The following is a 57,671-nucleotide window of genomic DNA, read 5'->3' as shown; positions in this document are numbered from 1 at the left end:
GAACCTCATAGTCTGCCTGGGTCATTGTGCCACTATTTCCCAAATATTTCAGGAGGTAGTCATCATACTCTGCCTTATTATATGTCGGAGTATCTTCACAGAAGTCACTGTCAATGCACCAGTCTGAACTTCCCGTCTGATCCTCGTCATTTTCCGAAAACGCATGGCGCAGTCCTAAATAATGTCCCAATTCATGTGTCAATGTAGCAACAATATCAGAACTGCTATAATACGCATCATGGTCATAAATATAATCGTTATTGATACTGACACAATGCGGGTAAGGGATATTAGTATAATCAACCTCATACGCTAGCACACTTAGGCCTTCTAAATGGTCCGGTTGAATTGTGTAAGGGAAAGTAGAGATTCCCAATATACCTTCTTCAGTGAAGGTATAGAGACAGACATTAATATAACGGTCCTGATCCCACATCAAGTCAATATACTTCTGAGGCGTATTGGCAGTGTATCCCATAAATTCCCTGCAACTGATCCGAGCATTGGCCCATTGTATGCGATGTACACCAGGTTCCTCCATCTTATTGCCGTCAGGATCTTCGGTAGCCAGCACAAATTCCAGATTCAAGTCCACACCACTACTTTTATAAAGTTTATTCACATCAGCAAGTATCGTTTCCAACCAGCCCGTCTTCACATACTGTTTCGTATTACTTTTACTGGAATAGATGACATGAAAAACAACAGGTAACTTATAGTGATAATTATCATCAGGCACAACAACTTTCTGACTAACCGTAACAGTTTGAGACGACACACCACCTGCTACTACAACGGTTATTCTGGCTGTACGTGTACCTCTATCTATATTCTCGGCAATATTCAACTGAACATCGGCAGTTCCTTCACCACCAGCTTTTAAAGGTACACACCAAGAAGCATCCGAAGTCACTGTCCAGGAAGCGTTCGATGTTATCTTCAAGGTTAATGTAGTAGCCGTAGCATCCAGATCCGTAAACGAAGATTGCGAAACTTCCACGTAAGGAGCTTCGTCATCACCATCGCTACAACCTGCCACGAAAGGCAAGCATAAAGCGAACAGGAAAAGTAATTTGAGATTTTTCATTTTAGTCATATCTGGTAAATTAAGTTTTTATTTGTATTCAAAGGCAACACTCCCGTTGATAGGGCAATCAATAACATTGTCAACAATAAAACGGTTCGCTGAATTCGGTTTGGAAACAACAATCACAACATGGCATTTACTCAAATTATTGATGCCTGCCTGTGCAATATTAAACTCACAGAAAAAATCCGCTTTTTCACCCTTTGTCCATCCGGTGCGTCCACCCAGTAAAACACCAGCTACAGGAGAAGTAGAATTAGCAGCACGCAAAGCTTTATTATGGATCATCGGAGAATCCAAAGTAACATCAGTAGAATTAGCTTGTGCATGTTGAATACCATCTTCCAGCAGCCAGGCAGCAATACGGTAATCGGCATTTACCCCTACTTTTATTTTAGCCTGCACTTTCACTTTACCGGAAGCTTCTGTTCCGCTTACGGCTGCTGAAACTCCACAAGTGGCAGGATCTTCCAAAGCCAGCCTCACATTTGTAGAAATAGTATTAGATATCTGCTGGGGGTAATTGGAACCGATAGACATATTCTTATCCATATTTATCACCATAGCCGGGAAACTGTTCATTCCCGCAGCACTGATAATGGCCAGAGAAGCCTCATTAGTCATCGGATCTGTTTCATTAATATTAGTATGTACTGCAACAAACACAGTGCTGGCTGCCCGTTCTGTTTCGGAGAAGATATTGATACCGGAAATCATATAAGGACAATAAGCACATCCTGTACTGGTGCCCTGCACAGCCAATACGCGTTGCTTAAATCCTTCAAAAGTGTTCGCACTCGGATCAGATGGCAAAGAAGGTATGCCACTTACAGCTTGCACTGTGATTTTATCAGAAATCTCGCCGTTATAGCTGGCAAAAAATTGAAAACTTCCTTCTGTAACGGAAGAAAAGGAAGTATTGCCATAAACAGCCGAAGCCTTATAAATAACAGCTTTGTCCGTTACATCGGAGTTACCCTTCATCACAGTAAAGACGGTCGCATCCTGTCCGTTTGCTTCAATTACAGTGGCCGAAGTACGCAGTATCAAAGTACCGGTTTCGTTACCTCCACCGTTCTCCGGTTCGTCATTGGAATTTCCACTACAAGCGGAAAAGACAACTATTACAATGATAGCTGCCCAATATAAGTATTTACTTAAATGTATCATTTCTTCTATAATTCTTTTAATATTACATGTTGTTTTCAGAAACTGGTTGTTAACGTCAGGTTAACACCGGTATAGGCAGGTTGGTAACGACATACTCCACCTGAACAAACAAATCCGGCACGGTTACGCCCATAACTCAGTTGTAAGCGGGTGCGGTGTTGCGTATAGCTGACAGAAGCATTATAATAATGCTTATCCGTAGTGCCATGGTTCCACATATCACTTACGGCGAAACTCCAGCGGGGAGCCAGACTCAATTCCACTAAAGCAGCCACCCAGTCCTTCTCATAATCTGTAGAGTAGAGATATTGTACTTCTGCACGCAAGGCCGTCTTCTTATTAAACTTATACGTATTGTCCAGTACAAAGATATTTGAAGCGTAAGTTACATCCTGCATACCATGGCTGGGACTCCATTCCTGCACGGATACCAGAAAAGCAGTTTTCCACCGTTTATTCCACTGGTGTTCTACATCCGCATTGATATCACGCCACAAAAGACGGCTTTCCCCGGTCAAATCCTTATCCGAATAGAATGTGGAGAAATTAGCATGGAAATTCCAGTAATCGTTGCGCAGCTTGTCACCACGGATAGAGTAATAGGCATCAATCTGCCCCCCGACTTCACCTTCGGCATTCACCTGATAAGGATTAAGGTTTGCCAGCATATAGGTGTATTGACGAGTCAGGGCAGGCAGGTAATTCAATACATTACCGGCACCTTCACCCATCAACGTAAGCATCGTATTCATGTGTTCCAATCGGCGGAATGTGCCCAATACACTAAAACGGTTATGACTATATCCCAGTTCCACCAGAATTGCATTCCCGTCCACCATATTTGCACTGACAGAAGTAGGCAGGTCTTTCCCTTTACTCACATATTCAGCACGTATAGTCCAATCGTTCCAGTCCCAATTAATGCGACCGGAAAACATATCAAGATTGGAGGTGGTAAGAATATCGATTAAATCGGCATTCTCCTTCAAATCTTCATAACGATTCACATAACTACCTTCTACATTCAGATTCATATTCTGTAAACCCAGAAGTGAAGAAAGTGAAACACTGGCATCAAATCCACGGACGTAACTGTCTGCATAATCCAGATAAAGGCGGGGGCGTCCATACAGCCCGCTCAAACGGACATACTCTTTATACTCATAACGCCCCTGCACACCTTCAATAGAATTATTAAAGCCTAAAGCCCGATCTTCGTAACTGCGAAACACAAGTCCACTACCATATTGATCGTAAATATCACCAGCACGAAAACCAAAATTCTCATCTTGCCAGCTCACATATTTAGCCCCTAAAAGCGTACGCTTGCCATTACCGTAAACAGCATAATCATATCCTTGCAAAGCAGGTAAGAATCCTTCCAACTGAATACCAGCAGAGAATTTACCATAGCTATAGTCCAGTTTCAAATAGTTATTTGAACCAAAATGATCATCAGGGTTTACAGAAGAACCGGCATCCAGACCTGTATCTTCCACATAATAGATACTGTTACTCTCCAGGCTTCCGGTCAACTGGCCTTTATTAGATTCCTGGGCATTGAGCTGTGCTACAGAAAAACAGACCAACATCCACATTGCATATAATTTTCTCATTTCTTTTGTAGTTCTTTAAGCTTCTCCAGTAATTCCAGTTCACTACCGGGAGTATAGCCTGAATGTGAATATACAATTTTACCATTCCCATCCACAATATAAGTTTGTGGAGTAAGAGATACGTTCATAGCCCGCTTCAGATTCTGGTTCTTATCGAACAAACAGATAAAATCCCACCCAAACCCTTTGGCCATAGACCGGGCACGAGCCGTAAAACGGCTATCATCAATAGATACGGCAACAATATTAAAATCCACTTCTTCACGCCATTCTTCCAATAGTTCATTCAGCGTGTTAAGTTCAGTGATACAAGGCTTGCAAGTCACTCCCCAAAAAAAAAGGATGAAAGGTTTTCCGTCAACCAATGTTTTAGTAGAAATTATTTCACCTCGAGTGTTTTCGACTTTTACATCAGGCAATACCTGAGCATAAGTCACAAGGGTAGAAAAAACGAAGAATACCCCCATTAAGAAACTGATTTTCTTCATCATATCAAGTATTTCTTAATTAATAACAGAAAAGGTACACCGGAATAATTCCGGTGTATCCTTTAAATAGTTTTTTAATTACCTACAATTATTTCTTAGGCATCTTAGTATGTAATTCAGCTGCTTTCTTCTGAATATTCTCTTTCAGAGAAATGGACTTTATAGTAGTCTCCGGCATCAGCGGCAATAATCCATCCTTTGTCCAAGGCAAACTAGTACGCATAAAGCGATTTCCTTTATGAGATGCAACCTTTTCAGCTCCAACAGTTGTTTGCTCAAGTGCTTTCGCAGTAGGAGCCATCTTCTTTTCCGGTTCTGTCCAACCTCTTGTCAGAGTGATTGGTGACGTAATCTTTGAAATGAAAACAGGTTGATTAACAAATGAATAGTAAGCTGGAGAAGGATAGCACATCACATCGTCAGCTTCAACACCTCCGATTGTGATCGTATTCTTATCAGAAGAAACCGTTATTGGGAAATGTCCCAAAGGAGCATTATCATAAACAGCAGAGTTATATCCCACGAACAATACTTCGTAATTTTTCCATGCAGAAACAGGAGCAACACAACTCTGGTCGGCTGTCAGCTCAAGTTTATCTTTACCGTTCTCATCCTTACTGATTTCCAGGAATAACTTCGGACCATAATCGTAGAATAGCTCTTCAGTGTCATAAGCCGAATAATCGAGATTACAGAATAAGTCCCAAGCACTCATATATTCATGTGCAGCATCAAATCTCAAACCAACCAAACGGTTCTGTCCTCTGTATTTCCCAGCATAGCGTGTAGCTTCCGATTTATACTCATCAAAGAGTTCTGCTACTTTGGTTTTTGCATAAGCTTCAGCAGTAGCCTCATCCTGACCATTCTTTATGGCACTTTCCTTGAAATAACTGAAAAGTGCATCATAATCTTTCGAGTCCATTGCACTCACAAAAGAAGGTCCCTGTTCGGGTCCGCCAGCAATAGTGACCTTAAATGAGACTTTTTGGTCATACGTTCCGGTATAATCTTGCCATTGGGCTTGACATGTCGCAGTCCAATCCCCTTTCAAATCATCGAAAAGTGGAGAATCCACGCGTTCTTTATCCGGTTCAGGCAAAGAAGTAGACTTCCCTTCATACACCGCCATTTTTTCATCTTCATTAAAGGAAGCCACCATTAGCATTGACTCTGTATGCTCCCAGGAAGTAAAGCCGATGTCATAACCATCATTACTATTAATTGCATTCATGATTTCGGCCTCTGTAACATAATTACCATATGATTGCATCAGTTGCTCTTTAGTGGTACCCGAGTTCAACATAGGAGTCCACTCTTTCATATAATTCATCAGATATCTGATATATGAACAATTTTTATCCGGAGCTTTGATGTTAAACCATACCATCCAGGGATTCTTATCCGGGTCTTCTTTAGCAGTAATCTCCAGTTTTGCTTCCGGCTTCGTAGATTCAAACGGGGTGAAATCTATAATCTGAATACTTTGTACACTATAATCTTCACTGTATGTACCTACAACAATCAGTTTATATGTTTTCCCCTTTTCAAAAGGAAGATAAGCTGGATTGGTAGACATAACCTGAGAGCCTGTATACATTTCATTATTAGTAAGTTCAAAAGTAGGTATACCTCTTTCACCACATATCGTAACATAATAATCATAATCTTCCTTTGTCATTGCATCTACAACATAGGTGACAACGTTTTCATCCGGAGTAATCGTGAAAGTAGCCGAACGTTCCGTTATTTTTGTTTTTTCAACGGTAATCTTACTTTCAACCAATGTTGAACCACCATAGACATATTGCTTTGCATACTTACCATTAAACGTAACTGCCGCGTCAGAGCACTCTTCCGTATAGCCATCTGTCATCGGAGCAGTAGCCGACCGGGTAGTTTTCATCGGTCCCCAATCATCTCCGCCATCACCATAATCATATTCACACAATACATTGCCATCTGCATCACATTCTGCAACCAATATCACATAAGGATAGCCAGGTAACACCTGAATAGGAAAATCTTTATCAGGTACCGGATTTTCCTCCAAATATTCACCATCAACCAAGTTTATAGTCTTAGCACCTTTATACAATTGTCCATATGACACATAATCACCATCAGTCATTCCAAATTGATCTTTTTGTGCCTGATACATATCACGAGCTCCAAAAGATAACTTATAGTAAGTATTTTCCGGCATCTCAATATGTATTTTTATACTATAAGGTTTTGTATCTATAACTGTTATAAGGCGTGTATAAGCAGGCGTAGTAATCGTCTGCGACTTTACAATATACTCCGCACCCTTTTTCAATGCAAAAAATACAGTATAAGTTTTATTCCCCTCCAAGCCATATACCGTAACCTCATTATCACCATCTTCCACAGAAATGACCATATTATTTTCCTGTGCTTCAGCATAAATCACTTCTCCTGCGGGAGCAGTAGCATCAGCACCTTCCACTACCTGATAGGCAAAAGACTCCACCCCTCGAGTAGCCAGTTTAAACGTAGCAGAAGTTGCATATACTTCGCTCGTTTCATCCGTACTTGTTTGTGTTATAACAACACTTTCAGTTTCATCATCGTCGTCAGAACAACTCCACATTCCCCCAGCCAATACAAATGTACTTAGCAGGAATAGACATCGATACAATTTTCTCATAAATCAAACAAATTAAATTAATAAATACACGAATCAGCAATCCATTATATTTTCCAATTCGCCAAAACAAGACCTCTATACGTAATCAATTATTCTTTTCATAAATTGTCCTGGGAATCATAAATATACAGTCCATAGTTGAGACATAACAGATACTAGCAGCCTCATAATTTCTACATTTCAGAATTTACAACCAGCAATTGTATCTTTCAAATAGAAGAGTGAAAATGATATTCTTTCTCCTTTCGAACATCTTCAAAAGGGAGGAACAGGTGATAGCATAAAATTATCATTAAAAGCGGCATCATTATAGAGAGTTGATACTCTGATAGTACCCTCTAACTTTGAATTATTGCAAAAGCAGCATACAATAAATACAATGCAATAATTCACCAATGAAAGCGTTTTTTTTGCATTTGGCATATTCGTTATTTTATAATGTGAATAAGCTATTAAACATATCCTTCCAATTAGTCACATCAAAACATTTTATACAACTTCTTACTTACATTTATTTTGTAAATAAAAACAGTATCTCAGTGCTAGAAATAGCTAGTTCAAGAAGAACGTTTTTAAAACGCTTTTTATCTTACCGATATACTCTGCAGAGGCGATATTTTGATAAGTCATAAAAGGGGTAGAAAGAAAGTGTGCCAATATAACATATAAAAGATAATTTCATTCAATAATAGCGATTTGTATGCTCCTGAATCAGATTAGACTCAAACCTAAGAATAAATAGGTAGAAAACCAGATATGGAAATAAATGAATTATATAATGAAGTCACTTTATTATAAGCATTGACTACATTGCAAGTAATACTCTCTATTTGATAGCATTAATAGTACTAAACTCACTTGTTTGATTACATTCTTCCAAAGTTCATTTTTGTCACGTTAAAAAGAGTATAAATGTATTGTTTTTACAAAAAAACGCATATCTTTGTAACCGTAAGCTAAATGAAACTTAAAAAAGCTCATTTATCAGTTACAAGCGATAAGGTGGCTTATTTTCTTTGTATATATGCACATATATATACATTTAATATAAAAAAGAAAACAAAAAGCGCCAAGTTCTTCTTGAACTTGGTAAATCTATTTCACTTTCAAAAATCATCTAGTATTTCCACAAAAGCACCAATATTCTATAGAACTCATTTTTAAATATTTCTTCTATTTACTATAGAATACAAAGATCTTTATAAGAAGACAACTAACCAATACATAGCCAGTTGCCTTCAATAAATAATACATCAATATTTTCATCAGAGAGCAATGAGAGTGTATTGGCTCAGTTCATCTAAAGAAATATCGATAGATGGAAGAGTGTAAACTGCATTCCTAATAACAAAAACACCATAATTTTTAAAACTCATTCATCGGTGTATTATACTATAATTCATCCTTAAAAGTTGCAGTCAGATATTTTTCCATTATTTCCGCCTTGATATTACTGCTGTACTACATTTCATAGACATTTTGATCTATTGCAACATTTAGTTCTCCAAATACACCTTGCGTATTATTGGTTACTGTTGAACTAAAAATCTCAGTCATCTTTCTTTTATGTCCAATAGTAAATAAACCAAGATTTATAGAAAATCCACCATTCACTTTCTTGGAAACTTGTGACTTTTCCAGATATCTGTCAAAGGAAGCGAAGGAGAATGAATTCATGACGTTATGCCCTGAATGAACGTCCCAAATAATCGCAAAAAGCACGAGAAATAGTAGTTTTACTTTCATAACACCTCAATTTAAGTTTAACAATATGTGAGTTTCAAAAAATGCGAGTGTTAAGTATCAAAGTTGCGTTTGTATTATAAATGCAAATATATACATTTTTCTTGCAATTTAAACAAAACAACGTTTTATTATTGTAACACAGAGATATAAAAGAGTTAGAATCAGCTATAACCCATAAAAAAAGAGGAAGCCTATCACAAAAGCTTCCTCTCCTTATATTTCTTAGCTATAGATTATTCTCCACCGCCACCGCCTTGAGTACCGCCGCCACCTTTCACATCATCGTTACTGATAGAACGGGCAGCTTTCTTCACACTGGCCTTCAATTCACCAATACGATAGCTGATACTCATACCAAACGAGCGGTTGGGATAACGGCTCTTGCTGGTAGAATAGAAATTGTCTCCAAAAGTTGTATTATTGAAGTTCATATATTTGGAGAACAGGTTCGAGCCATAGACGCTCACCGTCAATCGATCCTTGAGGAACGAACGGTTCACGCTCAAGCTATAATAAGAATAGCCGCTACCCTTTCCTTGCAGAGAGATGTAAGGTGTGCTTCCACCTGCATTCAAACTAGCGCGCAACTTCCACGGGAAAGTATGCTGGATACCACCATACATAGAACCTTGCCAACCGTAGTTGTGTAAGTTCCGCGACGGACTTTTGAGATCTGAATAACCACCACGTCCATTGATATAAATACGCGTTTTGGGTGATGCATTCCAATTAAGATATAAGCTCATATTGGTATTACGACTCTTACCTATATTCTCATATGTACTGTAAAGAGCACCTTCGGGAGCAAAATGCTCCTGGTCTGGTCCAAAGTATTCACCACCTTCACCTATCAGACGACTTACATTCTCAATTCCATTGTTATTGAACGAATGACGTAGCGATACATTTACATTAAACTTGGCTGTAAAACTACTATAACTTAAATTGAACGCATGACTTTTCTCACTTTTCAATTCTGAATTACCCTGACTAATAAACATCGGGTTACGATCGTCAAAGTAAGGATTCAAATACCAAATACCAGGACGATAGATTCGCATGTCATATCCTCCACGCAATGTCTGCGTCGGTCCAAGTTTAATGCCCATAGATACGGAAGGCACTACATCATTATAGTCTACCTTGAAATCTTCACCCGCACCGACTATGTAGCGCACATCCTGTGCCGTGTGTTCAAAGCGTACACCGGGTTTGAAGGTAAAGTCTTTGTAACGTAGCGTATAACCCAAATAGGCCGCAAGGATGTCGTTCAGGTGTTTGTAGTTACTGCTACGGTCCTCGTTATACACATAGTTACCATTACCGTCACTACTCTTGTCTTCCTCAAAGTTGTTTTCACTTGTGTTATTACGGATGATATACTTCACACCCGTCTCTATAGTATGTAACTTGCCGATGGGTGTCGTATAATCCACCTGGAAAGTATGCTCTGTAGTATTGGTCTTGCCAAAGGTGTGCGAATTGTAAAGTTGGAAAGCTTCAGGCACCTGATAGCGATCCAGATAACGGTTGTAATTGTCACTCTCCTGTGGCTGGGTGTTGATTTTGTAAGACAAAGTGAGCATACGGTTCTTGTTCTTTTTTGAAGTACGCTGGTAATCGATGTTACCGCGGATAGAATACCACGAACCATCACCTTCCGTTAAGGTACGATAACTATACGCCTTTGCATCACGTGCTTCATTCCACATATCGGTGTTCCCCTTCGATTCATTGTCATTTCCGCCGCCATACATGCCCACAGACATGGTAATGAGCCTCAGGGTATCTATCTCATAACTGGCTTCCACATTGCCGTGTTGGAATTGTCCGCTATAATCCGACTCGTTGGTAGACTCCAAATACTTTTGGTCGGTAGAATTGTAATCTTCCCGGTAGCTGTCCGAATAACTGGTAGGCTGGTTATTGTAGCTGTAATTATAGTTGCCTGTCAGCGTCAGCTTACCTTGCTTGATCGTAGCGTAAGCACCGCCTCCCAGTCCCATATTGCTGGCCCGGCCGCTAAAAGTAGCGGTATATCCTTCGAATCCGCTGCCAACGGTTACAATGTTGAGAATTCCCCCCACTCCTTCTGCATCGTACTTTGCTCCCGGCGAAGTGATAACCTCAATGTATTTGATGGTATTGGCAGGCATACTCTTCAACACTTCCTTGGGATTATTGCTCATCATATTGTTGGGCTTGCCGTTGACGTGTATCTTGAAGCTACTGCTACCGTTTACCTGAATATTGTCTTCACCGTCTACCGTCACCAGAGGCACTTTCCGCAGCATCTCTATCACAGAATTGGTTTTTGAGTCAGGGTCATCTTCGATGTTATATTCTATCTTGTCCACATCCACCTTCACCAAAGGCTTTTGGGCAACAACTTCCACCTGTCCCAATTCATTGGAAGCATCCGTAACATACAATGTTCCGAAGTCAACGATCTTCTCGCCCGCTTTCACTGTGAAATCTTTCACAATCGTGTTTCTACCAATGGAAGAAATCGTCATCACAAAATTACCTGTTCCAGGCACTTTCTCCTGAAACTTACCTTTCATGTCCGTAACCAGCATTTTCAAAGCATTCGCAGGAGCTTCTTTTTTTACGATTTTGATTGTGGCGTAAGGTTCTCCCTCCTGCGTCAGCGAGTCGAGCAAGACTCCTTTAATCTGGAACGTAGGTGCCGCATTCTGTGCCGCTACCAATGAGGATACCACCAGCATAATGAGCAGCAAAGAGCATTTAATTTTCATTTCTGTTTTTGTTTGTTTGATGAATATTTAGTTGACTGTTTTTGTATTAGACGTATAATGTAGTCATTTTGTCACATGGATGCAGCAAAAATAGGCTCTTTTTCTTTATCTACGAGAATTTCGGAGTTAAAAAAGCACAAAGAAAAGGGGATAATAGAGAATATTTGTAAGTATCCTAATAAAATCTATAGCAAATAGAAGAAAAGAAGCAAACAGACATTGATTGCAATCACACCACCAAACCCACGCAATACCCACCGGCGCAACGGGCTCTTCCCACCTGCAAAAAACAACGCATAGCACATATTTACAGCAATATTGCTCACAATAGCCTGCATACAGCAAGCCGTCACCACCATAACAGCAACTCCCGAACCTTGCAATAAATTCAAAATAAACGGAGTAATATCACTCAGCCCGGCAATAAACGACAGCACATTCAATCCACCAGTACCCGTATAAAGTAAAGTGTAATGCGTCACAATAGTGAATATCACAAACAGAACGGCAAAAATAAGTGCAACCTTAAATTCCAACGGGTTGCTGCTATCTTCTTCTTCAGCCTCTTCATCTGTTGCCGGAACTTGTTTACGCTTCCGATGCAGATACCAAGCTACTCCGGCCGTCACTAAAGACATAATAAGCAAATATGGATAGATAGCCGCAAGAATTTCCTTACTGAATATACCTATTAATATAAGGAAACGGAGAAACATCATACTTACAGCCAGCAACATGGCTGCTGCATATTCCGGCGCTTCCTGCGCAGGCGCCTTACGGCTCTTGCGTGCCAGCACGGAAATGGTTGCCGTGCTACTATATAAACCACCGATGATACCGGATACCAGAATACCGGATTCATGGAAAACATACCGCCTCAGCAAGTAAGACAAATAAGAGATGCCGGATACCACCACCGTAGCCAGCCAGACGGTATAAGGAGTGAGATTTATATCCGGTATCAGGTTTTCGTTGGGCAGCATGGGTAAGATAATACCACTGATGGCAAGGAACTTGGCTAGAGTGATCATTTCGTCATTCTTCATACGCTGCGCAAGTTCTGTAAAAGTATGCTTCAATTCTGTAAAAAGCAATACCGTCACCACCACCATCACATAAAACCAAGAGGGCTGCGTGTCTACAATAGGGGCAATGCAATAAGTAATCAGTGCAATAATAATGGTAGTAACTCCGAATACATGGAATTGAGATTGCTTGACGTAATAATTCAGTCCGAGCAACAGACCTAATATCGCTCCTCCACCCATAAACAAGCGATACTCCACCGGATCGAGAATATAAAGCAAATAACCCAGAATACCTATAAAAGTGAACGTACGGTCCGTACCGAACAAGGTCGTTTCACCTTCACGCTTCAAACTGATTTTCCGCTGTGAAAGACCTATCAATAAAGAGAATAAGGTTACCAGTACAAAAGTTACCAATTCTCTCGGCAGATATTCATAAAGTTTCTCCATTTCCTGCTCTAAATATATCTAATTAGCAGCCGGTTGCAAAGAGTTAACTTTCTGTTGACAAGAACTTAACTTCTTGCGGACAAGGCATTAACTTCCTGTCGACAGGCTGTTACACTTCACCAGGTCGTATAGGGACACTTCCTCAATTGTGAGTTATAGTAACGAATATCACCCGTCACCTCCTCACCTATGAAGTCCGGTTTCTCGAAAGCCTCGTCTTCCGAAGCCAATTCTACTTCAGCAACTACCAGCCCTTCGTTCTCACCGTAGAACTCATCCACCTCAAACGTATGCCGCCCGCTCCGTACCAGATAACGGGTCTTATCTATAACTCCCGGTTCACAGAGCTTCATCAGCTCCTCCGCTTCATTCAGTGGAATTTCTTTTTCCCACTCATAACGGCTGAGGCCTGAGGCATCGGAAGCACCTTTTATCGTAAGGTATCCCTTTCCGCTACGGATACGTACCCGTACGGTTCGGCCCCTTGCGCTACTGATATAACCTTGCACAATACGGCTTTGTTCATACGCCCTCGATTTATAATCCCCCGTCACGAGGAATTTCCGTTCTATTTCTTGTGACATCTATTTCTTATTTCCCCAAGAAAGAGTATCCTATCAGCATTACCAGCACCAATATCAATGCAGATACACCAATAATCAACAACACTTTCTTAGCTTGTTCTTCTTCTTTACGGCTATGCATAACCTTTTTCTTATTCTTTCCCATAATGTGCTTTTAGTATTAAAGTTCAACTGATAACAAAGTAACATGAAATTCGGGAAGTTTCCAAAATAAAAGAGAAAATTTATTCATATCAACTTAATATCTTCTCCCTACCTATCAAATATGATTCACTTAAAAAAAGAATGGGTATCACCTTTCCTTCATCAGGTGATACCCATTTACTGTATAGCAGAGTTTTGATTTATTCTCCTTGTCCTGCAAACTCCATCAGATACGCCTTGATGAAACCGTCTATCTTGCCATCCATCACTCCATTGACATCCGAAGTCTGGAAGTTAGTACGGTGGTCTTTTACACGACGGTCGTCGAATACGTAGCTTCGTATCTGAGAGCCCCATTCGATTTTCTTCTTACCGGCTTCCACCTTAGCCTGTTCAGCCATGCGGTGCTGAAGTTCTTTATCATACAGGATAGAACGCAGCTGACGCATTGCATTTTCACGGTTCTTGGGCTGGTCGCGGGTTTCCGTATTTTCAATCAGGATTTCTTCTTCCTCGCCCGTATACGGGTCTTTGAATTGATAGCGCAGACGAACACCAGACTCCACCTTGTTCACATTCTGACCGCCGGCACCACTGGAACGGAAAGTATCCCAAGAAATATTGGCAACATTAATGTTCACCTCGATAGTATCATCTACCAGTGGAGTGACAAAGACCGAAGCGAAAGAGGTCATACGCTTACCTTGCGCATTGTAAGGAGATACACGTACCAGACGATGCACACCGTTTTCTCCTTTCAGGTATCCATAAGCATAATCACCCGAAATTTCGATGGTGCAAGTTTTAATACCTGCTTCATCACCTTCCTGCAAGTTGGATATCACAGCTTTATAACCATTGGTTTCAGCGTAACGCAGATACATACGCATCAGCATGCTTGCCCAGTCCTGGCTTTCCGTACCACCTGCACCGGAGTTGATTTTCAACACACAGTCCATCTGGTCGGCTTCATCACGAAGCATATTTTTCAATTCAAGCTCATCAATAGCAGTGGAAGCCTTGGCATAAGCCTCGTCTATTTCTTCCTCCGTAACAAGTTCGTCTTTGTAGAAGTCGAAAGCCAGTTGCAACTCTTCCGATAATGTCTTTATTTCATTATAACCGGCTATCCATTGTTGCAAACCTTTCACCTTTTTCATCTGCGCTTCGGCAGCCTTCTGGTCATCCCAAAAACCGGGAGCCTGGGTACGCAACTGTTCTTCTTCTACCTGGATTTTCTTTCCTTCTATATCCAAATAGCGATAGAGGGCTTCGGTGCGCTCCTTTACGTCTTTCAGCTGTTCTATGGTAATCATAATCTATGAAAATAAACCTTCTAGTTAAAATATTTACTTTTTGCGTGCAAAGGTATGAAAAAAACGCATATTTTTGCAGTTATCAATCTAATAAGTCAGCTTATGAACAAACTATTCCGACAAATTGGTTTAATGCTTATCCTACTGGTAGCGATAAGTTTAGGAAGTTGTACTTCAAAGTACAGTTATGAAACAGTTCCCAACGATCCGCTGAAAGCGCGTATCTACACTCTGGATAATGGTCTGAAAGTTTACATGACCGTCAACAAGGAAACACCGCGCATACAGACGTACATTGCCGTACGTGTAGGTGGAAAGAACGACCCTGCAGAAACAACCGGGTTAGCTCACTACTTTGAGCACCTGATGTTCAAAGGTACCACAAACTTCGGTACCCAAAACTACGAGATTGAGAAACCTTTGCTCGACCAGATCGAAGCACAGTTTGAAATCTATCGTAAGACTACCGACAGTCTTGAGCGTAAAGCTATTTATGCAAAAATAGACAGTATCTCTTACGAAGCTTCCAAGTATGCCATTCCTAACGAATACGACAAGCTGATGGCTGCCATCGGTGCCAACGGAACGAATGCCTATACCAGCTTCGACGTAACTTGCTATACAGAAGATATCCCCAGCAACCAGATTGACAACTGGGCCAAAATCCAGGCAGAACGTTTTGAAAATTGCGTAATCCGTGGTTTCCATACTGAGCTGGAAACAGTTTATGAGGAAAAGAACATGTCACTGACCCGCGACCCGCGTAAGGTATACGAGGCTGTACTTTCTTCTCTTTTCCCACACCATCCTTACGGCACACAGACCGTACTTGGTACACAAGAAGACCTGAAGAATCCTTCTATCACCAATATCAAGGAATATTATAAGAAATGGTATGTGCCCAACAACATGGCTATCTGTCTTTCAGGTGATTTCGATCCCGATCAGATGATTGCAACCATTGATAAGTATTTCGGTGGTTTGAAACCGAATCCTGATCTGCCGAAACTGGATTTACCGAAGGAAACTCCAATTACAGCACCTGTTGTACGTGAAATTTTAGGTCCGGATGCTGAAAGCGTTGCCTTGGCATGGCGTTTTCCCGGAGCAGCAGACAAAGACGTAGAAACCTTACAAGTGGTTTCCCAAATACTTTATAACGGACAGGCCGGTTTGATAGACCTGGATCTGACACAACAGCAAAAGACCCTGAGCGCTTATTGTTATCCGATGACTATGAGCGACTACAGTGCATTCATGATGCAGGGACGCCCCAAACAAGGGCAGACATTGGACGAAGTCAAAGACCTCTTATTGGGCGAATTGAAGAAACTCCGCGAGGGTGACTTTGACGAAAAGATGCTGGAAGCCAACATCAACAACTTCAAGCTGTATCAGATGCAACAGTTAGAAAACAATGATGCACGTGCAGATATGTTCGTTGAATCATTCGTAAACGGTAGCGACTGGGCGGATGAAGTGACTGCTCTCGACCGCATGTCTAAACTGACAAAAGATGACATCGTAGCTTTTGCCAACAAATACTTGAAAGATGATAACTATGCCGTTATCTACAAGAAGCAAGGCAAAGACCCGAATGAGAAGAAGATGTCGAAGCCTGAAATCACTCCTATCGTGATGAACCGCGATACAGTCAGCACTTTCCTGAAAGAAATTCAGGCAAGCGTAGTGACTCCTATTGAACCGGTATTCCTGGATTATTCCAAAGACCTCACCCAGTTGAAGGCTAAATCGGATATTCCTGTACTCTACAAACAAAATACAACGAATGACATCTTCCAGTTGATTTACCTTTTTGATATGGGTAACAACAATGACAAGGCATTGGGTACTGCTGCTCAATATCTGGAATACCTCGGCACAGCCGACATGACTCCGGAAGAAGTAAAAAGCGAATTCTACCGCCTTGCTTGTTCATTCTTCGTATCTCCGGGTGCAAAACGTACTTATGTAGTGCTCTCCGGCCTCAGCGAGAACATGCCTGCTGCCATGGCTCTCTTCGAAAAACTGATGGCAAATGCCAAAGTTAATCCGGAAGCTTACACCAATATGGCTAATGATATCCTGAAATCACGCAAGGATGCCAAGCTGAATCAGATGCAAAACTTCTCACGCTTGGTGACTTATGCCACTTATGGTCCGAAGTCTCCGTCAACCAACATATTGACCGAAGCTGAACTGACTTCTATGGATCCACAGCAACTTGTAGACCGTATCAAGCAGTTGAACAGCTTCAAACACCGTATTCTTTATTATGGCCCCAATAATCAGGATGAATTACTTGCCATCATCAATAAAGAACATCAGGCTCCGGAAACATTGAACGAAATTCCGGAAGGAAATAACTTCGAACCGTTGCTCACACCGGAAACGAAGATTTTCATTGCTCCGTATGAAGCTAAGCAAATTTACATGTCACAAGTCTCCAATAAGGGAGAGAAATTTGATCCTGCTGCAGAATCAGGCCGTCAATTGTATAACGAATACTTTGGTGGTGGTATGAATTCTATCGTATTCCAGGAAATGCGCGAAAGCCGCGGTCTGGCTTACTCAGCATGGGCCGGTATGCTGAAACCGTCTTACCTGACTGATCCCTACACTCTCCGTACGCAGATTGCTACGCAGAACGATAAGATGATAGATGCAATCAATACATTCAATGATATCATCAATAACATGCCTGAATCAGAAGCTGCTTTTAAACTTGCTAAAGATGGTATGATTGCCCGCATGCGTACTGACCGTACCATCAAGATGGATGTCATCTGGGATTACATCAGTGCTCAATACTTGGGACAGAATGTGGATAGCCGCATCAAACTGTACAATGATGTGCAGAACATGACGTTGCAGGATGTTATCGACTACCAGAACAAGTGGATCAAGGGACGTACATATACTTATTGTATTCTTGGTGACAAGAAAGAATTGGATATGGAAAGTCTGAAGAAGGTAGGTCCGGTGATTGAACTGAAACAGGAAGATATCTTCGGATACTAAAATTTCCGACAAATAAAAGCCAAAAGGGTTGTACATAATGTACAGCCCTTTTTTTGTTAGCAATTTTCCTTGACTTCAATCTATAAATACTCCTTATTACACAAAAAATCCCCCTTCACCGTTGTATGATTCCGTACTTTTGTCCACGTATTCATATTTTATCACATATCAAAGAACATAAGACAACCCATGAAACGTTTATCTATTTTTATTGTGGGAATAATGGTGGCTGTGGTAGCCATGTCCCGCACATTCGACATGAAACAGTTGGGAGCAGATGCCAAAGGTATCAAGTCCTGTACGGAACTGATCAACCGAACCATTGAAAAAGCAGCTTCGGAAGGTGGCGGAACTATTTATTTCCCTGCCGGAACTTACCTTACTGCTACCATTCACATGAAAAGTAACATAACGTTGTACTTGGAATCGGGTGCAGTTTTGCGTTTCTCCGACAAGTTTGAGGATTATCTGCCCTTCGTCACCTTACGTTGGGAAGGTACTGTGATGAAAAGTTTATCACCACTGATTTATGCACACTCAGCAGATAACGTAACCATTTCCGGACGCGGTACACTGGATGGAAACGGATTAAAGTGGTGGCTGTGGGAATTTGATACCCGGAAAGTGATAAAAGAAAACGGCGGCAAACTCCCTGCCTTGGATAAACTGCAGCAGATGTGGGTGGACGCTAATAAAGATCTGGAAATATCCGACTATTACAAACCCTCATTAGAACGCCGTATGTTCCGCCCGCCTTTTATCCAGTTCTACGAATGTACCAACATCCTTATCGAAAATGTAAAGATCATAAACTCTCCTTTCTGGACTATCAATCCGGCATTTTGTGATAACGTGACAATACACGGGGTTACTATCAATAATCCGTCGAGCGATCCCAAAGGCCCCAATACGGATGGCATCAATCCGAGTTCCTGCCGAAATGTACGCATCTCCGATTGTCTTATCAGCGTTGGAGACGATTGTATCACCATCAAATCCAGACGTGATGCTGATGGACGTAAATATGGAAAAGCCTGTGAGAACATTACAATCACCAACTGTATTATGCTTTCCGGGCATGGTGGAGTAGTCATCGGTAGTGAAATGTCAGGTGGAGTAAAAAGAGTGGCAATATCCAATTGTGTATTCGACGGAACTAATGCCGGTATCCGGTTAAAAGCATCCCGCGGGCGCGGCGGTGTAGTAGAAGATATCCGGGTAGATAATATTGTAATGAAGAATATTCAGGGAGATGCCTTTATCTTCGACTTGTTTTATGACCGTTTATCGAAAGTGGAGCCTGTAAGTGAACGTACACCTATCTTCCGCAATATTCATTTGAGTAATGTCACAGGAAATGATATAAAACGAATAGGATATATAAAAGGAATTGAAGAGATGCCTGTATCCGAACTCTCTTTTTCCAATATGAATATAGTAGCCGAACAAGGATTTAAAGCGGAAACAGCAACAGATATACAATTTAACAATGTCAGCTTTACAGTGGACGAAGGACCATCATTCGACTTCAGACAATGCAATGGCATATTCTTAAATGATGTACGTTCAAAGAAGCCGATTGACAATCAGCCGGTAGTAAATATAGAGAAGGATGTGGAGAATGTGAATATCATTCATTGTGACTCCACACAGATCATGAGAAAATAACTTCCAACAGATGATATACAAATTACGCGGATCTTTAAGTGACCCGCGTAATCTGATATTCAAGAAGTACTCTTTATTACTATTTTATGGTAACTAAAGTTCGTCGCAAAGATTCATCCTCCGAACTACCACCTACCATAATATCATAAGTTCCCGAACAGACTCTCACTGTATTGGTTTGTTCATCCCACCACTCCAGTTCCTTATCTTTCAAATCGAACTCTATGTTAGTAGTCTGTCCGGCTGGGATAAATACACGCTTGAAAGCACGTAGTGTTTTTACAGGACCTTCCGCATCACCTTGCTTTTTGAGATAAACCTGAACGACTTCTTCACCGTCGCGTTTTCCCACATTTGTGACCGGAACAGTTAACTTCAAAGTTTGTCCGGCAGTAACCTCGCTCTTATCAAGAACAACTTTATCATAACTGAAAGTAGTGTAACTCAGCCCATATCCGAATGGGAACAACGGGGTATCCTGCATGTATCTATAAGTTCTCCCGGCCATATTATAATCTTCGAAATCAGGAAGCTGAGATACATTTCGATAGAATGTTACCGGTAATCTACCCGCCGGATTATAATCGCCAAACAGCACTTCGGCAACTGCTGTTCCACCTTGTTGTCCCGGATACCAAGCCTGCAGAATGGCTTCACATTTCTTAGTTTCAGGTTCCAATCCGATAGGAGATCCGGAGCAGTTAACCAGGACAATCTTTTTGCCGGCACGGTACAAAGCATCAATCAGTTCACGCTGAACTGCCGGAAGTTCAATATCCGTACGGTCACCTTTCTTAAAGCCAGGCAGGTTGACTCCCATTTCTTCTCCTTCAAGACTGGGAGATATGCCACTTGCAAAAATAACGATATCTGCCTCCTTCACTTGCTCGACGGATTTCTGAATATCGACCTCTCTCTTGAAGCCAAGATCGAAGTTTAACTGAGCATCACTCCGAAGATATTCAAAATCGAGTTCTATATCATAGGATTGACCGGCCTGTACTTTCATGGCATGAGTCGTTTTACGGGCACCATGCTTATTAGAGAAACTTTTCACCTCTTCTCCATTTACACGAAGACGCCCGTTTCCGTAACAGTATACTTCAAGTACGATTTCTCCGGATTGTACAGGAGTAAATACACTATTATAAGTAGCAGAGAAGTCCGTCAGATTTACTCCCGGAGCGAAAACCGTGGCACCCGAAGTGCAGAAACGGAAAGGAGTGGTGACCTGAGTAGTAGTCACAGGACTACCTTCACGCGTCAGATTATTCCAGTAACGGGCAGTAAAACCAGGGCCATCCACCGACTTACATTGGCTGAATGCACTATGAATCAAGGTTCTTTCTACCCACGGGCAACCTTGTTCATAAATCAGTTTATCATCAGCGCCGAGCAAATTCCGCACTCCATCCAGAATAGTTACAGTGTGCGGCGGCATTCCATTGTAATTTCCCCATTGCATGACAGAATCATTGGCATTGGGGCCCATAACAGCTACTGTCAGCCCTCCACGCCTCAACGGCAAAAAGTTATCCTTATTCATCAGTAACGTCATGGACTTACGGGCTATTTTCAATGCCAATGAATCATGGGCAGCAGAAGCGACTACAGAGAAAGGTATTTTTGCCCAAGATACTTTTTCCAAATCATCCATTTCTCCCAGCTCGAAACGGGCTTTCAACAAACGTTTCACGGAAGTATTTACTTTTTCTTCAGAGATCAATCCTTTTTTTACACTTTCCACCAAAGCTTTATAACTGGAACCACATTCCAAATCAGTACCACTCACTACAGCTGCGGCAGAAGCAGACTCAGCATCCGGATGCGTGTGGTGTCCACGGTCATTATAAAAATCGGCAATGGCACCACAATCGGACACAACTATACCATCAAACCCCCATTCATCGCGTAAGATTTGCATTAACAAGCGGTTGCTGCCACAACAAGGTTCACCTTCAAAACGGTTGTAAGCGCACATCACTTCTTTTACTTCTCCTTCTTTCACTAAGGCTTCGAAAGGTGGCAAATATGTTTCATACAAATCGCGAGGTTTGATATTCTCCGCATTAAAAGAATGGCGGTTCCATTCGGGACCGGAGTGTACGGCAAAGTGCTTGGCACAAGCATGCAACTTATCATAGTCTCCGTCTGCAGGGCCCTGCAACCCTTTTACTACCATTACTCCCATCCGGCTTGTAAGATAAGGGTCTTCGCCATAGGTTTCGATACCTCTCCCCCAACGCGGGTCACGATAAATATTGACCGTAGGCGTCCACATAGTTAATCCCTGATAACGCTCACGGCTGCCTTTAGATGAATAATAAGTATTCTTGGCACGCGCCTCATCAGACACGGCAGTGAATACATCATATACCGTTTCGGGGCTAAATGACGCAGCCATACCTATAGGCTGAGGAAAAACGGTAGCTAACCCTGCACGAGCAACCCCATGTAGTGCCTCATTCCACCAATTATACGGTTTTATACCCAATCGTTCCACGGGACGGGAACCATCCATCATGAGTTGTACCTTTTCTTCCAGTGTCAGTTCTTTCACCAACAGGTCTGCACGTTCTTCAGGAGACAATGAGGTGTTTTTGTAAGATACTTGTCCACAACCGGTCAAGACTAAAATAGGCAATAGATAAAAAAGTTTCTGTTTCATACTTTAAAGTTCAATTAATAGAACTTTGCAAAAGTACAAAACAGAAACTTCTTTTATGGGGAAATATTAGTTGTTGAAGTGTATTTTTTTACTCTTCGTACATCTTATCTATCAACTCCTTGTAGTTCTTTGCAACTACAGGGCGCTTCAACTTCAAGGTATTAGTCAGTTCACCACGTTCCATGCTGAAAGGTTCGGGTAAAAGAGTAAAGCGCTTCACTTGCTCATAGTGTGCAAACTGCTGTTGCAAGGTATCTATGCGAGCACGGAACAAACCGATCACCTTAGGATGCTGCAGCAGCTCTTCCATATCCTTATATTCAATCCCTTTTTCCTTGGCATAATCTTTCACGAAGCCATAGACCGGAACAATAAGGGCAGACACAAATTTACGCTGGTCGGCAATAATGGCAATCTGATCAATGTAACGATCAATAGCCAGTTTCGTCTCCAACGCTTGCGGACTAATGTATTTTCCGTTGGAAGTTTTAAACAAGTCCTTGATCCGCTCCGTCAGATATAGCTGCCCGTCTTTCATATAACCGGCATCACCGGTATGGAACCAGCCATCTTTATCAATAGCAGCAGCAGTAGCTTCCGCTTTTTTATAATAACCTTTCGTGATAGTCTTTCCACGCAGAAGTATTTCGTTCTCCTCGCCGATTTTCACTTCCACATCGGGCATTATCGTACCTACCGAACCTATTTCATAACCTTTGTTGAGGAAACAGGAGACAGTAGCCGTCGATTCGGTCAGACCATAACCAACCAACATATTGATGCCTACCGAATGAACAAATTCACAGATTTCATCGGGCACGGCAGCTCCCGCAGTAGGGAAGAAATTACCGTTCTCAATACCAATCGTCTTTTTCAATAAAGCATAAACTGTCTTTTCGTAGAACTTATATTTCAGTTGGTTCATCAATGGCGGAGTTTTACCTTTACGCAGATAATCTATGTTATGTATCTTACCTACCTTAATGGCATCCAGCATCATAGCTTTCTTCAAGCCTGTTTCCTGAGCAATCTTCTCCTGCACACCGGCATACACTTTTTCCCAAAAACGGGGAACACTGCACATCAATGTCGGACGGATTTCTTTAATGGTAGTCTGGATATCCACAGGACGGAGGTTAATGCAAATCTGCACGCCTTTATGAATACAAAGATATGTCCATGCTTTCTCGAAGACATGTGTCAAGGGAAGGAAATTCATGGAAACATCCTGATCAGTCATATCTACCAGACGGATATCATGGATACGGAAAGCCTCCATATAGTTAGAGTGATGCAACATTACCCCCTTCGGTTCACCGGTAGTACCGGATGTATAGAGAATGTTCGCAAGGTCATCATCCGATGCACGGGAAGTGCGTTCTTCCACGATATCGTTGTTCGGCAAACCTTTTCCTGTTTCCAGGAACTCGTCGAAATAGATGGAAGTCATGTCACGAGGGTCGCGTACAACAGCCCGGTCGAAGATGATCAATTGCTGCAATGATTGACAAAAGCCAAAAACACTGAAAGCCGCATCATACTGGAATTGCTCGCCTACGAAGATGTAACGTATCTGAGCATCATTGATAATGTACTGTGCCTGTGCCGGTGAACTGGTAGCATACAGAGGTATGGTCACTGCACGGTTAGCAAATGCCCCGAAATCCACATAAAGGCATTCGGGCTTGTTCTGAGAAAAGATTCCTATGTTTTCTTCCTCCTGCACTCCTAACTCTACGAGTGCATTCGCAACTTGTCGAACTGTTTGTGAGAATTGATTCCAAGTGATGGGTATCCACTGCGACGTTTCGTAATCCCTGTATTTCAGAGCCACCTTGTCGCCATACTTCTCTGCCCGTCGATGTACGAGGACAGATAAATGATGATAAGTCATATTATTCATATATTGGTAAATACGGCACAAAGGTAGTGGTTTCATTTGAAACTATTTCTATATTGAGAATTAAATATTTAGTATATATTTCCGCAATATTAGTACTATCCTACTATAAAAAGAAGTGATTACCCTACATTTTTGTTCGTTTTTCCAAAGAAATACAAATATATGTATATATTTGCACCCAATAGTTTTTCAAATATCAATACAATAACTTAACTGACATGAAAAAGATTCTAGCATTAGTCGCCATACTGGCGATAGGTTTAGGGAGTGTAAACGCACAGGAAAGCCTCAGATGGGGTGTCACGGCAGGTATGAACAGTAGTAAATACTCCAATGATTTTTTGAATAGCAGAACAGGCTTCCACGTAGGTGTAAAGGCAGAAATGGCATTGCCGCAAGTTGCTGAAGGTGTTTACCTTGAATTTGGCGGACTATTGACATCGAAAGGTGCTAAGTTTAACTATGGCTCATTGGTAAATCTCAAGCTTAATCCCTATTATCTGGAAATTCCGGTTCATATGGGATATAAATATGTCATAAATGAAAACTTTGCTGTCTTTGGAAATGCAGGCCCTTATGCTGCTATCGGCGTATTCGGTAAAATTAAAGCCAAAGCTGACCTTAGTAGTGCTGGCGGAAACATAGATTGGGAAGAATGGGGGATAGATCCCAGTGATTTAAAAGGTGAAGGATCTGAAAACATATTCGGAAAGGATAAAATGAAACGCTTTGATTTAGGCTTAGGAATTAAAACAGGCGTTGAATTCAATCAGAAATATCAAGTCGCTATTAGCTATGATTGGGGATTGCTTGAAACAATAGACGATAGTGATTGGAAAAACCGTAACCTAATGATTTCCTTCTCCTATATGTTCTAAACAAATATAAGACAATCAGAAAAGGGTGTCAGCAAGCACCCTTTTCTCTTCCCTTCTCTCCTTCTTCCGTACCCTTTTATTCATAAGTACCAATAGCCGAAGAGGCATTTTTATCCTGTCTATTAAGCATATTTCAGTATTTATCCGTAAGTTTGCATCACAATAATTTAACTGATTGAGATATGACTTACGATATACCTACAATGGTTTCTGAGGCAACCGGAGTTCTTAAGTCTCTGATTGCGATTCCTTCCATCAGCCGCGATGAAGAAAAAGCGGCAGATTATCTACAGAATTATATTGAGCTGCAAGGCATGGCAACCGGACGAAAAGGCAATAATATCTGGTGTCTCAGCCCAATGTTCGATTTAAATAAACCCATATTGTTACTAAACTCACATATTGACACCGTGAAAGCCGTGAACGGTTGGCGAAAAGATCCGTTTACCCCAACCCAGGAAAGCAACGGAAAACTATACGGGCTGGGAAGTAATGATGCCGGTGCAAGCGTTGTCAGCCTATTGCAAGTCTTTCTGCAACTCTGCCGTACGACGCAGAAGTACAATCTCATTTATCTTGCTTCCTGTGAAGAAGAAGTGTCCGGAAAGGGTGGTATCGAGTGTGTATTACCGGAACTTCCTCCGATCCACTTTGCCATTGTAGGCGAACCTACAGAGATGCAGCCCGCCATTGCAGAAAAGGGACTAATGGTACTGGATGTAACTGCTTACGGTAAAGCCGGACATGCTGCACGAAACGAAGGAGACAACGCTATATATAAGGTATTAGAAGACATCGCTTGGTTTCGTGACTATCGCTTTGAAAAAGTCTCTCCGCTGTTAGGGCCTGTAAAAATGAGTGTAACACAAATAAATGCAGGTACACAGCACAATGTCATTCCCGACCGCTGCACTTTTGTAGTAGATATCCGCAGCAACGAATGTTATAGCAATCAGGAACTATTTACTGAAATACAAAAACATATTTCTTGCGAAGCCAAAGCACGTTCGTTCCGCTTAAGTTCTTCTCACGTAGAAGAACAACATCCGATAGTACAGCGTGCCGTAGCAATGGGACGTGTACCTTTTGGTTCTCCTACCCTCTCCGACCAGGCACTAATGTCATTTCCCTCGCTCAAAATGGGTCCGGGAAAGAGTAGCCGTTCACACACGGCAGATGAGTTCATTTTCATTCAGGAAATAGAAGAGGCTATCGGGTTATATCTGGAACTACTGGACGGAGCAACCATTGATATCTAATCCCTCCCACTTCCATATAAGGGGATAAAGACATCTGACATAAGGGACAAAGACATCAAAGCCAAGAGATTATCGCATCAAGATACTGGCAGTTTCAGGTGCTAACCAAGGTTGACAGGCCTGTTAACCTTGGTCAACGGGCCTGTTAACTGCCGTTGACAAGCCTGTCAACCTTGGTTAACACCCGATTATCCTTTAGGAAAAATAAAAGAATCAATAAGGTAAAACAAAACTATACCTGATACGCTACCTATTCAGCCACGGCTCCGGATTCAGTTTCTCCTTCTCCTTACGCAACTGGAAGTGAAGTACCGTACGTCCATTGTCCGCACCATCCGAGAATACTTGTCCGAGGACTTGCCGGGTAGTTACAGTATCGCCCGTCTTCACTGAGGCTGAAGATAAGTTACAGTAGACAGATATGTAGTTTCCATGACGGATTAAGATATTGAAAAGACCGTTCAGCTGGAAAACAGCAGCCACCTTTCCATTAAAGATAGCACGTGCCTGTGCACCGGGCTTGCCTTGAATATCTATCCCTTTATTATCCAGTTTCACATTACGAAGCCCCTCTACAGAATACTGTCCATAGCGGCTGGTTATAATATAAGGTCCGGTAATAGGCATTGGCAACTTGCCACGGTTACTGACAAAGCTACCGGAAAGTTCCCGGTCTGCCTTATCCATCGTATAAGTTTCAAGAGGCGCCGCTTTCTTCGTTGTAGCCTTTTCGGAAGAAGAAGTTGCAGCCGATTTCGTTTCTTTGGCAGCAGCTTTTTTACGGGCAGCAGCTTCCTTGCGGGCTTCTTCAGCTGCACGTTTACGGGCTTTCTCTATTTCCTCGGCTATCAAACGATCGATACGTGCATTCAACTGGTTGGCTTCCTTACGCTTTTTATTGAGTTCATTTTGCAAACCGCGTTGTTTCTTCTGCAGGTTGGCCACCAAAGTCCTCTTTTCTTTTTCCTGAGCTTCCAACTTTTCTTTCTCGACTTCACGCTCTTTCAGTAAACTGGCTTTCGCTTTCTTTACCTGTTGCAGTTCTGTTTTCTTTTGATTGACCTGTTCTTGTTTTTTCAGAATCTCTTCGCCTTGCAGACGCTGATAGTCGGCATATTCGCGCACATAGCGCAAACGGCGATACGTCTGCGACAGTGTTTTGGCCGAAAGAATAAAAAGAAGTTTATCCTGAACGGAACGATTCTTATACAGATATTGGACAGAAGACTCATACTTCTTTTTCTTATCCTTCAAATCGTTTTCAAGGCGAACCAATTGCCGTTCCAGTTTGGAGAGTTCACGGTCTATAGTTTCCATATCATTATTGATGGTAAGGATGTACCGTTTCCGTTCTTCTATCTGTCCGGTAAGGGCGGCAAGCCCGTTCAACTGACTACCTACATCTTTCTTTGTAGTATTCAAGAGTGTTTCCGACTCAGCTATCTGCTTTTGCAAAGCGCCCCGTTTACTTTCCAACTCCTTTATCATCTTGTTGGATTGGGCACAAAGCGGCAGAGCCAGACAGAAACAACCTATGAAGATACAAAGAAAATGTCTCATAACTTCGCCAACATCTCTAAAAGTTCAGTCCATTCAACTTTAGTATATCTGGAAGACACCTGAGTAGGTGTCAACGATATCTCTTTGTTCGAGAAGTCGGTAAGAACAATTTTACCCTTCTCTAAAGAAGGGATACCCAGTTCTTTGCCCGTCAAAGTGGCCTTACCACCGGGTTTGGCAGCATCAAAAAGAATCTTTTCCAGATGGGCAAAGTCTGCCTTCCTGGGCAAGATATCCTTCAATTCTTTGCGGGTAGCCTGAACATAACGTTTTCCCATACGATCTACGATCAGTACATCGTTGGGAGTGATTTCCAATCGAGCTATTTCACTGCGAAGAATAGGCATCAAAAAAGAAAGTTGCATACGTTCTCCGCTCACAAGCTTCATTGTACCATTCACTGTAACTGTACCTCCTTTATTAGGAATGGTCAGTTGTACCTTAGAAGACAAATAGCGAGGTTCTCCTGTTGATGAAGTCATTCTCCGGGAAGTTTTACAGCCGGAAAGACCTACCACTAGACTTAGGAGAAGCAAAAAGGGCAGGATACGAATACGTCCTGCTATGTTGTATTTGCTGTGTAATACTCTCATTCTGGTATATATTTCTTTTTCTCAATCTTCTTTTTCAAAGTTTTGGACTCACTGCCCATTTCCTGGGCCTGCTTCCAATACTTCAAGGCACCTTCCACATCACCGGTCATATAATAGATATCACCGCAATGCTCTACAATGGTGTCACTCTTATCACCCTCATTCTTCATAGCATCGTCTATATAAAGGCGTGCTTCAGCATAATTGCCTTTCTCAAATAAAATCCAGGCATAAGTATCCAGGTAAGTAGAATTATTCGGCTCAGCCTTCACGGTTTTATAACTCATTTCCTCCGCTTTATCCAGATCACGACGTTCCAAAGAAAGATAATAAGCATAGTTATTCATGGCTCCGATATTCGCCGAATTGTAAACCAATGCAGAATCGTATGCGGCATAGGCCTCTGCATTCATCTTTTTCGTATGATAAATATCACCCATGATGGCATAGAAATCCGAAACGACTTCTTTCTTGCTCTTTTCCGTAATGTTTTCCAATGCCTTCTGGCAAACGGCAAGTGCATCGTCTGCCCGTTCTGCCTGATTATAAGCTATAGCAAGATAGAAATAGAACTCCAACATATCCGGATTGGATTCAACGCCTGCCTCACAAAGCCGGATCACTTCTTTATAATCTTCCTTACGAACCGCTTCACCCAGAAGCGTCATACGGGCGGCTGTGTTGGTAGGATCTATGTCCAACACCTGTTCCAGCACAGGCATTGTCTCTTTATTCATCCCCTTGGAAAGGAGATATTGGGCATAGAGCATAGGCATTTGTGCATCGTCCTGATCCTGTTCCAAGATACGGTCGAAAAGAGTAATCACGCGAGTACTATCCTTGCCTGCCCGTTCATTCTCAACCACAAACTGGCGCATCACATTCAATTTAGTATCGGAAGGTACTTTCTTGTTCAGCAAAAGGGTATCCAATTGCTGTTCATAGAGTTCTTTCTGTCCGGTCTGCTCATAGTAGGATGCCAGTGAGTACATGGCCATGGCATTATCCGGCTCGGTAGCAAGTACCTTCTTGTACATGTTGTAAGCTTCATCCTTTTTGCCATTCTGCATATAGACATCCCCCAGCACTACTTGATAACGCATATCCATCGGATATTCTTCCACCAGACTTTCAATCTCACGGAAAGCACTCTGATTATCTTTCATCTGTAAGTAGATGCGGAATTTCTCCATACTGAGCTGCTCGTTCTTACCCATTTTTTCTTCCAGACGATTCAGAGTAGTAATCACATTATCATACTCTTCCAAACGATTATATATTTCCAGCAAGCTGTACAGAGCATCCATCTTATCCGGGAAGCGGGTGACCATGCTTTCCAGCAAGTCAGTAGCCTTTTGCATCTCGTTCTGTTGTTGGTACAGGCTTGCCAGTCCCTGACTATACCAGTAATTATCCGGATCATTCTCCACAGCTTTTTCTAAAGCTGCCTGTCCCTGGGGAACTTGTTTAAGGAACATGTAATATTGCGATATTTCATATAGAGCCGATGACGCATTCGGATTGATGCTCAGACAGTGCTGCAACAAATCGAAAGCAGCTCCATAATCATTTTGCATCTTCAGGCGGGAGGCTTCCAGAAAGAAGTAATCGTATTTACGCTGTTGTTCGGGCGTAAGCATAACCTGCGTCTTCATCCCTTTCCGTTGCTTCTTACCTCCCTGACGGGAAGTGCCACACGATACAAGTAACGCGCACAACAAGAAAAGCGATAGTATGTTAAATCTAATCTTCATCATCAGTTGCAATTATCAATGTTACACTCCCGTATGGCCGAAACCACCGGCACCGCGCACCGTTTCATCCAACACTTCCACTTCCTGCCAAGTGGCTTGTTCGTGGCGTGCTATCACCATCTGGGCTACACGTTCCCCATCTTCTATCACAAAAGTCTCCGATGACAGGTTTACAAGGATGATACAAACTTCCCCACGGTAATCGGCATCAATCGTTCCCGGAGAGTTCAACACAGTAATACCTTTCTTTATAGCCAAACCACTGCGAGGACGTACTTGTGCTTCGAATCCCGGCGGCAGGGCAATATATAATCCTGTAGGTACTAGGCAACGCTGCATCGGAGCTAACGAAATAGGTTCTGAAAGATTAGCACGGATGTCCATTCCTGCGGACAGTTCGGTGGCATAAGCCGGAAGCGGATGTTTCGATTTATTAATGATTTGTACGTTCATATTCAAGTCGTTTACTATATTAACGGGCGAAAATACGGAATTTGAAGCAAAATAATGATACATTTGCAGTTAAATAATAACAAAGTAACCATGATGAATTGGAATACCCTCATATCTGCCAAGCGTTTCGGACTGGAAGAGTTTCATCAGGAGCGTCACGAAAACCGTTCAGAGTTCCAGCGTGACTATGACCGTCTCGTTTTTTCAGCTCCTTTCCGCCGCTTGCAGAACAAAACACAAGTCTTTCCCCTTCCGGGTAGTATTTTCGTACACAACCGCCTGACACATAGTCTGGAAGTATCCTGTGTAGGCCGGTCATTAGGGACTGATGTAGCCAAGGCAATCCTTGCCCGTCAACCCGAACTGCAAAATTCTTATCTTCCAGAAATAGGTTCCATCGTATCAGCAGCCTGCCTGGCACACGATTTAGGCAATCCCCCTTTCGGACACTCCGGAGAGCGAGCCATCTCCACTTTCTTCTCCGAAGGAAAAGGTATGGCACTGAAAGAACAGCTGCCTGCCGCACAATGGGAAGACTTGACACATTTTGAAGGAAATGCCAATGCCTTCCGCTTACTCACCCATCAGTTCGAAGGACGGCGTAAAGGTGGCTTCGTACTTACCTACTCCACTCTGGCAAGTATCGTAAAATACCCCTTTTCATCGAGTTTAGCCGGCAAAAAGTCTAAATTCGGTTTCTTCACTACGGAAGAAGAAAGTTTCCGACGGATAGCCGAAGAACTGGGTATGAAAAGATTGAATGATGATCCACTGAAATATGCCCGCCATCCACTCGTCTATCTGGTAGAAGCGGCAGACGACATCTGTTACCAGATGATGGATATTGAAGATGCCCATAAACTAAAGATACTCACCACAGGAGAAACACAGGATTTACTCCTCTCCTATTTCCCGGAAGAGCGCAAAGCACATATGCTCAAAACGCTCGACATTGTCAGTGACGTTAATGAGCAGATTGCCTATTTGCGTTCCTGTGTCATCGGATTACTGATCCAGGAATGCACCCAAGCCTTCCTGAACAATGAAGAAAAGATATTGGAAGGAGAATTCCAAGGAAGTCTCATCAAACATATATCCGAACTGCCTGCCAGTGCTTACAATCATTGTGCCGACATTTCTTTAAAGAAGATTTATCGCTCACGCGATGTATTGGATATTGAACTTGCCGGTTTCCGCATCATCAGTACTCTGCTCGACTTAATGATAGATGCCGTTCGTTCACCTGAGAAGGCTTACTCACAGCTACTCATCAACCGGGTATCCGGCCAGTATAATATAAAAGCGCCCATACTCTATGAAAGAATACAGGCGGTATTGGATTATATCTCCGGTATGACAGATGTCTTCGCTCTCGACCTCTATAGGAAAATAAATGGGAATAGTCTTCCGGCAGTATGAGATAACAGAATTCCAAATTTAGCTATTCTATGTTCAAAAACATCCAATAACGGCATTTGAGACTCCTAAACGATTAATGATGCATCAATAACCTTAAATCTTTTTTTTATATTTGCCCAGCCTTCTACCTCATTCAGGTGTCAGCATTTAAAGAAAAGAATTTGAAAGATGATTGATTTATATAGAATAGAACTAAATTAAATATCTACTATTATGAAGAACTTTTATGTATTTCTTGTTAGTGCCTTATTCCTACTACCCACAGTACAAGCTGTAGAAACGGATTACAGGCAGGGGCTTTCTATCTGGTTCGACACTCCCAACAGCTTAACCGGACAAGCTGTATGGTTACGCAGCAATGGCAACCGGGGAGCTAATCTCGACCGGGAATGGGAAAGCCGGTCACTTCCAATCGGAAACGGTAGTTTGGGAGCTAATATTCTGGGGTCGGTTGCCGCCGAAAGAATTACCCTCAATGAAAAAACGCTTTGGAGAGGCGGACCTAATACGTCCGGTGGTGCCGACTATTATTGGAACGTTAACAAACAATCCGCCCCTATTCTAAAAGAAATCAGGCAGGCATTCACCGAAGGAAACGGAGAGAAAGCAGCACAACTGACCCGCAAAAACTTCAACGGATTAGCTGCTTATGAAGAAAAAGACGAACACCCGTTCCGATTCGGCTCATTCACCACGATGGGAGAACTTTATATAGAAACCGATTTAAGTGAACTACGAATGAAGAACTACCGCCGCATATTATCTTTGGATTCAGCCATGGCCGTGGTACAATTCGACAAAGAAGGCGTGCAATACCGCCGCAAGTATTTCATATCTTACCCGGACAGTGTGATGGCAATGGAGTTCTCCGCCGATAAAGCAGGAAAGCAGAATCTTGTATTGAGCTATGCCCCAAACCCGGAAGCCCAAAGCAATATACGTACCGATGGAACCGACGGTTTAGTGTATACCGGAGTCCTGAACAATAACGGAATGAAATTTGCTTTCCGCATCAAAGCGATTGCAAAAGGCGGAACCGTTATAGCACAGAATGACCGGTTGATAGTGAAGGGTGCCGACCGGGTAGTATTCCTGCTCACCGCAGACACCGACTACAAGATGAACTTCAATCCGGATTTCAAAAATCCGAAAACTTACGTAGGCGATGATCCGGAACTCACAACGCAATCCATGATGAACCAAGCGTTGTTGAAAGGATATGAGACATTGGCTAACAACCATAAAGCAGACTATACGGCACTGTTCAACAGAGTTAAACTGACCTTAAACCCCGATGTTACCGGGTCCGATTTGCCAACCTACCAGCGTTTGGCAAACTACCGGAAAGGACAACCGGACTTCCGCCTGGAGGAACTGTACTATCAATTCGGGCGCTACCTGTTGATAGCCAGTTCACGACCGGGAAATCTACCGGCCAACTTGCAAGGAATGTGGCACAATAACCTGGACGGCCCTTGGCGTGTGGATTACCATAATAACATCAATATTCAGATGAACTACTGGCCAGCCGGTCCTACGAATCTTAGCGAATGTACCTGGCCGTTGATCGACTTTATCCGGGGATTAGTGAAACCGGGTGAGAAAACTGCACAAGCCTACTTTGCCGCACGCGGCTGGACAGCTTCCATTTCTGCCAATATATTTGGATTTACCTCACCGCTTTCCAGTGAGATAATGGCATGGAATTTTAACCCGATGGCCGGTCCGTGGCTGGCAACGCATATCTGGGAGTATTATGACTACACGAGAGACCGGAACTTCTTGAAAGAGGTTGGCTATGATCTGATTAAGAGCAGTGCACAATTCACTGTAGATTATCTGTGGCACAAGCCAGACGGTACCTATACAGCCGCTCCCTCTACATCCCCCGAACACGGTCCGGTTGACGAAGGCGCCACCTTTGTACATGCCGTAGTGCGTGAGATTCTTCTGGATGCCATTGAAGCAAGTAAAGTACTGGGCGTAGACAGCAGAGAACGCAAGCATTGGCAAGAAGTGCTGGCCCACCTTGTTCCTTACAAAATAGGACGCTACGGACAATTACTGGAATGGTCGAAAGACATCGATGATCCCAACGACAAACATCGTCATGTAAACCATTTATTCGGTTTGCATCCAGGACGCACACTTTCACCAGTAACTACTCCGGAACTGGCAAAAGCAGCAAGAATCGTGTTAGAACACCGTGGTGACGGAGCAACCGGCTGGAGTATGGGATGGAAGTTAAACCAATGGGCAAGACTTCAGGATGGTAATCACGCATATACCCTGTTCGGCAATCTGCTGAAAAACGGCACTCTGGATAACCTGTGGGATACACATGCACCATTCCAAATAGACGGAAACTTTGGAGGAACAGCTGGTGTAACAGAAATGCTCCTGCAAAGCCACATGGGCTTCATTCAGTTGTTACCAGCACTACCGGACGCCTGGAAAGACGGGCTGGTAAGTGGGCTTTGCGCCAAAGGAAACTTTGAGGTTTCCATCTCTTGGAAAAACAATCGGCTGGATGAGGCAATACTTGTATCAAAAGCAGGGACTCCATGTACTGTCAGATATGGAGACAAGACACTTTCATTCAAAACTATAAAAGGAAAGGTGTATAAAATCAAAGCCGACGGAGATAAACTGATGCAAATCCAATAGAAGTTTTAGCTACACCAAAGAAAATAAGAAAGCGGAGAGTGAGTTCATTCTCCGCTTTCTTATTTTTATTCAGCACTTTTCATCTACTTGGAAAGAAAACTTTATTAGCTCCGGAGGTCAGTTTACATGACTCCGGTTCGTTTTCTATGAACGACTGGATATGACGGATGCGCTTTTCTGCCAAGATTTCGTCTACAGCAATCAGAATGCCGGTTTCTTCTACATCACCGAAACCATAGTTAATGGCAGTACCGAACATACGCATAGTCGGACTCAAACTCATGTAAGCATTCACCAACGGCGGAATGTTATACCCCAACTTACGTATCTCACAATTCAATATTTTATAGTCTTCCTTAAAGGTATTCTTACAGAACAAAGCAGCCAAATCCTCCTCCTTAGCTTCCATTTCAAGCGGTTTCATCGGAGTTATCAAATTTTCCTTATCCCCAAAATGTTTCTTCAGGAAATAAAGAATCATGTCTCTTCCCTGACGATGATAACTTGGATACATAGTTACTTTACCAAAGAAATACTTCACATTGGGCATTACCACCGTCAGTGCTCCTAAGCCGTCCCACAGATTATCCAATGCAAATAAGCCTTTACTACCGGCACGGGTAGATTGATACTCAACTGTAACAAACGAACGTCCCAACTCAATGGTAGTAGGGAGATACTCCTTCAAAAACTTTTCAGAGAAATTGAACATGTGGGCTGTAGCCAAAATGGGAGCCCCCTTTTCGTCATACCGAACGTCTGTACCAAGAAGGTAACGATAACCACCTAATATCTCTTCCGCCTCCGGATTCCAGACAATCAACTGTTTGTAGGGATTTTCCATGATATCGTATTCATCGATATCCAGCGGTTTTCCTGTACCTCCGCCTGCTGCACGAAAAGCGATCTCACGTAAACGTCCGATTTCTCTCATTATATTCGGAGAATCCTGAGCTGTAATGATATAAATCTGATTATGGCTCTTATTCGTCATACGCAGACGCTTCTCTTCGGTCAGTTCCGCTTTCAGAAGCTCCTTACTTATAGGTTCAATAATCTCTTCCATATATTCTTGTTAGTAGTTCTTTAATTCACTTTATACCTTATCACTTTACAACTTATATACGATATCCTTCACATAGGCCGCCCACTCGGTAGGAGTCTTTGATTTATCAAATGTCTGCCAGGAGATAGGTTTCCCAATGGTTACGGTAAACGTTTTATGACGATTCTTCAGCATCTCATCCGCAAGATAGAGCATAGCTATATTAACCTTAATACCCAGGAATTTGCAGATGTTAGCCAAATTATAAAAAAAGTTCGAATTCCGGCCCTCGAAATGAATAGGGACAACATCACGATGTGCCTGCACACTCTTCACGACAAAGGTCTTTTTCCAATCCAAGTCACGGATCACCCCATTCTGACGGCGAGAACACAACCCGGCCGGAAACATAATCAATTGATCATCGGATGCAAAGCCTGCTTCCACCATTCTCGGAAAATCTTTTGCCTGTTTTCCGGTCTTATTAATAGGTATACAGAGAGGGGCTAATCCTTGCAGGTTCATCAGCAAGTCATTTACCATATACTTCACCTTACCATTATAAAAAGAACCCAGTATATATCCCAAAGCCACACCATCCTGACCTCCCAATGGATGATTGGAGACAAAGGTGTAAAGTCCTTCTTTCGGTAGATTTTCTTCTCCCTTCACCACGATATTGGCATCCAGAAATTCCAGGCAGGCTTTTAAAAAGTCTACGCCCACTTTATCCTTAGAATCGCGCAGGAAAACATTCAGTTCTTCCTGATGAACAATTCTTTTCAGATAAGAAACTACGAATCCGGGGATGTACTTATAGTACTTCGGAGCCTTTTCCCGGAGTACTTTATCAATATCAATCAAAAATAAAGAGTCGTCAGCCATTCTTTTTAAGATGAAATGATTGCGCAAAATTAACTCATCTTTTTAATTATACGCAATAAAATTGTCTAAAACTGCACCCAAAAACAAACAAAAGACGCCCAAAAACTATCAATTGATAGTTTTTGCCCTAAAGATTACTTGAAATGCGTCCATCGGAGTTAGATAACTTTCGTAAAATTGCAACATCAAAAGTCAAACAAACGAATAACTATATAAAAAAGGAGAACGATATGAACAGTATTACATTCCAAAAAGATTTGCTCGGAGTACAAAACGATTTATTACGTTTCGCATACAAATTAACCTCCGACCGTGAAGAAGCAAATGATTTGCTTCAGGAAACCTCATTAAAGGCATTGGACAATGAAGATAAATATGTACCGGACACTAATTTCAAAGGCTGGATGTACACCATCATGCGCAATATCTTTATTAATAACTATCGCAAGGTGGTTCGCGACCAGACCTTCGTAGACCAGACAGATAATCTTTATCATCTTAATCTGCCACAGGAATCCGGATTTCAAAGCACCGAAAGCGCTTATGACCTGAAAGAGATGCACCGCATAGTAAATGCCTTGCCACGCGAATATAAGATTCCATTCTCTATGCATGTATCCGGTTTCAAATACCGCGAAATTGCAGAAAAGCTGGGATTGCCCTTAGGCACAGTAAAGAGTCGCATATTCTTTACCCGCCAAAAGTTACAGCAGGAACTGAAAGACTTCAGATAACCTGACTGGCAAGATAAAACCAAGTATCACCTTATTCAACCTAAACCGATAACGTTTTGATATAGCACCTGAAAACTATCAATTGACCACCCAAAAACTATCAATTGATAGTTTTCCCCCCATTTAATGCGAGAATTCCGTCCGTTAAAGTGATGCATTCTTCGTAAAATTGCAAAGTCAAAAGGCAAAACAAAAGAATAACTATTGAAAAGGAGAATTGATTATGAATAACAGTATTACATTCCAAAAAGAATTGCTCGGGGTACAAGGCGATTTATTACGCTTTGCATACAAATTAACCTCGGACCACGAAGAAGCAAACGACCTACTCCAGGAAACCTCTTTAAAGGCGTTAGATAACGAAGATAAATATGCACCTGATACGAATTTCAAAGGATGGATGTATACCATCATGCGTAACATCTTTATCAACAACTACCGTAAAGTAGTTCGCGATCAGACTTTCGTAGACCAAACAGATAATCTCTATCATCTCAACTTACCGCAGGATTCGGGATTCGATTGCACGGAAAGCGCTTATGACCTGAAAGAGATGCACCGTATAGTAAATGCTCTGCCCCGTGAATATAAAATTCCGTTCTCAATGCACGTATCCGGTTTCAAATACCGCGAAATTGCAGAGAAGCTGGGATTACCATTAGGTACAGTAAAAAGCCGTATCTTCTTTACCCGACAGAAGTTACAACAAGAATTGAAAGATTTTGTTTAAGAATAAAGAATAATAATAAGCAGAATCAATACATCATATAAAATTTTAGTTGTGTTAGAGAGATAATGGGCAGGCAGGAGTAATCCGGTCTGCCCTATCTTTTTTAGGGATCTACTCCATACCCGAACCATAGCAAAACCGTACTTGCTCCGTACATTCTCCACTCAGAGGTACTTCTACAAGGAGAAAGTACGGGATTGGTACGGAACAAGTGCAGCCCAGGTAGGTATTTGATTAGTAAAATTTGGGGGCAGGAGGATTTTCTCCTTTATAGTCTTTATTCGTATAAACACGTATCCAGTCGATATACATGGCAGGCATCGCGTCTTTCTTCCATTCGGAAGGTATGATGGCGCCGGGCCAGGCATTCGGATTGGTAGAGATACCTGTACTGAAAATCAGGAAAAAGCCCTGCGGATCACTCCAAGGCCAGTCGGTATTGCCATCAGCCCCTTTGTTATGTTCAAAATAGGCTTGTCCGTTGACACCTCCTACAATACGGTCGGGATACCATTCCAACCAATAGATATTCCACTGGGACATATCAGCAAGATCAATAGTGGAAGTGACACTGCCCGAACCACCTACCACACCGGCATAATGATTCTCGGAATGCAGCGTGAAGTGGGCACGGTCATTCAGCGTCTTCTTCGGATTTTCCAAAAGGTCGATTTCACCGTTCTTCGGCCAGGGACGGTTATTGTTGCCCATAAACCAAAGGGCATCATTAAAGCCTACATAGGGAGTACGTTTGAAGCGGATTTCAATGCGCATATTCTCGGTGAAATTGCACCAAAACTCCTTACTTCCCGGTAAAGAAGTACGGTAGCAACCGTGAGAATACTTCACTTTCTTACCGAAACGGTTGTCTATCGAGTCTTTCTCTTCCACACTCCAGATGCGCAAAACTCCATCCTCTACCTTTGAGCATTTCCGGTTATCGACCTTTGCCGTACGGGACATGTGCATGCCTCGATGTTCTATGAAACCAAGCGGCAAGCCTTTTTTTGTATCTTTATTATTAAACTCATGAGCTGTATAGAAATGCCAGTTCTTGATTTTGGGGTGCATGTCCCCTTCCTTCAAAAGCAACGCATCCCCCGGATTATCATAGACCAGCGTTTCATCATCTTTGGGCAATTTTCGCTCCACTTGTCCGCTGTCGGGATAAGAAACAAACTTGCCGGTTCTTTTCAGGACAGGCATAGTGGCATGTTGTTCTCTCAAATAATCGCTCAATGCTTTCGCCAGTTCTTTCGTTTTATCCGGATAATGGGCAGATACATCCTGCTTTTCAGAAATGTCATCCGCCAGGTTATAGAGGCAGTTCTTACCGGACTCATAATAATGAATCAGTTTCCAGTCTCCTTTCAGTATGGCACTTTGCGGGGCACCGATGGTCTGTACTCTCTCGCCCCAGTTATTTGGATAATGAAAAAACAAGGCGCGTTCCTTATCACCGGGCTGTCCTTTTATTTGCGCCATGAAACTTTGCCCGTCAACATGCTGCGGCGTTTGATAATCGCGCACTCCGGCAAGTTCCAGCAGGGTGGGAAAGAAGTCTTCGATGATGACCGGGGTGTCATTGACAGTCGACGGTTTCGTTATATTCGGATAATAGACAATCATCGGTTCGCGGATACCTCCTTCTTTCAGAGAACCTTTTCCTTCGCTCAACGGAGCGTTCTTGTCTGCACGCCCTATGGTATAACCGCCATTATCGGACATAAAAATGATTACTGTATTATCTGCAATGCCTTTCCGGTCTACATAGTCCATCAAATCTCCCAGACTCTTATCCATTCCCTCCAGCAAAGCGGCGTACTGCGCTTCCTTGTGGGCGAGGCCTTTATCAATATACTTCTGGTAGAAACGTTTGTCCGTCTTGAAGGGGGCATGTACGGCATAATGGCTCATGTACAGGAAAAAAGGGTTGGATTGTTCAATGGCTTTGTCCATAAGTCCCTTTGCTTCCAATGTCAGGGCCTCGGTAAGGAAAGTATCCGTTCCATGATACTTCTCCAGATCCGGTACAGCCCATATCGCCGCCCACTCCGGTTGGCCGGTTGCACCGTATCCTTCTTCTCCCAGATAGCTGCCCATAGCACCGGCGGCATGACCGGCAATGTTGTAATCGAAGCCGATTGTCAGAGGATTGGCAGCAGGCGTATCTATCGAACCGAAGTGTGCTTTGCCTACCATCATCGTCGTATATCCTTTTTCACGCAGCAGTTGCGGCAGGCATTTTGCATAGAAAGAATGTTCCATACCGGGTTCAGGGCACAGACCATTGTAGTTCCAAGCCTCAAAATCCAGCGTTTCATTCTTCCGGTCGGTCGGTGTGTCTTTCTTCAAAGTCCAGTTCGTAACCTTGTGCTGCGCGGCATTTGCGCCGGTGAACAGGCTGACACGCGAAGGGGAACTGATAGGGCATGCATAAGCGTTCGTAAACCTGACGCCTTTCTTTGCCAGACGCTCCATGTTGGGCGTCTCATAAATATGATTCAGTTCGGTAGTGTCTTTCCAGAACGGCAGGGAGGTGTCCTGCCATCCCATATCATCAACCAGAAAAAGAATGATATTAGGCTTTTGTTGGGCTGCGACATTACCGGAAAGCAATGCCGCAGCAGCTATAGAAACAAGGGGATATTTCATCATAAGCAATAATTCAAAAGTAGTTTTATAAATGATAATCCAGTACTTGCTATCTTGTCAGAATACCTACTTCACCGACGGTTACGGCGTTTTTATTATTCATCTCCGATATAGGTTCCAGCTTGAAGTAACGGGCGGGATACGTCTTTCCAAACCGTACAAAGTAAGGTATGGGATTGTGCATGATGTTGCTGAACTCACCGCTTGCCTCACATTTAGTCCACGATTGGCCGTCGAGGCTGATGTAGAAAGCATACTTATAGATAGTCCCCGTTAAATCTTCTTCCAAAGAGGGAGCGTAACTGAAACCTTTCACACTCACTTCATGCCCCATATCGACTACCAACGGTGTAAGAGCAGAGGCACGCCAGACAGTTTTCCGGTCTCCGTCGATAGCCAGACGGGAATCCGCATTGCCACCGACCACCTTCCATTCAGTTACAGGGATGTCACTAAGCTGCACTTCCTCACTTTTATCAGCAAGAGGTTCGGCATAGAACAGACCTACGGCAGAAACGTTAGCTATGCCACGGGCGGAGCGAATCGTAACACGGATACGCTCCGGACGAGTGTCGGAGAAGCGGACAAGACGCTTGTACCCTACTGTAGTACCCTCGGAGAGGTGAATCCAGGCACCGTCTTTATAGGCTTCGACAAGGAAACTTTCGATACGTTGCCCCTTGGAAATATCTTCCTGAATCATAAAAGCATTGACCAGCGCACCTTTCTGCACATCATATTCGCGGGCTGTGCCGGAGGTTCCTTGCCAGGCTTCGTCTCCTTTCAGCACATAATTGCGGGCAAAGGTCTTCTTCAAATAACCGGAAAACTCTTTCAACCGTTGCACATCGCTCTCATGAATCCGCCCACGAAGGTCGGGCGGGATGTTGAGCAGAAGAACGGAGTTATAGCCAACGGATTTGAAATAGATATCCACCAGATGGCTCAAAGACTTCACCTGATTGTCCTGGTCGGCATGATAGAACCAGCCCGGACGGATAGAAACATCCACTTCGGAAGGATACCAGAAAAGTTCGGTGGCACGAGCCACGATGTCGCGTCCGCCCAAGTCCTTTGCCTTGCCGTAGATGCCCAACGCCTTGTTCTGTTCGCCGGAACGGGGGTAGATGCCGGGAGTGAGGGCGGTGGCGCTCCACTCAGTTTCACGGCCGATACCTTTTTCATTGCCTACCCAACGGACATCATCGCCCATAATGGCGGTGACGGCTTTGGGTTGCAGGCGGCGGATGGTGCGCAGGATGGCGTCCCAGTCGTAGATTTGCTTCTTGCCATTGGGGCCTTCACCGTTGGCACCATCAAACCAGACTTCGTGAACTTCACCGTAATTGGTAAGCAATTCGGTGAGTTGTTCGATGAAGAAGCGGTTGTAGGCGGGGGAATCGCCATAACAAGAGGCATTGCGATCCCAGGGGGAAAGATAGACACCGAACTTGATGCCATATTTCTTGCAGGCATCACGCAGTTCGCGAACGACATCGCCTTTGCCGTCCTTCCAAGGGGAGGAGGCTACGGAGTGGCGGGTGGTCTTTGTGGGCCAGAGGCAGAAGCCGTCGTGATGCTTGGCGGTGATGAGGGCCATCTTGAAACCGGCGTCCTTGAGGGTACGCACCCATTGTTCGCAATCCAGGGCCGTGGGGTTGAAGATATTCGGGTCTTCGGTTCCATCGCCCCACTCACGACCGGTGAAAGTATTCACACCAAAGTGCAGGAAAGCAGTCAGCTCCATCGCCTGCCACTCCAGTTGCTGGGGAGTGGGAACGAGACGGGAGGCCATGTCGAGCTTCTCGGCGGCGGTGGCGGTGGCGGGGAAAGCAACGTGCTTTTCATAATAAGTCTCCTGCGCGTGCAATCCGGTGAGGGAGGCGAGGGAGAGGATGAGGGTTAGGATCTGTTGTTTCATGGTCTATGTATATAATAAGAATGAGAGAGTATCAAGCTCCCCTTACTTCAATGGGCGGATTGTGAACCGGAACTTGTATTCCTGCACAGGCACCCGGTATTGCGGCTGTACGCCGGGACCGCAAGTTGCCGTACCCACACCTGCCTGCGCAGCATCCAGATGCACGGTCACAACTCCTTCGCGTCGCAACTGATTGACATGCGTCGCCGCATCCAGACATTCATCCGTGAAAGGAATGACACTGAACTGGAACGGAACGTCGGAACGGAAAGCCAACCCCTCGCCCGCTTCATCAGCAAGTTGCATCCAACGGACATCCGTACGATTTCCCGTAGCCTGCGGACGGACATAATAGTGGAACATGCGCTCTACATCGGTATGATAAATGCCGATGCGGCCGGACGTGTTGCGGTCGATGTAGGTTTCGTGCTCGCCACGTCCCAGATAAGCGACCCGGCTATAAGCATCAGGCATCTCAAAAGTAAGTCCAACACGTGCCAATGAAGCGACAACAGCCGTATCGGGAACGAAATATGTCTGCACATCCAGCGCTCCGTCTTTCTTCAGGGTGTAGATGAAGGTGGCGGTGCCGAGGCGCTCGTTACGGGCGTTCAGCAGTTCCACTTCGCTGCGGCCGCCACGGGCGGAGGTCTTGACGCTGAGGGCACGCTGGGCGAGTTTATCCAGTCCGGCTTTCTTCCAGACCTTGGCACCACCCACTTTTTCACGATTGTCATTATCCGTGGCAGGGCGGTAGAGGCTCAACATCACGGGAGAAGCCAGCATTTCTTCACCTTTATATATATAGGAGCGTAACGCTCCCGTCACGGGGTCGATGTCCATCTCCACTTTGCCGGAGAGTTTCGCCTCAGGAGCACGGTAGTTCCGGTTTCCGGCGAGGGGGAACTGGTCGTAGGCCACTTCATAATCCGTACCAATGAACGGAGCAGCCTCAACAGGTGTCCAGCGCAGATTGAGCCAAGCCTCGCGGACGTCAGCAGGCAGGCGCACGGCACCCAATGTCACTTCCACCGTAGCATGCGGGGCGGCATCTACCTGACGTGTGCCGTCGGCAATCACCCGGCCATCGTCGCCCACCACCTGCCAGTGCAGGGTGTAGGCGTTGAGGTTGGTGAAGTCGTACCAGTTCTTGATGCTGAGGGTGAGACTCTTGTTATCAAGCATGGAAGCTTTGATATATTGATAAGCCTTCTTCACTTCAAGCAGATGTGGATGTGGTTCACGAACAGCATTCACCAAGCCATTGCAGCAGAAGTTACCGAAGCTGGGGATGTTTTTGGGGCCGTAGTCGCCGCCGTAAGTCCAGTACCAGCGCCCATCGGCATCTATTTCACGGAACGACTGGTCTACCCAGTCCCAAATGCAACCGCCCTGCACAATGGGTTCCGTTTCGAAGACTTCCATGTATTCGCGCAGTCCGCCACAGCTATTGCCCATAGCGTGCAGATATTCGGTCATGATGAAGGGACGGTAGACTTTCGGTTCTGTCTGGCGGGCATAAGCAAGAAGTTCGTCCACGCTGCGGTACATGCGGCAGTAGATGTCGGTGTTGTAGTTCTGCTCGGCGCGCTCGTACTGGATGGGGCGGGTGCGCTCGATGGACTTCATGTAGTCGTAGGTGCGTTCGAAGTTGACGCCGTTGCCCGCTTCGTTGCCGAGGGACCAGATGACGATGGCGGGGTGGTTCTTGCTGCGCTCGTACATGCGCCGGGTGCGGTCCATGTGGGCGGGCAACCAGGTGGTGTCTTTGGCGAGGGAAGCGGGGCCGTAGCCCATGCCGTGCGATTCGATGTTGGCTTCATCTATCACATAAAGTCCGTAGCGGTCGCAAAGCTGATACCAATACGGGTGGGTGGGATAATGCGAATTGCGCACAGTGTTCAGGTTATGTTGTTTCATCAGGCGGATATCTTCTTCCATGAGTTCACGGCTGACGGTGCGCCCCAGTTGGGAGTGTTCGTGACGGTTGGCACCTTTCACCAACACGGGCACGCCGTTGATGCAGAAGCGTCCGTCCTTGATTTCGGAAGTGCGGAAGCCGACGTTGCCCCCTGTCAGGTGTGTCACTTGTCCGGCGTCATTCTTCAGGGCCAGTGTCAGCGAGTAAAGGTTGGGATGTTCCGCGCTCCAACGTTTCACGTCCGGAAGAGTCTGTTCGTCAAAAGTAACAAAATTACTCAAGCCACGGCTCTTTACCGGGATTTCTTTTTTCAGGATTGTTTTTCCGGAAGGGTCTTCCAGCGTATACTCCAAAGTGGAGGCGCCGGTTGCCGCCCCTTCAACAGTGGCTTCAAGAGCGAAAAGCCCTTCTTTGTACGTCTGTTTATCCAGGGAAGAAGTCACTTTATAATCGGAGATGAAGCGGCGGGGGGTGCTGTAGAGGTAGACATCGCGCTCAATGCCACTCAAACGCCACATGTCCTGACACTCCAGATAGGCACCGGCGCTCCAGCGATACACTTCGAGCGCGACGGTGTTCTCGCCTTCTTTGACATAGTCGGTGATATCCCATTCGGCAGGAGTCTTGGAACCTTGGTTGTAACCCAACTGATGGCCGTTCACCCAGATGTAATAAAAAGAAATCACGCCTTCGCAGCAAATCACGATGCGGCGGTCGCGCCAGTCGGCGGGCAGGGTGAAGGTGCGGCGGTAGGAGCCTACTTCATTCTCTTCGTAAGGAACCAGCGGCGGGTTCTTGCGGAAGTTGAACAGGGGGTCGTCAAATTCGTAGGTTTCGTTCACGTAAATGGCGGTGCCGTATCCCTGACGTTCCCAGTTGCCGGGGACGTTGATGTCCGCCCAGCCGCCGGTGTAGAAAGAAGGTTTATAGAAATCCTTCGGTCGGAGGTCGGGGTTCTTCACCCAATGGAATTTCCATGTACCGTTCAGGCTCATATAGTAAGGTGACTGTTCGTAGTTGCCGCTGCGCAGGGCATCCGCCGTTTCGTAGGGCCACACGTAGGCGTGCGGCTCCAGCTTGTTCTTTCCGATGGCGTACTGGCTCTGCCACTCCGGCTGCGCCGCGAGGGCGGCGGGAAGGAGGCAGAGGGCTATCAAACTCAAAAATAGGTTCTTTTTCATATCCGTCTTGCTGTTAGTAAGGTGATTTGTTGAGGATGGAGCGCTTCCGGGGGGACAAAAAGTTCACATCCGTTAAGGATTGAGCTCATTTGGTGCCGACAAACCAGTTGGCGGGGACCGCGAGAGCTCCCGGCGCGTCGTCGTCACTCCACGATGACTTCATCGAAATAGATGCGGGCTTCCTGCCCCGGGCGCACGTGGGTGAAAGGACATAGGCCTGCCCCGTATGCCACGACGCGGATGTAGCGTGCCTTCTCTCCTATCTCAAACGGAATATCCTCGCGGAAAGTACCTTCGCGGAAGATTTCCTCCTTCGTAAACGACTTCCCGGAGACCTTGCGGAAGTCTTTATTATCCGCCGAAACCAGCACTTCTATCCTTGCGGGTTTATGCGCCGCCATGCCGTAGTTGGTGATGGAACCCAGCGTGAGCCGCGCCACCGCTTCAGGCTTCTTCAAATCAAGAGTGAAGGAAACGGTATCGTTCTTCATCCACGAGCACCATTCGGAGTCGGTATATTTCAGACTTCCACGCACACCATTCACCAGCAGGCCGATGTTGTCGGCACCGATGCTCTTTATTGCCCGGGCCGTTGCCGGATTCCATACAACAGGCAGTTCCAGCGTTTGTCCCATCTGCTTGCCTGCGGAGAAAGTGGCGGCCTTTATAGTTTTCGTACCCGTGAGCATCAATGGCCGAACGTAGAGGGCGGACTGTGCCGTGGGCTGACTGCCATCCATCGTGTAGCGCACCTCCACATCCGGGCGGATGCAATCCAACTTCACTTCCAGACGGCCGTCACGGGGTGTCACCGTCTGCTGGATGTTGTACATGGAACGGGCGTAGACGATGCCCTTCGCCGCCAGATGTTCGTTGAAGCCATCCATAGCCGCCAGATACGCCTTCCAGTCCTTGCGTTCCGGCCGCGTCCAGGCCACCTCCGCCAGTGCGGACAGGCGGGGGAAAAGCAGATAGTCCACATCCTCGGGAGCATTGCAGAACTCCGTCCACATGCACGCCTGCACCCCCATCAACAGGGAAGCGGTATGCTGCGACCAGTCTTTTTGTATCGGTTCGTAGTCGTATACATCCTTCAAAGTATTATTTCCGAAATACGTCAACGGCTCAAACCATTGCGGGCCCTGATAGCGGATGAGATACATAATCCGGGCGGGCGTCATGATGAAACGATGTCCCAGTTCGGCAGCTTTCACCGCCGCCTCGCCATACTTCTGCCAACCCAGAATGATGAAGTCCTTGGGGATAGTAGCGTTCGTCAGCTCATCCCAGCCTATCACCTCACGGCCTTTGCCCTGCACATAGCGCGCCACGCGGCCCATGAAGTAGCCTTGCAGTTCTTCTTCATTCGCCAATTTCTCCTCCTTCATCCGCGCCTGGCACAACGGGCACACTTCCCAATGCGTCTTGCGAGCCTCATCTCCACCCAAATGGATATACTTCGACGGGAAAAGTTTGAGCACCTCGTCCAGCACATCTTGCAGGAAAGTGAATACACTGTCGTTTCCGGCACAGTAGATGACGTCGGCGTTCTCGCCGCCCAAACCGGGCAACACGCCGATATACTTGTTCACCACCGGGCACGCCAGCAACGGATAAGCAGCCAGTGCGGCGTTGCTGTGCGCCGGCATTTCAATCTCGGGAATCACCTCAATGTGGCGTTCCCCGGCATAGGCCACTATCTCACGAATCTCTTCCTGCGTATAGTATCCTTTTTCTACCGTAGGCTCGCCCTGGCGGGGATTACGGCGGTCGGGAAAGCTCTTGCCCGGACGGTCTACACGGCGGGAACCTATCTCCGTAAGTTCGGGATATTTCTTGATTTCAATGCGCCAGCCGTTGTCATCTGTCAGATGGAAATGCAGTTTATTCAGTTTCAGCATAGCCATGCAGTCGATGATACGCAGCAGGTTCTCCTTGGGGGAGAAGAACCGTGCCACGTCCACCAACAATCCCCGATAGCCGAAACGGGGCTGGTCGGTGATGGTGACTGCCGGAACTGCCCAGTCGATGTCGGCCGAGGTTGAAGGGGAAGCAGACGCCGATGCCCCCTCAATGGCGGCGGGCAGCAATTGTCGGATGCTTTGCAGGGCATAGAAGAACCCCACCGCATCGGCGGCATGGATTGTGATTCTTTTGGGTGTAATCTCCAGTTTATAGGATTCATTCTTCAAACCGGCATCCGTCACCAGACAGATGTCACCTTTCTTGCTTCCCACCTTGATGCGGGGGGTAAATCCTGCCGCACGGGTGAAAAGTGCCGTCAGCTGACGCACTTCCACAGCCTGCGCTTCATTCTCCACTGCAAAGGTTGTTTTTGCAGAGAAGCGGAAGTTGCCCGTGCCCGGCACTATACTGACCGGGCAGGGAACTAAAGAAATGGGGGATGTCAAGTTATCAGCCTGGATACCGGTCACTGCCAGAAGCAGCAGGCACACCAGTGCATAAATAGTTCTATATCTCATAAGGTCTTTTCATTTGGGTATGCGAATCAGTTGATGCGCCTAAGTCAGGATTGCAACGACAACGGATGAAATGATTTGCGGGCTATCCGTCATTCGCTTCATTCCTTCCTGTTACGAACTCAATCACCGATTCGCTATTAGCTATTAAAAATCATTCTTTGTCTCTCTCTGGCGAAAAGCGCACCGGGTCGTTGTACTCCTCCTGCAAAGCGGCCAGTTGCGCTTTCAGGTCTTTCACAATCTCCTCCGTCCCCGCTTGCCCGTAGATGTTGCGCATCTCCGTAGGGTCGGCCTGCAGGTCGTACAGTTCCCACACATCGATATCATTATAGAAATGAATCAGCTTGTAGCGGTCGGTGCGCACCCCGTAATGGCGTTTCACGCTATGCTCGGCCGGATACTCGTAGAAGTGATAGTACAACGCCTTCCGCCAGTCGGCCGGTTTCTCGCCTTTCAGCAGCGGCACCAGCGAGAGGCCCTGAATATCTTCCGGCACTTCCACTCCGGCAAGTTGCAGGAAGGTAGGCGCATAGTCAATGTTCTGCACCATCTCGTCAATATCCCCCTTGCGCTGGAAGTCTTTCGGCAGACGCATAATCAGCGGCGTGCGCATGGACTCTTCGTACATGAAGCGCTTGTCGAACCAGCCATGCTCGCCCATATAGAAGCCCTGGTCGGAGGTGTAAACCACGAGCGTATTATCATCCAGACCTTTTTCTTTCAGATAATCCAGCACACGGCCCACATTGTCGTCCAGCGACTTCACCGTCTTCATATAGTCGCGCATGTAGCGTTGGAACTTCCAGTTGGCAAGCTCCTTGCCTTGCAGGTTCTTCTGATAGAAATCCTCGATGATGGGTCCGTAGAATTTATCCCATGCGGCACGCTGTCCTTCGTCCATGCGACCGATGTACTTCTCGTAAAGAGCCTTCAAGCGGGTCTCTTTGTCCGGGCGCAGCATCTTGAGGTCGTAAATCATATCCATATCCTTCACGATGCTCATTTCCTGTGCCGCAGCGGCGGGACGCCCTTCATAATCGTCAAAGAAGTTGTCCGGCAACGGGAAAGTCTTATCCTCATAAAGCGCCAAATTGCAGGTATCCGCCAGCCAGTTGCGGTGGATGGCCTTGTGATGAATCAGGATACAGAACGGTTTGTCCTTGTCCCGCTGGTTCTCCATCCAGTTGATGGCGTCATCGGTGATGAGGTTCGTCACATACCCGTGCTTCTGTATCGTATCATTATCCTGGGTGATGAAGTCCGGGTTATAATAATCGCCCTGTCCGGGCACAATCTCCCAATAATTGAAGCCGGTAGGCAGGCTTTCGAGGTGCCATTTGCCGATGAGGGCCGTTTCATAACCGGCTTGTTGCAAGAGTTTAGGAAAGGTCTGCTGCGAAGCGTCGAACACGCAAGTGGTGTTGTCGTAGAACTTGTTGGCGCAACTGTGCTTACCGGTAATCATGCAGGCACGGCTGGGTCCGCTTAGCGAGTTGGCAACAAAACTGTTGGTGAAGCGTACTCCATCGGCAGCAATGCGATCCAGGTTCGGTGTTTCCATATAACGGTGGTCATAGCAGCTCATCATCTGCGCTGTGTGGTCATCCGTCATGATGTATACGATGTTATACTGCTTCTGCTCTTCAGCCTTCTTTTGGGCGGAGCAGGAAGCCAAGGATGCCACGGCGGCGGCACCGGTCAAGGAATAGAGTAATCCTGATTGCAAGTTTTTCATGGTCGGAAATCTTTAGTAGTTTAATTACCCAAAAGTACGCGTAATGGATAAGAGCAATGTTCAAGAATATCTTTATCATATCCAAAATTCACCATTTCGGGCATACCTAAAGCAACAAAAAGACAAAATTAAAAACAGCAAAGACAAAACCAGAAGCAGAACAGACAAGATGCGCTGTCTGCTTCCGGAATGTTAGGTTATGTCAGCCTATTGAAAAAAGGATTTCAAATTGCATCTTCGCCATCGCTTAATAGCCGAAGTTATTGTCACTATTGGAAAGCCCCGGGTTCGCGTCGATTTCACTGGTAGGAATCGGCAACAGCAGGTTCTTTCTCAGGAAATCATCCGACAGGTTACCACCGTTCAGCAAACGATCGCAGAAGTTGTTCGTGCTGGCAGCGTAATTCTGCTCTCCCTTTATGGTCAATTCGTGCGTAGTGTTCAGTTCCAGGAACTTCTTGAAATATTCCGTACCACGGATACGTACCATATCATAAATATTAGGTTCACCGCAAAGTTCAATAATACGTTCAAAATACAACTTCTCCGTAACCTGTTCTTTAGTAAGGGATGACGGCCAGTCTGTCGGCTGTGCCGAAACCACGGCTCCGGACTTGCGTGCACGGGCAAGCACTTCATTAGCTAAACTGATAGCTTTCGGAGTATCCCCCAGTTCGTTATAAACATCGGCCATCAACAGCAACATCTCGGCATAACGGTATACCATCAAGTTCTTGTGAGCCATTGTACCAGTTTGTCCCTGGTCGTACAACTTACCGAAGTATGGCCACTTCTCACCATTACCCACCTTCACAAAATCCTCTACTGCCTTAGTCACCGTCGAATTATACGGAGATTCCCCGTGTGTAGCCTCATAGTTTTCAAGAACACTGATACTCGGATTCTTCGGATTAGGAAAGTCTGCATAAGGTAACTTAGCCGTTATTTCCAGTTTCACGTCCTTTGAGCCAGGCACTATCACATCCGTAAACTTAATTTTCCAGTAAGGATACGTGCATACAGAGTCGTTGGCACAAAGTTCAGTACCTACCTGCGGTTTCGGATTAGCCTGATTGTTACCATTGCGTGCTCTCCACTTAGTCAGGAAGTTAACATCAATACGGGGATCTCCCGGATAAGTACCTTCGTGCATGTCATAAGCGAACTTAGCCACACGATATGTACTCCAGTTGATACCACTGGTAGAAGCCTGTGGAGCAAAACGGTTACTGCCACGGTTGTAGCAGCCGTTTGCATTTCCTGTCGAATAATTCATCTGGAAAATGGATTCTTTGGAGTTTGAAACATATTCACCGAACAGGTTCGCAAACTTGGGTTCCAACTCATAAACATGACTTGCATATACTGCATCAAACATATCCTTGGCATTCTGCCAGTTGGCTGCGGCGTCTATACCTAAAGCAGCCATCTTATAATATACCTTACCCAAGAAAGCCTTTACAGTCCAGGAATTGGCGCGTCCTACCGACGATGTTTCAGAGATAGAAAGAGCGTCCTTCAAGTCTTGGACGATTTGTGCCAACACCTCTTCACGAGGTGAACGGGCAATAGAAATACCTTCGGATGAAGAAGCAACCGTCTTTAAAGGTACATCGCCAAATACGGAAACTAAATTATAGTAAGCTAATGCTCTCAAGAATTTGGCTTCGCCACCCTTCTGTACTTTAACACCTTCACTCAAACCACTCTTATCAATACTTTCCAGAAAAGCATTGATTTCGGCTATCACCTTGTACATACCTCCCCAGGCAGAAGAAACCAGACTATTGGCAGCCAGTGTATTCAGCGAGTTCAGGTCTTCAGGGCGCTGTGCCCAGGCAAGCCCTGAAGCCACGATGGGCACTTCTTGCCACATCTGCCCGTAAGCATTGCCGGATGACATATAACCGTAGCATCCCAACAGAGCCAATTCGGCATTATCCTCGGTCTGAAAGACAATATTGCTATTCTGAGAGTATAAAGGATCCTCATCAAGTAAAGCGTCGCAGGCAGAAAAGCTGCACAGTGCAACCAAAGACAGTATATAATATTTATATCTTTTCATATTCTTCATGTTTTTAATATTAGAAAGTCAAGTTTAAGCCGAATATAAATGAACGCGGAGTAGGATAAGAACTCATATCCACACCCGGGCGGAGTCCGTCGAAAGCGAAACTATTCACTTCAGGGTCATAACCGCTATAGTCAGTAATGATGAATGCATTTTTGACAGAAGCATAAACAGAAGCATTCTGGAAGCCAATCTTCTTCATCCATACCTTCGGCAATACATAGTTCAAGGTGATATCGGAACAACGCAAATAACTGCCATCTTCCACATAGCGATCCATTACGTAGTTCTGCACTACGAATGTAGAACTCGGATACAAATTGGAGTGATTGCTTTCAGTCCACATATTCTGAAAAGCTTTCCGCGTCAGGTTGTTGGATTTGGTTCCCGGAGTGTTGATGTAACGGTTGTTGGTATTCAGAATATCCCTACCCTGCACACCGGTAAACGCAGCCGACAGACTGAGGTTCTTCCAAGAAATACTTGTAGAAAAACCGTATGTAAAATCAGGATTCGGATCACCGATAATGTCACGGTCGTTCACATTTACATCACCGTCACCATCATTATCTACAAACTTGATATCACCGGCTACCGGAGTAACCTTATTGAATGTCTGGTAATAGCCAACCGTACCATCTTTTTTGATATATTTCACGCCCTGATCTGTGATGTCTTCCGGCTGTACGATGCCTTGTGTCACATATCCGAAGAACAGTCCCGGTGCCTTACCTTCCAAAAAGATGTGCCCCACACCAAAGTGATCGCCTATCGAGTTACCATAATATCCGATATTCTCTCCCAGGAAACCGAAGTCGGACGGCAAAAGTCCTAATTCGGAAATCTTACTCTTATTGAAACCGATATTACCACTCAAACTCCACTTCCAGTCTTTCTTATCCACAATCTGTGCGTTCAAGGAAAGTTCAACGCCCGTATTCTTCATTGATCCCTGATTGTAATAAGTAGATCCAAAGCCTGCTGATCCCGGCAAGGTTCTTGAAATCAACAAATCAGTAGTTTTCTTCTGATATACATCAAGAGTACCACTCAGACGAGAGTTAAATAAACCGAAGTCCACACCACCATTCCATGAAGCCGTCTTTTCCCATTTCAAACTGTTGTTTGACAAGTTGGTTACCGTAAAGGCAGTCTGAGCATTGCCCGAGCCATCAGCATAATAAAGGTTGGAGTTAGAACCATACATAGAGAAAGTGGAATACGGGTCGATACTTTGGTTACCCGTAACACCATAGCTTACGCGAATCTTCAACTGACTCAACCAAGAAATATTCTTCATAAATTCTTCCTGTTCCATACGCCATGCCAGTGATGCAGAAGGAAAATATCCCCAACGGCTGCCCTTGGCAAATTTACTGGAACCGTCGGCACGGAGAGAAGCAGTAATCAGATATTTATCGAAAATAGAGAGATTGGCACGTCCCAGATAAGAAACCAGCTGATAGTCTTTCTGGATAGGCTGGGCATTATTTACATTACCTGCCATGTGAAGCCCATTCTCACGCATTTCAAAGAAAGTGAAGTTATTACCGGTAGTGTTCTTATTCAGGAAATTGTAATCTTCGTAGGTAACGCCGACCGTAGCATCCAAAGTGGCAAAGGATTTGAGCTTCGTACTGTAATTCAAGATATTTTCAACGGAAACATTGTTTTTATTCAAATCAGACAATGCAAGTAAACCTTGATTGTTCATACCCTGATAAAGTTGCAAACCATACCAGCGCTTACGCTCATTGATATTCAAATTGCCACCGGTACGGAGATTATAACGGAAGAACTTGTTAATCTTCCAGGTCAGGTCCAAACTGGCTTTGAAAGTTTTGTCAGCCGTTACATCCACATAGTCATTCAACCAACTGAAAACTGTTGTCTTATTCTCATTATTGAAACTCGGGTCACCTTCCGGCATTTCAAACGGAGCATAATCCAGTGCTGTACGTGAGATAGCACCGGTAGAACCGCCCAATGTGTTACCTCCTGCCATCATATCGTTCTGACGAAGTGCCCCACTCAAAGACAAGTCTATCTTCACCGCTTTTGATACCTCAGCACTCAAATTGGCACGTAAGTCACCCTGCTTCAGAGAGGTCTGCTTTACCGTACCGTTGATATCCTTGAAATTGGCAGATATATAATAAGTAATCTTATCCGAACCACCATTCAGAGACAAGGAATAGTTTTGTGAAAAGGCCGAGGTATAGATTTCCTTCTGCCAGTTGCGGTAATTTACAACATTATAAGTTTCAGGATTATTAGGATCATACTTGTCGTAAGAACCATTGAATACATATCTCACCTCATTGCCCACAATATGAAATGGCACTGCATCATCCTGGATCCTGCTGTTTGCATAATTGGCATATTCTTCCAGATTGATCATATTCATCAGGTTCGTAGTATTGGCAATGGTAAACGTAGCTGAAGCATTAACTTTAGCTTTACCGGATTTTCCTTTCTTGGTAGTAATCAAAATAACACCATTGGCACCACGTGAACCGTAAATAGCAGTTGAAGAAGCATCCTTCAGAATGGTAATATCTTCAATATCGGCAGGATTCAAAGACGATAACGGGTCCTGATTAATCTGAAAGTCACCGCTGATACCGGAAGAGGAGAACTCACCGGTGGAGGCCTGCGGCACATTATCTATCACATACAGAGGCTGGTTGTCTCCACGAAGTGAACTGGCACCACGGATAGTAACCGAAGAAGCAGAACCGACAGCCGAAGAAGTTGAGTTAACTACCAGACCTGCCACTTTACCCGATAATAAGTTATCGAGAGAATTAGCCTTAGCCGCATCATTCGGGTCGGGACGTAAACTGGTCAGCGCACCTGTTACGTCACCTTTACGCGCCGAACCGTAACCTACCACAACTACCTCGTCCAACAACTGCGTGTCGTCCTTCATTGTCACATTAATCACCGTCTTGTTACCTACCGCAATCTCTTGCTTCTCATAACCGATGAAAGAAAAAACCAATACTGATTTAGAGTTAGGGACATCTATCTTATAATTACCGTCAATATCGGTAATCGTCCCAAGTGATCCTCCTTTTACAGACACATTGACACCGGGTACACCTTCATTGGTGTTGTCAATCACTTTACCTGTTACTTTGACGGGTTGCTGTGCATAAGCGGCAGCAGTAGTTGTCAAGCAGAGCAGACATGTTAGAAAAACATTAAATAACTTCTGTCTCATAGAATTAAATTTAAATTAGTAAAGACTATTGTTAACATTGATTTCGATGCAAATGTAAAGCGAAACAGAAGGAGCACCGGTACAATAATCACTATTACTAAATCCAAATTTGACCATCCACAGACCTTCTGGAAGTGTATAGTCAAATTTGGATCTAAAAGTAGATAAAATTGGAGTTTCTTCCCATCAGATTCCTGCCTTTTGTTTTGTATGGTTCGATACAAAAGTTTATTTTTGTTCCAATCTTTGCGCAACACCATGAGAAAAACCATGTTAACCACACTGATATTGTTCCTATTGTTACTCTTTCCGGAGAAAGCAGTCGGCAATAAACAATACGCTTTCCAGCAGATAAGTACGCAAAATGGCTTGTCCTCTTCAGTCCGCTGCCTGGTTGTAAGTCAGGAGAAAGGATACGTATGGATGGGAACGAGGCTGGGCATCGGACGTTTCGACGGCTACGAACTAAGGAAATATCTATTGGGAAACATCACCCACATTATTGAAGATAAAGAACATACCATCTGGACCATTACTCCCAAAGGTTTATTCTACTACGATTATCAGGAAGACAAATTCCTACAGGCACGCGACGAAGACAACAACCCGGTGACCGTAACTTCCATCTGCCCGTGGACCGACGGCGTGTTGTTCGGTGGTAATGGAAGACTCTATAAATATGACTATGCCAACCGGAAAATCAAATTCTTATATCCTCTGACACCTAATAATAAATACAATATTACCAACTTACAAAAGTGGGACGACCACACCCTATTGTGCAGTAACCGCTGGAATCATGCACTGCTCATTGACGTTTCCACCGGACAGACACGCCCTGTTCCCTTTGAGAGCAACGAACTGATTTCCACCCTCATCGACAAGAACGGGAACATATGGATAGCCCCTTATTATCAGGGGGTGAAGTGTTACGACCGGAATGGCAAACTCCTGCACTCCTACCACAGCGGAAATTCCCCTCTGCAAACCAATGTTGTACTCTCACTGGCCGAAAATGACGGACACATCTGGATTGGAACGGACGGTGCCGGCATTTATATATTAAATCCGGAAAACGACGAGATGTCTGTTTTGTCACATACTCCGGGCGATCCTTACTCTCTGCCGGTCAATTCCATCCTTTACCTGTATTCCGACACCAACAACAGTATGTGGGCAGGCAGTGTACGCGGAGGACTAATCAGCATTAAGGAAGTAGGAATGAAGATTTACTCGGATGCCCTGCCCGGAACGGAATACGGATTAAGTGAGAAATCAATCTTATGCATCTATCAGGACAAAGATGACGAAATCTGGATTGGGACAGACGGCGGTGGAATCAACCGTTTTCATCCCGACAGCAAAAAATTCCATCACATCATGTCCACATGGGGAGACAAGGTCTCTTCTATCGCAGGAGTGGACAAACAACGGTTATTAGTATCCCTGTTTAGCAAAGGATTGTTCTTCTTCGACAGGAAAACCGGAAATTACCAGCCACTCATTATCGTAAACGACAGCATCAACGAACTGATGTGCAAGCGTGGAAAAGCCGTAAATGTATTCCAAAACACACCCGAAACCATATTATTACTTGCCGAATCGCCTTATAGTTACCACATAGGTAAGAAAGAATTCACCCCTATTTCACTGGACAAATACACTAAAGAGATTATTGGTACCATGTTGCCGATAGAGAGCGAAGGCCCTGTCTCCTACCTGCACGATTTTAAACACATCTACCGCATAGACTCCCGGAAAAATGTATTGGAAACTCTCTTCAGTTGTCAGGGAGACACCATATTCAACTCCATAGCCATCGATGAAAGCGGGGTTTTCTGGATAGGAAGCAATTACGGCCTCAGCCGTTACTCCATCGAGAAGCGAGAACACACCAACATTCCCAACAGCCTGATTAATGAAATCAATTCACTGATTTGTGATAAACAGGGGCGCGTATGGCTGGGGGCTGACGGAAAACTGTTTGCCCACCTCATTCACGAAGGAGAGTTCATCCTCTACGGAGAATCTGACGGAGTGATTCTGAATGAGTATCTGGAAAAGCCACGGTTGTTATCTGCCCAAGGCGATATCTACATGGGCGGTGTCAACGGCCTGCTCTGTGTCAACAAGCAACTCCCCGACGAGCCAACAACTCCACCCGTGCTGGAACTGGCTGATG

At 44.5% G+C, this 57,671-nt stretch carries 35 protein-coding genes (2 of these 35 cut by a window edge); 9 read left to right on the top strand and 26 right to left on the bottom strand.

The annotated features are described in order from the left end of the window. The 11 genes from DW182_RS09270 to prfB form a co-directional block, all read right to left on the bottom strand. On the bottom strand, positions 1 to 1,087 hold the 5' portion of the coding sequence (locus tag DW182_RS09270) for a zinc-dependent metalloproteinase lipoprotein (RefSeq protein WP_229107059.1). Its footprint begins 227 nt before the window's first position; 1,087 of the gene's 1,314 nt are visible here — the first part of the coding sequence; it begins with the start codon at positions 1,085 to 1,087; its stop codon lies beyond the left edge, outside the window. A gap of 27 nt (positions 1,088 to 1,114) precedes the next feature. Next, positions 1,115 to 2,257, bottom strand: a complete 1,143-nt coding sequence (locus DW182_RS09265) for an Omp28-related outer membrane protein (RefSeq protein ID WP_118295322.1) — start codon at positions 2,255 to 2,257, stop codon at positions 1,115 to 1,117. Positions 2,258 to 2,292: 35 nt separating this feature from the next. After that, positions 2,293 to 3,873 (bottom strand): DUF6029 family protein, encoded by a 1,581-nt coding sequence (locus DW182_RS09260; protein WP_118295321.1) that lies wholly within the window; start codon positions 3,871 to 3,873, stop codon positions 2,293 to 2,295. Beyond that, positions 3,870 to 4,364 carry a TlpA disulfide reductase family protein gene (locus DW182_RS09255; RefSeq protein ID WP_118295320.1) on the bottom strand — a complete coding sequence of 165 codons (495 nt, stop codon included), beginning with the start codon at positions 4,362 to 4,364 and terminating at the stop codon, positions 3,870 to 3,872. The genes DW182_RS09260 and DW182_RS09255 overlap by 4 nt, the downstream gene beginning before the upstream one ends. 85 nt (positions 4,365 to 4,449) lie before the next feature. After that, the gene (locus DW182_RS09250) at positions 4,450 to 7,032 is read right to left on the bottom strand and encodes a hypothetical protein (RefSeq protein WP_118295319.1); all 2,583 of its coding nucleotides are present in this window, start codon (positions 7,030 to 7,032) and stop codon (positions 4,450 to 4,452) included. A gap of 1,461 nt (positions 7,033 to 8,493) precedes the next feature. Then, complete coding sequence (locus DW182_RS09245) at positions 8,494 to 8,778, bottom strand: hypothetical protein (RefSeq protein WP_118295318.1); 285 nt, start codon at positions 8,776 to 8,778, stop codon at positions 8,494 to 8,496. Positions 8,779 to 9,011: 233 nt separating this feature from the next. Then, positions 9,012 to 11,537: an outer membrane beta-barrel family protein gene (locus DW182_RS09240; protein ID WP_118295317.1), complete on the bottom strand. Its 2,526-nt coding sequence runs from the start codon at positions 11,535 to 11,537 to the stop codon at positions 9,012 to 9,014. Positions 11,538 to 11,722: 185 nt separating this feature from the next. After that, a complete protein-coding gene (locus DW182_RS09235; protein WP_118295316.1) occupies positions 11,723 to 13,015 on the bottom strand; it encodes a DUF4010 domain-containing protein in 1,293 nt (430 codons plus the stop codon). Positions 13,016 to 13,131: 116 nt separating this feature from the next. Then, positions 13,132 to 13,599 (bottom strand): CYTH domain-containing protein, encoded by a 468-nt coding sequence (locus DW182_RS09230; RefSeq protein WP_007660675.1) that lies wholly within the window; start codon positions 13,597 to 13,599, stop codon positions 13,132 to 13,134. A 7-nt stretch (positions 13,600 to 13,606) separates the two neighbouring features. After that, positions 13,607 to 13,744 (bottom strand): hypothetical protein, encoded by a 138-nt coding sequence (locus tag DW182_RS22295; RefSeq protein ID WP_007660676.1) that lies wholly within the window; start codon positions 13,742 to 13,744, stop codon positions 13,607 to 13,609. Positions 13,745 to 13,943: 199 nt separating this feature from the next. After that, entirely contained in the window at positions 13,944 to 15,059 is a 1,116-nt protein-coding gene (gene prfB / locus DW182_RS09225; RefSeq protein ID WP_007660677.1) for a peptide chain release factor 2, read from the bottom strand. 102 nt (positions 15,060 to 15,161) lie between these two features. On the opposite strand from prfB, the gene DW182_RS09220 reads away from it, so the two are divergent. Next, entirely contained in the window at positions 15,162 to 18,080 is a 2,919-nt protein-coding gene (locus DW182_RS09220) for a pitrilysin family protein (protein WP_021968211.1), read from the top strand. Between the two features lie 189 nt (positions 18,081 to 18,269). Beyond that, a complete protein-coding gene (locus DW182_RS09215; RefSeq protein ID WP_118295315.1) occupies positions 18,270 to 19,748 on the top strand; it encodes a glycoside hydrolase family 28 protein in 1,479 nt (492 codons plus the stop codon). A 79-nt stretch (positions 19,749 to 19,827) separates the two neighbouring features. On the opposite strand, the gene xyl3A is transcribed toward DW182_RS09215, so the two are convergent. Continuing rightward, positions 19,828 to 22,416 (bottom strand): xylan 1,4-beta-xylosidase, encoded by a 2,589-nt coding sequence (gene xyl3A, locus DW182_RS09210; protein WP_118295314.1) that lies wholly within the window; start codon positions 22,414 to 22,416, stop codon positions 19,828 to 19,830. Positions 22,417 to 22,504: 88 nt separating this feature from the next. Beyond that, on the bottom strand, positions 22,505 to 24,310 hold the full coding sequence (locus DW182_RS09205; protein WP_115503820.1) for a long-chain fatty acid--CoA ligase: 1,806 nt from the start codon (positions 24,308 to 24,310) through the stop codon (positions 22,505 to 22,507). Between the two features lie 227 nt (positions 24,311 to 24,537). Here DW182_RS09205 and DW182_RS09200 point away from each other — a divergent pair, with 227 nt between their 5' ends. Continuing rightward, positions 24,538 to 25,197: a porin family protein gene (locus DW182_RS09200; RefSeq protein WP_044533570.1), complete on the top strand. Its 660-nt coding sequence runs from the start codon at positions 24,538 to 24,540 to the stop codon at positions 25,195 to 25,197. Between the two features lie 182 nt (positions 25,198 to 25,379). Then, a complete protein-coding gene (locus tag DW182_RS09195) occupies positions 25,380 to 26,456 on the top strand; it encodes a M20 family metallo-hydrolase (protein ID WP_118295313.1) in 1,077 nt (358 codons plus the stop codon). 246 nt (positions 26,457 to 26,702) lie between these two features. On the opposite strand, the gene DW182_RS09190 is transcribed toward DW182_RS09195, so the two are convergent. Genes DW182_RS09190 through dut form a run of 4 tightly spaced genes read right to left on the bottom strand, consistent with a single transcriptional unit; the run spans position 26,703 to position 30,816 of the window. Beyond that, positions 26,703 to 28,016: a murein hydrolase activator EnvC gene (locus DW182_RS09190; protein WP_118295312.1), complete on the bottom strand. Its 1,314-nt coding sequence runs from the start codon at positions 28,014 to 28,016 to the stop codon at positions 26,703 to 26,705. Continuing rightward, positions 28,013 to 28,609: a DUF4292 domain-containing protein gene (locus DW182_RS09185; protein WP_117708013.1), complete on the bottom strand. Its 597-nt coding sequence runs from the start codon at positions 28,607 to 28,609 to the stop codon at positions 28,013 to 28,015. The genes DW182_RS09190 and DW182_RS09185 overlap by 4 nt, the downstream gene beginning before the upstream one ends. Continuing rightward, complete coding sequence (locus DW182_RS09180; RefSeq protein WP_117708012.1) at positions 28,606 to 30,366, bottom strand: tetratricopeptide repeat protein; 1,761 nt, start codon at positions 30,364 to 30,366, stop codon at positions 28,606 to 28,608. Before DW182_RS09180 ends, DW182_RS09185 begins: the two co-directional genes overlap by 4 nt. Before the next feature lie 18 nt (positions 30,367 to 30,384). Beyond that, a complete protein-coding gene (gene dut, locus DW182_RS09175; protein WP_021968203.1) occupies positions 30,385 to 30,816 on the bottom strand; it encodes a dUTP diphosphatase in 432 nt (143 codons plus the stop codon). Positions 30,817 to 30,906: 90 nt separating this feature from the next. Here dut and DW182_RS09170 point away from each other — a divergent pair, with 90 nt between their 5' ends. After that, entirely contained in the window at positions 30,907 to 32,235 is a 1,329-nt protein-coding gene (locus DW182_RS09170) for a deoxyguanosinetriphosphate triphosphohydrolase (RefSeq protein WP_021968202.1), read from the top strand. A 213-nt stretch (positions 32,236 to 32,448) separates the two neighbouring features. Continuing rightward, entirely contained in the window at positions 32,449 to 34,902 is a 2,454-nt protein-coding gene (locus DW182_RS09165) for a glycoside hydrolase N-terminal domain-containing protein (protein ID WP_118295311.1), read from the top strand. A gap of 79 nt (positions 34,903 to 34,981) precedes the next feature. On the opposite strand, the gene DW182_RS09160 is transcribed toward DW182_RS09165, so the two are convergent. After that, positions 34,982 to 35,968, bottom strand: a complete 987-nt coding sequence (locus DW182_RS09160) for a GNAT family N-acetyltransferase (protein ID WP_044532718.1) — start codon at positions 35,966 to 35,968, stop codon at positions 34,982 to 34,984. Positions 35,969 to 36,013: 45 nt separating this feature from the next. Next, on the bottom strand, positions 36,014 to 36,832 hold the full coding sequence (locus DW182_RS09155) for a 1-acyl-sn-glycerol-3-phosphate acyltransferase (protein ID WP_044532717.1): 819 nt from the start codon (positions 36,830 to 36,832) through the stop codon (positions 36,014 to 36,016). A gap of 230 nt (positions 36,833 to 37,062) precedes the next feature. On the opposite strand from DW182_RS09155, the gene DW182_RS09150 reads away from it, so the two are divergent. Next, positions 37,063 to 37,566 (top strand): RNA polymerase sigma factor, encoded by a 504-nt coding sequence (locus tag DW182_RS09150; protein WP_007660711.1) that lies wholly within the window; start codon positions 37,063 to 37,065, stop codon positions 37,564 to 37,566. A 223-nt stretch (positions 37,567 to 37,789) separates the two neighbouring features. Further along, positions 37,790 to 38,296, top strand: coding sequence for an RNA polymerase sigma factor (locus tag DW182_RS09145; RefSeq protein WP_007660712.1), 507 nt, complete (start codon positions 37,790 to 37,792; stop codon positions 38,294 to 38,296). A gap of 234 nt (positions 38,297 to 38,530) precedes the next feature. Here DW182_RS09145 and DW182_RS09140 read toward each other — a convergent pair whose 3' ends face one another. The 7 genes from DW182_RS09140 to DW182_RS09110 all read right to left on the bottom strand — a co-directional run bounded on the left by DW182_RS09140 (position 38,531) and on the right by DW182_RS09110 (position 55,489). After that, positions 38,531 to 40,954, bottom strand: coding sequence for a sulfatase-like hydrolase/transferase (locus tag DW182_RS09140; RefSeq protein WP_370449800.1), 2,424 nt, complete (start codon positions 40,952 to 40,954; stop codon positions 38,531 to 38,533). Between the two features lie 46 nt (positions 40,955 to 41,000). Further along, positions 41,001 to 42,872, bottom strand: a complete 1,872-nt coding sequence (locus DW182_RS09135; protein ID WP_118295310.1) for an alpha-L-fucosidase — start codon at positions 42,870 to 42,872, stop codon at positions 41,001 to 41,003. Between the two features lie 42 nt (positions 42,873 to 42,914). Beyond that, positions 42,915 to 45,974: a glycoside hydrolase family 2 TIM barrel-domain containing protein gene (locus tag DW182_RS09130; RefSeq protein ID WP_118295309.1), complete on the bottom strand. Its 3,060-nt coding sequence runs from the start codon at positions 45,972 to 45,974 to the stop codon at positions 42,915 to 42,917. Positions 45,975 to 46,117: 143 nt separating this feature from the next. Then, complete coding sequence (locus tag DW182_RS09125; RefSeq protein WP_118295308.1) at positions 46,118 to 48,457, bottom strand: glycoside hydrolase family 20 protein; 2,340 nt, start codon at positions 48,455 to 48,457, stop codon at positions 46,118 to 46,120. A 151-nt stretch (positions 48,458 to 48,608) separates the two neighbouring features. Next, complete coding sequence (locus DW182_RS09120; protein ID WP_118295307.1) at positions 48,609 to 50,192, bottom strand: sulfatase; 1,584 nt, start codon at positions 50,190 to 50,192, stop codon at positions 48,609 to 48,611. A gap of 247 nt (positions 50,193 to 50,439) precedes the next feature. Then, positions 50,440 to 52,257 (bottom strand): RagB/SusD family nutrient uptake outer membrane protein, encoded by a 1,818-nt coding sequence (locus DW182_RS09115; protein WP_118295384.1) that lies wholly within the window; start codon positions 52,255 to 52,257, stop codon positions 50,440 to 50,442. A gap of 19 nt (positions 52,258 to 52,276) precedes the next feature. Then, complete coding sequence (locus DW182_RS09110) at positions 52,277 to 55,489, bottom strand: TonB-dependent receptor (protein ID WP_118295306.1); 3,213 nt, start codon at positions 55,487 to 55,489, stop codon at positions 52,277 to 52,279. A gap of 270 nt (positions 55,490 to 55,759) precedes the next feature. Here DW182_RS09110 and DW182_RS09100 point away from each other — a divergent pair, with 270 nt between their 5' ends. Next, positions 55,760 to 57,671, top strand: the start of a protein-coding gene (locus tag DW182_RS09100) for a response regulator (protein WP_118295304.1). The gene runs 1,985 nt beyond the window's last position; the window shows 1,912 of its 3,897 coding nt (coding positions 1-1,912); its start codon is at positions 55,760 to 55,762; its stop codon lies off the right edge, out of view.

Origin of the sequence: Bacteroides sp. AM16-24, from assembly GCF_003471885.1 — a bacterium.
In the GTDB taxonomy this organism is placed as follows: Bacteria; Bacteroidota; Bacteroidia; order Bacteroidales; family Bacteroidaceae; genus Bacteroides.
This window is presented reverse-complemented; position numbering and strand designations above follow the sequence as displayed.

Bases quoted from the DNA above. Each gene is read 5' to 3' on its own strand.
- DW182_RS09265 (WP_118295322.1), bottom strand. From the start codon at position 2,257: ATGATACATTTAAGTAAATACTTATATTGGGCAGCTATCATTGTAATA.
- DW182_RS09260 (WP_118295321.1), bottom strand. From the start codon at position 3,873: ATGAGAAAATTATATGCAATGTGGATGTTGGTCTGTTTTTCTGTAGCA.
- DW182_RS09255 (WP_118295320.1), bottom strand. From the start codon at position 4,364: ATGATGAAGAAAATCAGTTTCTTAATGGGGGTATTCTTCGTTTTTTCT.
- DW182_RS09250 (WP_118295319.1), bottom strand. From the start codon at position 7,032: ATGAGAAAATTGTATCGATGTCTATTCCTGCTAAGTACATTTGTATTG.
- DW182_RS09245 (WP_118295318.1), bottom strand. From the start codon at position 8,778: ATGAAAGTAAAACTACTATTTCTCGTGCTTTTTGCGATTATTTGGGAC.
- DW182_RS09240 (WP_118295317.1), bottom strand. From the start codon at position 11,537: ATGAAAATTAAATGCTCTTTGCTGCTCATTATGCTGGTGGTATCCTCA.
- DW182_RS09235 (WP_118295316.1), bottom strand. From the start codon at position 13,015: ATGGAGAAACTTTATGAATATCTGCCGAGAGAATTGGTAACTTTTGTA.
- DW182_RS09230 (WP_007660675.1), bottom strand. From the start codon at position 13,599: ATGTCACAAGAAATAGAACGGAAATTCCTCGTGACGGGGGATTATAAA.
- DW182_RS22295 (WP_007660676.1), bottom strand. From the start codon at position 13,744: ATGGGAAAGAATAAGAAAAAGGTTATGCATAGCCGTAAAGAAGAAGAA.
- prfB (WP_007660677.1), bottom strand. From the start codon at position 15,059: ATGATTACCATAGAACAGCTGAAAGACGTAAAGGAGCGCACCGAAGCC.
- DW182_RS09220 (WP_021968211.1), top strand. From the start codon at position 15,162: ATGAACAAACTATTCCGACAAATTGGTTTAATGCTTATCCTACTGGTA.
- DW182_RS09215 (WP_118295315.1), top strand. From the start codon at position 18,270: ATGAAACGTTTATCTATTTTTATTGTGGGAATAATGGTGGCTGTGGTA.
- xyl3A (WP_118295314.1), bottom strand. From the start codon at position 22,416: ATGAAACAGAAACTTTTTTATCTATTGCCTATTTTAGTCTTGACCGGT.
- DW182_RS09205 (WP_115503820.1), bottom strand. From the start codon at position 24,310: ATGACTTATCATCATTTATCTGTCCTCGTACATCGACGGGCAGAGAAG.
- DW182_RS09200 (WP_044533570.1), top strand. From the start codon at position 24,538: ATGAAAAAGATTCTAGCATTAGTCGCCATACTGGCGATAGGTTTAGGG.
- DW182_RS09195 (WP_118295313.1), top strand. From the start codon at position 25,380: ATGACTTACGATATACCTACAATGGTTTCTGAGGCAACCGGAGTTCTT.
- DW182_RS09190 (WP_118295312.1), bottom strand. From the start codon at position 28,016: ATGAGACATTTTCTTTGTATCTTCATAGGTTGTTTCTGTCTGGCTCTG.
- DW182_RS09185 (WP_117708013.1), bottom strand. From the start codon at position 28,609: ATGAGAGTATTACACAGCAAATACAACATAGCAGGACGTATTCGTATC.
- DW182_RS09180 (WP_117708012.1), bottom strand. From the start codon at position 30,366: ATGATGAAGATTAGATTTAACATACTATCGCTTTTCTTGTTGTGCGCG.
- dut (WP_021968203.1), bottom strand. From the start codon at position 30,816: ATGAACGTACAAATCATTAATAAATCGAAACATCCGCTTCCGGCTTAT.
- DW182_RS09170 (WP_021968202.1), top strand. From the start codon at position 30,907: ATGATGAATTGGAATACCCTCATATCTGCCAAGCGTTTCGGACTGGAA.
- DW182_RS09165 (WP_118295311.1), top strand. From the start codon at position 32,449: ATGAAGAACTTTTATGTATTTCTTGTTAGTGCCTTATTCCTACTACCC.
- DW182_RS09160 (WP_044532718.1), bottom strand. From the start codon at position 35,968: ATGGAAGAGATTATTGAACCTATAAGTAAGGAGCTTCTGAAAGCGGAA.
- DW182_RS09155 (WP_044532717.1), bottom strand. From the start codon at position 36,832: ATGGCTGACGACTCTTTATTTTTGATTGATATTGATAAAGTACTCCGG.
- DW182_RS09150 (WP_007660711.1), top strand. From the start codon at position 37,063: ATGAACAGTATTACATTCCAAAAAGATTTGCTCGGAGTACAAAACGAT.
- DW182_RS09145 (WP_007660712.1), top strand. From the start codon at position 37,790: ATGAATAACAGTATTACATTCCAAAAAGAATTGCTCGGGGTACAAGGC.
- DW182_RS09140 (WP_370449800.1), bottom strand. From the start codon at position 40,954: ATGATGAAATATCCCCTTGTTTCTATAGCTGCTGCGGCATTGCTTTCC.
- DW182_RS09135 (WP_118295310.1), bottom strand. From the start codon at position 42,872: ATGAAACAACAGATCCTAACCCTCATCCTCTCCCTCGCCTCCCTCACC.
- DW182_RS09130 (WP_118295309.1), bottom strand. From the start codon at position 45,974: ATGAAAAAGAACCTATTTTTGAGTTTGATAGCCCTCTGCCTCCTTCCC.
- DW182_RS09125 (WP_118295308.1), bottom strand. From the start codon at position 48,457: ATGAGATATAGAACTATTTATGCACTGGTGTGCCTGCTGCTTCTGGCA.
- DW182_RS09120 (WP_118295307.1), bottom strand. From the start codon at position 50,192: ATGAAAAACTTGCAATCAGGATTACTCTATTCCTTGACCGGTGCCGCC.
- DW182_RS09115 (WP_118295384.1), bottom strand. From the start codon at position 52,257: ATGAAAAGATATAAATATTATATACTGTCTTTGGTTGCACTGTGCAGC.
- DW182_RS09110 (WP_118295306.1), bottom strand. From the start codon at position 55,489: ATGAGACAGAAGTTATTTAATGTTTTTCTAACATGTCTGCTCTGCTTG.